Source organism: Pseudomonas sp. MF6394 (genome assembly GCF_002018845.1).
Classification (GTDB): Bacteria; Pseudomonadota; Gammaproteobacteria; order Pseudomonadales; family Pseudomonadaceae; genus Aquipseudomonas; species Aquipseudomonas lactis.
In genome coordinates this window covers 285802-342839 of record NZ_MVOJ01000002.1, presented here as the reverse complement: position 1 = coordinate 342839, position 57038 = coordinate 285802, and the positions used below count along the sequence as shown (strand labels likewise).

Annotated in this window: 52 protein-coding genes, 1 other RNA gene and 1 riboswitch (2 of these 54 only partly in view); of the genes, 22 read left to right on the top strand and 31 right to left on the bottom strand. The window is 61.2% G+C overall.

The window, feature by feature from the left end; translation table 11 throughout:
• The 3 genes from MF6394_RS04315 to MF6394_RS04305 form a co-directional block, all read left to right on the top strand.
• Window positions 1-592 carry the 3' portion of a chemotaxis protein CheV gene (locus MF6394_RS04315; protein ID WP_044271959.1) on the top strand. 311 nt of this gene lie to the left of the window's left edge, so only the last 592 of its 903 coding nucleotides appear in the window; its start codon lies off the left edge, out of view; its stop codon occupies window positions 590-592.
• Window positions 593-595: 3 nt separating this feature from the next.
• Complete coding sequence (locus tag MF6394_RS04310) at window positions 596-1078, top strand: GNAT family N-acetyltransferase (RefSeq protein ID WP_044271957.1); 483 nt, start codon at window positions 596-598, stop codon at window positions 1076-1078.
• A gap of 108 nt (window positions 1079-1186) precedes the next feature.
• Window positions 1187-1930 carry a YkgJ family cysteine cluster protein gene (locus tag MF6394_RS04305; RefSeq protein ID WP_078466225.1) on the top strand — a complete coding sequence of 248 codons (744 nt, stop codon included), beginning with the start codon at window positions 1187-1189 and terminating at the stop codon, window positions 1928-1930.
• Window positions 1931-2508: 578 nt separating this feature from the next.
• On the opposite strand, the gene MF6394_RS04295 is transcribed toward MF6394_RS04305, so the two are convergent.
• Window positions 2509-3291 (bottom strand): transporter substrate-binding domain-containing protein, encoded by a 783-nt coding sequence (locus MF6394_RS04295; RefSeq protein ID WP_078466244.1) that lies wholly within the window; start codon window positions 3289-3291, stop codon window positions 2509-2511.
• Between the two features lie 161 nt (window positions 3292-3452).
• The gene (locus tag MF6394_RS04290; RefSeq protein ID WP_044271955.1) at window positions 3453-3686 is read right to left on the bottom strand and encodes a hypothetical protein; all 234 of its coding nucleotides are present in this window, start codon (window positions 3684-3686) and stop codon (window positions 3453-3455) included.
• A gap of 193 nt (window positions 3687-3879) precedes the next feature.
• Here MF6394_RS04290 and MF6394_RS04285 point away from each other — a divergent pair, with 193 nt between their 5' ends.
• The 6 genes from MF6394_RS04285 (at window position 3880) to MF6394_RS04260 (ending at window position 13570) form a co-directional block, all read left to right on the top strand.
• On the top strand, window positions 3880-5046 hold the full coding sequence (locus tag MF6394_RS04285) for an efflux RND transporter periplasmic adaptor subunit (RefSeq protein WP_078466224.1): 1167 nt from the start codon (window positions 3880-3882) through the stop codon (window positions 5044-5046).
• Complete coding sequence (locus tag MF6394_RS04280) at window positions 5043-8138, top strand: multidrug efflux RND transporter permease subunit (RefSeq protein WP_078466223.1); 3096 nt, start codon at window positions 5043-5045, stop codon at window positions 8136-8138. The genes MF6394_RS04285 and MF6394_RS04280 overlap by 4 nt, the downstream gene beginning before the upstream one ends.
• A 7-nt stretch (window positions 8139-8145) precedes the next feature.
• Window positions 8146-8838, top strand: a complete 693-nt coding sequence (locus MF6394_RS04275) for a heavy metal response regulator transcription factor (protein ID WP_044271950.1) — start codon at window positions 8146-8148, stop codon at window positions 8836-8838.
• Entirely contained in the window at window positions 8828-10192 is a 1365-nt protein-coding gene (locus tag MF6394_RS04270) for a heavy metal sensor histidine kinase (RefSeq protein ID WP_044271949.1), read from the top strand. The genes MF6394_RS04275 and MF6394_RS04270 overlap by 11 nt, the downstream gene beginning before the upstream one ends.
• Window positions 10193-10588: 396 nt before the next feature.
• Window positions 10589-11911, top strand: coding sequence for an OprD family porin (locus MF6394_RS04265; protein ID WP_078466222.1), 1323 nt, complete (start codon window positions 10589-10591; stop codon window positions 11909-11911).
• 162 nt (window positions 11912-12073) lie between these two features.
• The gene (locus MF6394_RS04260; RefSeq protein WP_078466221.1) at window positions 12074-13570 is read left to right on the top strand and encodes a diguanylate cyclase; all 1497 of its coding nucleotides are present in this window, start codon (window positions 12074-12076) and stop codon (window positions 13568-13570) included.
• A gap of 173 nt (window positions 13571-13743) precedes the next feature.
• On the opposite strand, the gene lpxC is transcribed toward MF6394_RS04260, so the two are convergent.
• The 18 genes from lpxC to rsmI form a co-directional block, all read right to left on the bottom strand.
• Window positions 13744-14655: a UDP-3-O-acyl-N-acetylglucosamine deacetylase gene (lpxC, locus tag MF6394_RS04255; RefSeq protein ID WP_003171886.1), complete on the bottom strand. Its 912-nt coding sequence runs from the start codon at window positions 14653-14655 to the stop codon at window positions 13744-13746.
• 112 nt (window positions 14656-14767) lie between these two features.
• A complete protein-coding gene (gene ftsZ, locus MF6394_RS04250) occupies window positions 14768-15973 on the bottom strand; it encodes a cell division protein FtsZ (protein WP_044271940.1) in 1206 nt (401 codons plus the stop codon).
• 75 nt (window positions 15974-16048) lie between these two features.
• Window positions 16049-17311, bottom strand: a complete 1263-nt coding sequence (ftsA, locus tag MF6394_RS04245) for a cell division protein FtsA (protein WP_003188682.1) — start codon at window positions 17309-17311, stop codon at window positions 16049-16051.
• 15 nt (window positions 17312-17326) lie between these two features.
• Complete coding sequence (locus MF6394_RS04240) at window positions 17327-18196, bottom strand: cell division protein FtsQ/DivIB (protein WP_032893516.1); 870 nt, start codon at window positions 18194-18196, stop codon at window positions 17327-17329.
• A 4-nt stretch (window positions 18197-18200) separates the two neighbouring features.
• Entirely contained in the window at window positions 18201-19157 is a 957-nt protein-coding gene (locus MF6394_RS04235) for a D-alanine--D-alanine ligase (RefSeq protein ID WP_078466220.1), read from the bottom strand.
• A complete protein-coding gene (gene murC, locus MF6394_RS04230; RefSeq protein ID WP_078466219.1) occupies window positions 19154-20602 on the bottom strand; it encodes a UDP-N-acetylmuramate--L-alanine ligase in 1449 nt (482 codons plus the stop codon). The genes MF6394_RS04235 and murC overlap by 4 nt, the downstream gene beginning before the upstream one ends.
• Complete coding sequence (gene murG / locus MF6394_RS04225) at window positions 20595-21665, bottom strand: undecaprenyldiphospho-muramoylpentapeptide beta-N-acetylglucosaminyltransferase (RefSeq protein WP_003188675.1); 1071 nt, start codon at window positions 21663-21665, stop codon at window positions 20595-20597. The genes murC and murG overlap by 8 nt, the downstream gene beginning before the upstream one ends.
• A complete protein-coding gene (ftsW, locus tag MF6394_RS04220; RefSeq protein WP_003188673.1) occupies window positions 21655-22878 on the bottom strand; it encodes a putative lipid II flippase FtsW in 1224 nt (407 codons plus the stop codon). The genes murG and ftsW overlap by 11 nt, the downstream gene beginning before the upstream one ends.
• The gene (murD, locus tag MF6394_RS04215) at window positions 22875-24221 is read right to left on the bottom strand and encodes a UDP-N-acetylmuramoyl-L-alanine--D-glutamate ligase (protein WP_032893520.1); all 1347 of its coding nucleotides are present in this window, start codon (window positions 24219-24221) and stop codon (window positions 22875-22877) included. The genes ftsW and murD overlap by 4 nt, the downstream gene beginning before the upstream one ends.
• 6 nt (window positions 24222-24227) lie before the next feature.
• The gene (mraY, locus tag MF6394_RS04210; protein ID WP_003188670.1) at window positions 24228-25310 is read right to left on the bottom strand and encodes a phospho-N-acetylmuramoyl-pentapeptide-transferase; all 1083 of its coding nucleotides are present in this window, start codon (window positions 25308-25310) and stop codon (window positions 24228-24230) included.
• Window positions 25310-26680: a UDP-N-acetylmuramoyl-tripeptide--D-alanyl-D-alanine ligase gene (locus MF6394_RS04205; protein WP_069557942.1), complete on the bottom strand. Its 1371-nt coding sequence runs from the start codon at window positions 26678-26680 to the stop codon at window positions 25310-25312. The genes mraY and MF6394_RS04205 overlap by 1 nt, the downstream gene beginning before the upstream one ends.
• Window positions 26673-28136 carry a UDP-N-acetylmuramoyl-L-alanyl-D-glutamate--2,6-diaminopimelate ligase gene (gene murE / locus MF6394_RS04200; protein ID WP_078466218.1) on the bottom strand — a complete coding sequence of 488 codons (1464 nt, stop codon included), beginning with the start codon at window positions 28134-28136 and terminating at the stop codon, window positions 26673-26675. Before murE ends, MF6394_RS04205 begins: the two co-directional genes overlap by 8 nt.
• Window positions 28136-29878, bottom strand: coding sequence for a peptidoglycan D,D-transpeptidase FtsI family protein (locus MF6394_RS04195; RefSeq protein ID WP_019816949.1), 1743 nt, complete (start codon window positions 29876-29878; stop codon window positions 28136-28138). The genes murE and MF6394_RS04195 overlap by 1 nt, the downstream gene beginning before the upstream one ends.
• On the bottom strand, window positions 29878-30171 hold the full coding sequence (gene ftsL, locus MF6394_RS04190; RefSeq protein ID WP_078466217.1) for a cell division protein FtsL: 294 nt from the start codon (window positions 30169-30171) through the stop codon (window positions 29878-29880). Before ftsL ends, MF6394_RS04195 begins: the two co-directional genes overlap by 1 nt.
• Window positions 30168-31115 (bottom strand): 16S rRNA (cytosine(1402)-N(4))-methyltransferase RsmH, encoded by a 948-nt coding sequence (gene rsmH, locus MF6394_RS04185; RefSeq protein WP_003188661.1) that lies wholly within the window; start codon window positions 31113-31115, stop codon window positions 30168-30170. The genes ftsL and rsmH overlap by 4 nt, the downstream gene beginning before the upstream one ends.
• On the bottom strand, window positions 31112-31567 hold the full coding sequence (gene mraZ / locus MF6394_RS04180; protein WP_003171868.1) for a division/cell wall cluster transcriptional repressor MraZ: 456 nt from the start codon (window positions 31565-31567) through the stop codon (window positions 31112-31114). The genes rsmH and mraZ overlap by 4 nt, the downstream gene beginning before the upstream one ends.
• Window positions 31568-31922: 355 nt before the next feature.
• Window positions 31923-32276, bottom strand: an RNA gene (rnpB, locus tag MF6394_RS04175) — RNase P RNA component class A.
• A gap of 96 nt (window positions 32277-32372) precedes the next feature.
• The gene (rsmI, locus tag MF6394_RS04170) at window positions 32373-33245 is read right to left on the bottom strand and encodes a 16S rRNA (cytidine(1402)-2'-O)-methyltransferase (protein ID WP_032897619.1); all 873 of its coding nucleotides are present in this window, start codon (window positions 33243-33245) and stop codon (window positions 32373-32375) included.
• A gap of 209 nt (window positions 33246-33454) precedes the next feature.
• Here rsmI and MF6394_RS04165 point away from each other — a divergent pair, with 209 nt between their 5' ends.
• The 4 genes from MF6394_RS04165 to MF6394_RS04150 all read left to right on the top strand — a co-directional run bounded on the left by MF6394_RS04165 (window position 33455) and on the right by MF6394_RS04150 (window position 36902).
• Window positions 33455-35266 carry a penicillin-binding protein activator gene (locus tag MF6394_RS04165; RefSeq protein WP_003188658.1) on the top strand — a complete coding sequence of 604 codons (1812 nt, stop codon included), beginning with the start codon at window positions 33455-33457 and terminating at the stop codon, window positions 35264-35266.
• Window positions 35266-35637 carry a YraN family protein gene (locus MF6394_RS04160; RefSeq protein WP_003188656.1) on the top strand — a complete coding sequence of 124 codons (372 nt, stop codon included), beginning with the start codon at window positions 35266-35268 and terminating at the stop codon, window positions 35635-35637. The genes MF6394_RS04165 and MF6394_RS04160 overlap by 1 nt, the downstream gene beginning before the upstream one ends.
• 93 nt (window positions 35638-35730) lie before the next feature.
• On the top strand, window positions 35731-36324 hold the full coding sequence (locus MF6394_RS04155; protein WP_007904374.1) for a phosphoheptose isomerase: 594 nt from the start codon (window positions 35731-35733) through the stop codon (window positions 36322-36324).
• Window positions 36321-36902: a BON domain-containing protein gene (locus MF6394_RS04150; protein ID WP_003188655.1), complete on the top strand. Its 582-nt coding sequence runs from the start codon at window positions 36321-36323 to the stop codon at window positions 36900-36902. The genes MF6394_RS04155 and MF6394_RS04150 overlap by 4 nt, the downstream gene beginning before the upstream one ends.
• Before the next feature lie 70 nt (window positions 36903-36972).
• Here MF6394_RS04150 and MF6394_RS04145 read toward each other — a convergent pair whose 3' ends face one another.
• Together MF6394_RS04145 and MF6394_RS04140 are read right to left on the bottom strand one after the other, a co-directional pair.
• A complete protein-coding gene (locus tag MF6394_RS04145) occupies window positions 36973-37746 on the bottom strand; it encodes an OmpA family lipoprotein (RefSeq protein WP_003188654.1) in 774 nt (257 codons plus the stop codon).
• Between the two features lie 178 nt (window positions 37747-37924).
• A complete protein-coding gene (locus MF6394_RS04140) occupies window positions 37925-38569 on the bottom strand; it encodes an MBL fold metallo-hydrolase (RefSeq protein WP_003188651.1) in 645 nt (214 codons plus the stop codon).
• A 155-nt stretch (window positions 38570-38724) separates the two neighbouring features.
• On the opposite strand from MF6394_RS04140, the gene MF6394_RS04135 reads away from it, so the two are divergent.
• The 4 genes from MF6394_RS04135 to MF6394_RS04120 are packed head-to-tail and all read left to right on the top strand — an operon-like array spanning window position 38725 to window position 42158.
• On the top strand, window positions 38725-39315 hold the full coding sequence (locus MF6394_RS04135; RefSeq protein ID WP_014716964.1) for a paraquat-inducible protein A: 591 nt from the start codon (window positions 38725-38727) through the stop codon (window positions 39313-39315).
• Entirely contained in the window at window positions 39312-39956 is a 645-nt protein-coding gene (locus tag MF6394_RS04130; RefSeq protein WP_034134887.1) for a paraquat-inducible protein A, read from the top strand. The genes MF6394_RS04135 and MF6394_RS04130 overlap by 4 nt, the downstream gene beginning before the upstream one ends.
• Window positions 39937-41586, top strand: coding sequence for a PqiB family protein (locus MF6394_RS04125; RefSeq protein ID WP_034134886.1), 1650 nt, complete (start codon window positions 39937-39939; stop codon window positions 41584-41586). Before MF6394_RS04130 ends, MF6394_RS04125 begins: the two co-directional genes overlap by 20 nt.
• A gap of 14 nt (window positions 41587-41600) precedes the next feature.
• The gene (locus MF6394_RS04120; protein ID WP_044271919.1) at window positions 41601-42158 is read left to right on the top strand and encodes a PqiC family protein; all 558 of its coding nucleotides are present in this window, start codon (window positions 41601-41603) and stop codon (window positions 42156-42158) included.
• A 9-nt stretch (window positions 42159-42167) separates the two neighbouring features.
• Here MF6394_RS04120 and MF6394_RS04115 read toward each other — a convergent pair whose 3' ends face one another.
• The 4 genes from MF6394_RS04115 to MF6394_RS04100 form a co-directional block, all read right to left on the bottom strand.
• Complete coding sequence (locus MF6394_RS04115; protein WP_078466216.1) at window positions 42168-44897, bottom strand: LuxR C-terminal-related transcriptional regulator; 2730 nt, start codon at window positions 44895-44897, stop codon at window positions 42168-42170.
• A gap of 279 nt (window positions 44898-45176) precedes the next feature.
• Complete coding sequence (locus tag MF6394_RS04110; protein WP_003188642.1) at window positions 45177-46541, bottom strand: DUF1329 domain-containing protein; 1365 nt, start codon at window positions 46539-46541, stop codon at window positions 45177-45179.
• Between the two features lie 42 nt (window positions 46542-46583).
• Complete coding sequence (locus MF6394_RS04105; protein WP_003188640.1) at window positions 46584-48443, bottom strand: DUF1302 domain-containing protein; 1860 nt, start codon at window positions 48441-48443, stop codon at window positions 46584-46586.
• A 332-nt stretch (window positions 48444-48775) separates the two neighbouring features.
• The gene (locus tag MF6394_RS04100; protein WP_078466215.1) at window positions 48776-50458 is read right to left on the bottom strand and encodes a fatty acid--CoA ligase; all 1683 of its coding nucleotides are present in this window, start codon (window positions 50456-50458) and stop codon (window positions 48776-48778) included.
• A 105-nt stretch (window positions 50459-50563) separates the two neighbouring features.
• Between MF6394_RS04100 and MF6394_RS04095 the strand changes: the two genes are divergently transcribed.
• Window positions 50564-50752, top strand: coding sequence for a hypothetical protein (locus tag MF6394_RS04095; RefSeq protein ID WP_078466214.1), 189 nt, complete (start codon window positions 50564-50566; stop codon window positions 50750-50752).
• Between the two features lie 418 nt (window positions 50753-51170).
• Here the strand turns inward: MF6394_RS04095 and MF6394_RS04085 are convergent, their stop codons facing one another.
• The gene (locus MF6394_RS04085) at window positions 51171-51803 is read right to left on the bottom strand and encodes a LysE family translocator (RefSeq protein WP_003188636.1); all 633 of its coding nucleotides are present in this window, start codon (window positions 51801-51803) and stop codon (window positions 51171-51173) included.
• Between the two features lie 84 nt (window positions 51804-51887).
• Here MF6394_RS04085 and MF6394_RS04080 point away from each other — a divergent pair, with 84 nt between their 5' ends.
• The 3 genes from MF6394_RS04080 (at window position 51888) to MF6394_RS04070 (ending at window position 54726) form a co-directional block, all read left to right on the top strand.
• Window positions 51888-52853, top strand: a complete 966-nt coding sequence (locus MF6394_RS04080) for a 2-hydroxyacid dehydrogenase (protein ID WP_044273857.1) — start codon at window positions 51888-51890, stop codon at window positions 52851-52853.
• A 30-nt stretch (window positions 52854-52883) separates the two neighbouring features.
• Complete coding sequence (locus tag MF6394_RS04075) at window positions 52884-53882, top strand: class I SAM-dependent methyltransferase (protein ID WP_034134882.1); 999 nt, start codon at window positions 52884-52886, stop codon at window positions 53880-53882.
• Between the two features lie 50 nt (window positions 53883-53932).
• Window positions 53933-54054, top strand: a riboswitch (yybP-ykoY riboswitch).
• 87 nt (window positions 54055-54141) lie between these two features.
• Window positions 54142-54726, top strand: a complete 585-nt coding sequence (locus MF6394_RS04070; RefSeq protein ID WP_078466212.1) for a TMEM165/GDT1 family protein — start codon at window positions 54142-54144, stop codon at window positions 54724-54726.
• 120 nt (window positions 54727-54846) lie between these two features.
• Here the strand turns inward: MF6394_RS04070 and MF6394_RS04065 are convergent, their stop codons facing one another.
• From MF6394_RS04065 to MF6394_RS04050, 4 genes are all read right to left on the bottom strand, one after another.
• The gene (locus tag MF6394_RS04065; protein WP_014716953.1) at window positions 54847-55665 is read right to left on the bottom strand and encodes a M48 family metallopeptidase; all 819 of its coding nucleotides are present in this window, start codon (window positions 55663-55665) and stop codon (window positions 54847-54849) included.
• A gap of 120 nt (window positions 55666-55785) precedes the next feature.
• Complete coding sequence (locus MF6394_RS04060) at window positions 55786-56406, bottom strand: SOS response-associated peptidase (protein ID WP_044273725.1); 621 nt, start codon at window positions 56404-56406, stop codon at window positions 55786-55788.
• Between the two features lie 37 nt (window positions 56407-56443).
• On the bottom strand, window positions 56444-56704 hold the full coding sequence (locus tag MF6394_RS04055; RefSeq protein ID WP_003188624.1) for a putative signal transducing protein: 261 nt from the start codon (window positions 56702-56704) through the stop codon (window positions 56444-56446).
• Window positions 56705-56715: 11 nt separating this feature from the next.
• Window positions 56716-56898, bottom strand: coding sequence for a CPXCG motif-containing cysteine-rich protein (locus MF6394_RS04050; protein WP_078466211.1), 183 nt, complete (start codon window positions 56896-56898; stop codon window positions 56716-56718).
• 132 nt (window positions 56899-57030) lie between these two features.
• On the opposite strand from MF6394_RS04050, the gene MF6394_RS04045 reads away from it, so the two are divergent.
• A protein-coding gene (locus MF6394_RS04045) for a 1-acyl-sn-glycerol-3-phosphate acyltransferase (RefSeq protein WP_169918829.1) crosses the window boundary here: on the top strand, window positions 57031-57038 show its start. The gene runs 1156 nt beyond the window's last position; the window shows 8 of its 1164 coding nt (coding positions 1-8); the start codon lies at window positions 57031-57033; its stop codon lies beyond the right edge, outside the window.

Below are 57038 nucleotides of genomic sequence, written 5' to 3'. Positions count from 1 at the left end.
GCATTGCCTGACCACCGATATCCGCCCGCCGCCCTACGGCTCCGGCGGCAATCGGGCGTTTATCACCGGGGTTACCCAGGTGGAAGGTGGCCTGGTGCAGGTGCTGGATATCGAGAAAGTCATCCATGGCATCGCCCCGGCACCGGTTGAAGCGGCGCCGACCGACCTGACCATGGAAGAAGCCGAAGTGCTGGGCAATGCCCGCATCCTGGTGGTGGACGACAGCCAGGTGGCCTTGCAGCAATCGGTACACACCCTGCGCAACCTCGGCCTGACCTGCCACACCGCCCGCAGCGCCAAGGAAGCCATCGACGTGTTGCTGGAGCTGCAAGGCACGGTTGAACAGATCAACGTGGTGGTGTCGGACATCGAGATGTCTGAGATGGACGGCTACGCCCTCACCCGCACCTTGCGCGAAACTCCGGATTTCAAGGACCTCTACGTGCTGTTGCACACCTCCCTGGACAGCGCGATGAACAGCGAAAAAGCACGCCTGGCCGGTGCCGACTCGGTACTCACCAAATTCTCATCCCCCGAATTGACCAAATGCCTGGTCATCGCCGCGCAAACCGTGGCGCAAAAGGGCCTGTAAGCCTTGGCCGAGTATTACCAGCTGCTGCGTCGCGACCTCACCGGCAGCCTGCCCGCCCCGCAATGGCCAGCGGATACCCGGCTGGATCATTATCGCGATGAACTGGCCCCGGCGATCCATGCCGTACTGCGCATGACCCAGGACCAAGGCGGCGGCCGTGTCGGCCATTTGGATGAGTGGCGCCGGCAGTTCGTCACCGATGCCGAGTACGACCCGACGCTGTGCCTGGTCGCCAGTAACCGCGACGGTATTCTCGGCGTGGCACAATGCTGGACCAGCGCCTTTATCAAGAACCTGGCCGTCCACCCCTGTGCCCAAGGCCAAGGGCTGGGCCGCGCCTTGCTGCTGCATAGCTTCCAGGTGTTCAAGCAGCGCGGCGAACCCTATGTGGACCTCAAGGTGCTGGAGAGCAACCTGCGCGCCCGCCAACTGTATGAAAGTGCGGGCATGGGGTTTGTGCTGCGCGACATCCTATCCAAGGGCTGACCCTCACTGGCGCATAACTTGCTTCCAGAGCCCCTGAGCGGTCGATAGAGGTAAAAACCCGTCACCCCTCAAGCGTGCCCTCTGACCTTGCCTGGTGACAGATCCGCCATGAACACACACTTTTCCTGCGTCGGTTGCGGCAAATGCTGCAGCGACCATCATGTGCCACTGACCCTCGAAGAAGCCCGCAGCTGGGCGGCGGACGGCGGCAACGTCATCGTTCTGGTGGAGGGCTTTCTTGGCAACGGCCTGGGCCTGCCCCTGCAACAACGGGAACACGCCGAGCGCCGTTCAGTGGTCGTGCCCAGCGGCAATACCGAGGCGTTTGTGGCAATCACCTTTGCCGCCTACAACGCCGGACGCTGCCGGAATCTTGACGAAGACAACCGCTGCCGCATCTACGAACGGCGCCCGCTGGTGTGCCGCATCTACCCGATGGAGATCAACCCGCATATCCCACTGAACCCAAGCACCAAAGACTGCCCGCCGGAATCCTGGGAGCAAGGCCCCGCGCTGATCGTCGGTGGTGAATTGATGGACACGCAACTGGCCGAACTGATTCGCCGTTCGCGCCAGGCCGACCGTGATGACGTACAGACCAAGGAAGCCGTATGCGCGTTGCTCGGCATCCGCACGACCGCCCTCAAGGGCGACGGGTTTACCGCGTACTTGCCGGACATGCAGGCGTTTGCCCAGGCGATTGAACTGGCGATTGAACAGCCGGCGGTGGCCAATGAATGGGTGTTTCATGTGTCCGGGATGGACATCGCCGAACAGGTGCTGGATGCCGGGGCACAAATTGCCACGGAAGTGCCGGCCAATTATGCGTTTATCTCGCTGAGAGCGGCATAGATAACGACACAACTGTAGTTCGCAGCAACCAACGCTAACCACGATGCGAAGCGAGCCGCTCTTGATCTGCTCTTGATCTGCTCTTGATCTGCTCTTGATCTGCTTTTGATCTTGATCTCAGGCGCCCCGTTAAACCACGCTGGCCGGAATTCGACAGGGATTTGGGGGGTAAACCGGCAGGGATGCCGGTTTAGCCGCCCCGCGCCATGGATGGCGCGTGGCGGCGGCCCCCCAAATCACTGGCGGATTACGGGCACACCGAGCCTAGGCGAGGTGCCGAGTGGTGGGGCGAGGACCTTTTGGTTACTTTTGGGTCCTTCCAAAAGTGACCCGCTGTCAGAGCGGAACCCTAAGTGGCCGTGACCGCAGGAATGGATATGTACACAATCCAATTGTGTTGACTGCTAGGCCGCCTTCGCGAGCAAGCCCGCTCCCACAGTAGGATCGTTGGGGTGTCAGATAGCTGGGCGTCGGCTGTCAGGCCGTCATCGCAGGCAAGCCAGCTCCCACAGTTGGATCTTGGCGTGTCAGGTAGATAGGCGCCTCACGGGTGCAGAGCGGCACTCACACATTCGCGATCATGAATGGGGCGGCAATACATCGAGCCGATACGGCTGAAGAATGCGCTGGTACTCGCCATTCTGCATCAATTGCTCAAGCGCATGATTAAGCTCATTACGCAACGCAGTATCGGTTTTTCGCACCGCAATCGCCACGCTATTACCCAGCAGGCCCGACGACACAGGCGCCCCCATGTAATCGAAGTCCAGCCCCTGGGGCGTGTCGAGCAGCGCTTCACGGATCTCCACCGCGCCTTGCAGGGTCGCGTCGATATCGCCCGAAACCAGGCTCTGCACCAGTTGGTCGTTGAGCCAGAAACTCCTGATGATCACCCCCGCCGGCGCCCACTGCGACAGGGCAAAAGCTTCACGATTACTGCGCACCAGCACCCCGACACGCTTGCCCTTGAGGGACCGTCGATCAGGACGCAGGCCCGAGGTTTTACGCGCCACCAGCCGGGTGGTGATCGGGTAGAGGTCATCGGTGAAGCTCACCCGTTGCCGCCGACGGCAGGTGGTGGCCATGCCCATGATCGCGTCGAATTGCCTGGCCTCGAGAGCCGGGAAGTTTTCCATGACGATTTGGTCAACCCAAGTACAGCGCACGTTGAGCTGCTCGCACAGGGCATTGCCCAGTTCGATATTCAACCCCACCAATTGCCCTTGGGCATTGCGGCTTTGAAAGGGCGGAAAATGCGCGGCAACGGCGAAACGGATTTCACGCCGCGGTTGAACGTCGGCGGCGACGGCACTCGTCGAGAGCAAGAGAGCAAGCACTGCACAGAGGTGTATCAGGGCCACGGGAATGTCCTTTTCCGGAAAGCTGACTCGCCACGCACCGATGAGCGTCATCGGGACGAAGCAAACGCTGTGCAGCTTTCAAGAATCGGTGACGGCCCTACAAGCAGAAATGTCTACGCACGATGTAGGCAACTGCCTATAACGCACTCAACGCTTTAATCTCAGCGTTTACCCATCGAGCGGCGAGTGCCCGGCGGCGCCATGCCTGGCGTCTTGGTATGGCCGTTCTTGGCGCCGCCTTTGTACCAAGGCTGGCTGGCATGCTTGGCGCCAGCCAGTTCACCTGGGTTGAAAGGGAACTTGAACGCCGGGATCTCGGCTTTTTCAACGCCGTCGGCGGTGGCCGGATCGACGAGGTCGGCCGCGTCGACAGCGGGTTGGGTTGGGGAAGTCATAAGGGCTCCGGCACAGCTAATAGGTGTAAAAGCGCGAGTATACGGGGCCTGAGTGGTCAGCAGTAACTTCAAGCGACAAGCTCACATGGCCTAACTGTCACGGCTGTCAGTTTGCCGTCACCGTGCTGACGGCGGAACAGCGCTATAAAGGACGTTCCGAACTCCAACTTGCAGTTTGCGCCGGCGTCCTCCTATGCAGATCAAACGAAACGTGGCCCTGATGCTGGGTGCTCTCCTGATACTGGCCGTTGCAGCCTGGGCGTTAACCCGGCCGGCCAAGACCCGCCTGGCAGTGCCTACCGCCATTCCTGTGCGGGTGGTGAGCGTGACGCAACAGGATGTACCTCGGTTTGTCAGCGGCATCGGCTCGGTGTTGTCATTGCACAGCGTAGTGATTCGTCCGCAAATCGACGGCATCCTCACCCAACTGCTGGTCAAGGAAGGCCAATCGGTGAAGGCCGGCGACCTGCTGGCCACCATTGACGACCGCTCGATCCGCGCCAGCCTCGACCAGGCCAGGGCGCAACTCGGTGAAAGCCAGGCGCAGTTGCAAGTGGCATTGGTCAACCTCAAGCGCTACAAAGCGCTGAGCGTCGACGACGGTGTGTCGAAACAGACCTATGACCAGCAACAGGCGCTGGTCAACCAGCTCAAGGCCACGGCGCAAGGTAATCAAGCGGCCATTGATGCGGCTCAGGTACAACTTTCCTATACCCAGATTCGCTCCCCGGTCAGCGGCCGCGTGGGCATCCGCAACGTGGACGAAGGCAACTTCCTGCGCATGAGCGATACCCTGGGGCTGTTTACCGTCACCCAGCTCGACCCGATTGCCGTTGAGTTTTCCTTGCCACAGCAGATGCTGCCAACCTTGCAGGGCCTGATCGCCGCCCCCACCCGGGCCACCGTCGACGCCTACCTGGGCGCCGACACCGATGGCCAGACCGGCGACCTGCTCGGCGAAGGCCACCTGAGCCTGATCGACAACCAGATCAGCTCCACCACCGGCACCCTGCGGGCCAAGGCCGAGTTCAGCAACCCGGCGCATAAGCTATGGCCGGGGCAATTGGTGACCATCAAGATCCAGACGGCCCTCGACAAGAACGCCCTGGTGGTACCGCCGACCGTGGTGCAGCGCGGCCTGGACTCACATTTCGTGTACCGCGTAAGCGCTGACAAAGTCGAGGTGGTGCCGGTGCAGGTCGCCTACCAGAACAGCGACATCAATATCATCAAAGGCGTGCAGGCCGGCGATGTGCTGGTCAGCGATGGGCAATCGCGCCTCAAGGCCGGTGCACAGGTGGAAGTGCTCAAGGAGCCGCCGCAAGTGATCCACACCGCCAACGCCCAGGTGCAACCATGAGCGCCAGCCGGTCGCCCTCGGCCTGGTGCGTTGATCACCCGGTCGCCACCCTGCTGCTGACCTTCGCCCTGGTGTTGCTCGGAATTATTGCCTTCCCCAACCTGGCCGTCGCGCCATTGCCGGAAGCGGAATTCCCGACGATCCAGGTCACCGCGCAACTGCCCGGCGCCAGCCCGGACACCATGGCCTCCTCGGTGGCCACGCCCCTGGAGGTGCAGTTCAGTGCCATCCCCGGTATGACACAGATGACCTCCAGCAGCGCCTTGGGCTCCAGCCTCTTGACCCTGCAGTTCACCCTGGAAAAAAGCATCGACACCGCCGCCCAGGAAGTGCAGGCCGCGATCAACACCGCGTCCGGCAAGCTGCCCAGCGACATGCCGAGCTTGCCCACCTGGAGGAAGGTCAACCCGGCGGACAGCCCGGTGCTGATCCTCAGCGTCAGTTCCAGCAGCATGCCCAGCACCGAGCTGAGCGACTACGTGGAAACCCTGCTGGCGCGCCAGATCAGCCAGATCGACGGCGTCGGCCAGATCAACATCACCGGCCAGCAACGCCCGGCGATTCGCGTGCAGGCGTCTCCCGACAAGCTCGCGGCCATCGGCCTGACCCTCGCCGATATACGCCTGGCCATCCAGCAGTCGAGCCTCAACCTGGCCAAGGGCGCGATCTATGGCGAGAACAGCGTGTCCACCCTGTCGACCAACGATCAGCTGTTCCACCCGGAGGAATACGGCCAACTGATCGTTTCCTACAAGGACGGTGCGCCGGTTCAACTGCGCGATGTCGCCAACGTCATCAACGGTTCGGAAAACGCCTACGTGCAAGCCTGGTCCGGCGATACGCCTGGGGTGAACCTGGTGATTTCGCGCCAGCCCGGCGCCAACATCGTCGACACCGTCGACCGCATCCAGGCCGAGCTGCCGCGCCTGCAAGGCATGTTGCCGGCCTCGGTGCAGGTCAGCGTGTTGACCGACCGTACCAAGACCATCCGCGCCTCACTGCATGAAGTGGAAATGACCCTGCTGATCGCCATCCTGCTGGTGGTGGCGGTGATGGCGTTGTTCCTGCGCCAACTGTCGGCGACGCTGATTGTGTCTGCGGTGCTGGGTGTCTCGCTGGTGGCCAGTTTCGCCCTGATGTATGTGATGGGGTTCAGCCTGAACAACCTGACCCTGGTGGCCATCGTGATCGCCGTGGGCTTTGTGGTGGACGATGCGATTGTGGTGGTGGAGAACATCCATCGTCACCTGGAGGCTGGCCTGGATAAGCGCGAAGCGGCGATCAAGGGCTCCGGCGAAATTGGCTTTACCGTGGTGTCCATCAGCTTCTCGCTGGTGGCGGCGTTTATTCCGCTGCTGTTCATGGGCGGCGTGGTCGGGCGGTTGTTCAAGGAATTTGCATTGACGGCCACCGCGACCATTCTGATTTCAGTGGTGGTGTCGCTGACATTGGCACCGACGCTGGCCGCGTTGTTCATGCGTGCGCCTACGCACCGTGCCCACGCCAAACCCACCTTCAGCGAACGCCTGCTGGCCGGCTATGCGCACAACCTTCGCCGTGCCCTGGCGCACCAACGCAGCATGGCCGCGATCTTCGTGGTGACCCTGGCGCTGGCGGTGGTCGGCTATGTGTTCATCCCCAAGGGGTTCTTCCCGGTGCAAGACACCGGTTTCGTGCTCGGCACCAGCGAAGCGGCGGCCGATGTGTCGTACAAGGACATGGTCGCCAAGCACAAGGCCCTGGCCGAGATCGTCAAGGCCGACCCGGCGGTGCAGGCGTTTTCTCATTCGGTCGGCGTCACCGGCAGCAACCAGACCATCGCCAACGGCCGCTTCTGGATCGCCTTGAAAGACCGCAGTGAGCGCGATGTGTCCGCCAGCCAGTTCATCGACCGCATCCGCCCGCAACTGGCGAAGGTGCCGGGCATCGTGCTCTACCTGCGCGCCGGCCAGGACATCAACCTGAGCTCCGGCCCCAGCCGCGCCCAGTACCAATATGTGCTCAAGAGCAACGACGGCCCGACGCTGAACACCTGGACCCAACGCCTCACCGAAAAACTGCGCGCCAACCCGGCGTTTCGCGACCTGTCCAACGACCTGCAACTGGGCGGCAGCATCACCCACATCAGCATTGACCGCCAGGCCGCCGCGCGCTTCGGCCTGACCGCCACCGATGTCGACCAGGCGCTGTACGACGCCTTCGGCCAGCGCCAGATCAACGAGTTCCAGACCGAGATCAACCAGTACCAAGTGATACTCGAACTGGACAGCCAACAGCGCGGCAAGGCCGAAAGCCTCGACTATTTTTACCTGCGCTCGCCATTGACCAATGAAATGGTGCCGCTATCGGCCTTGGCCAAAGTCGACCCGCCCACAGTCGGGCCGTTGTCCATCAGCCATGACGGCATGTTCCCTGCTGCCAACCTGTCGTTCAACCTCGCGCCCGGCGTGGCCCTGGGCGACGCGGTGATTATGCTCGACCAGGCCAAGAACGAAATCGGGATGCCGAGTACGATCATCGGCAACTTCCAGGGCGCGGCCCAGGCGTTCCAGAGCTCGCTGGCCAGCCAACCCTGGCTGATCCTCGCGGCGCTGGTGGCGGTCTACATTATCCTGGGCGTGCTGTATGAGAGTTTTGTGCACCCGCTGACGATCATTTCCACCCTGCCCTCGGCGGGCCTCGGTGCGCTGATCATGCTGTGGCTGCTGGGCCAGGATTTTTCGATCATGGCCTTGATCGGCCTGGTGCTGCTGATCGGCATCGTGAAGAAAAACGGTATCTTGATGATCGACTTCGCCCTGGAGGCGCAACGTGTGCGGGGGTTGCCGCCGGAGGATGCGATTTATGAAGCCTGCGTCACGCGGTTCCGGCCGATCATCATGACCACCCTTGCCGCGTTGCTCGGCGCGGTGCCGTTGATGCTCGGCGCAGGCCCTGGGGCAGAACTGCGCCAGCCGCTGGGCATCGCGGTGGTCGGTGGCTTGCTGGTGAGCCAGGCGCTGACGCTGTTCACCACGCCGGTCATATACTTGTACCTTGAACGTTTTTTCCACAGGCCCAAACCAGCGCTGGCGCTGGCGACCACACACTGAGGCGGTCATGCGCGTCCTGATTATTGAAGATGAAGAAAAAACCGCGGACTACTTGCACCGCGGCCTGACCGAGCAAGGCTACACCGTCGATGTGGCCCGTGAAGGCATCGAGGGCCTGCACCTGGCGCTGGAAAACGATTACGCGGTGATCGTCCTCGACGTGATGCTGCCCGGCCTGGATGGCTTCGGTGTATTGCGCGCCTTACGCGCCCGCAAGCAGACGCCGGTGATCATGCTCACCGCGCGCGAGCGCGTGGAAGACCGCATCCGCGGCCTGCGCGAAGGCGCCGACGATTATCTGGGCAAACCGTTTTCGTTCCTGGAACTGGTGGCCCGCCTGCAAGCCCTGACCCGTCGCAGCGGCGGCCATGAACCGGTGCAAGTCACCGTCGCCGACCTGTGGATCGACCTGATCAGCCGCAAAGCCAGCCGCAACGGCCTGCGCCTGGACCTGACCGCCAAGGAGTTCTCGCTGCTCAGCGTATTGGCGCGGCGCCAGGGTGAGATCCTGTCCAAGACCGCGATTGCCGAGATGGTCTGGGACATCAATTTCGACAGCGATGCCAACGTGGTGGAAGTGGCGATCAAGCGCCTGCGCGCCAAGCTCGATGGGCCGTTCGAACACAAGCTGCTGCACACCATTCGCGGCATGGGTTATGTGCTGGAGAACCGCCTGCAGGAAAACCACAGTGGTCGCTAATTCCATCGCCCTGCGCCTGAGCGGCATGTTCACCCTGGTGGCGCTGCTGATCTTCCTGTTGATCGGCGGCGCGCTGTACCAGCAGGTGGACCGTGGCCTCGGGCTGTTGCCAGGTGCCGAGCTGGATGCGCGCTACAGCGTGCTGGAGTCGTCGATCAATCGCTTCGGCACGCCGGAGCATTGGGCCAAGATCAGGTCCAAGCTCAAGCTGTTGGGCGAAGAAGACAAGCGCATCCGTTTCTGGGTGGTCAGCAGCGACCCGAGCTACGAATACGGTGAGCCGGATGCGCAGATTCGCGCCTTTGCCGAAGGCCCCACGGGCAAACGCGACCTGCGCTTGCCCGGTCACGATTATCCGTTCAAGGTACTGGTCAGCCAGTTTGCCGCCAAGGACCAGCGCCCAGCGCTGCGCTTCATGATTGCCATCGACACGGAGAACTTCCGCGCCACCCAGCATCACTTGCTGGTGGCGTTGATCAGCCTGGCATTGGTGGGCGTCATACTGGCGGCGCTGTTGGGGTTCTGGGTCGCGCGTATCGGCCTCAAGCCCCTGGGCAAACTCTCGGATGAGGCGCAAAAACTTGCGCCGCCGAAACTCTCCGGGCGCCTGCAATTGTCGCCCTTGCCGCCGGAACTGAGCCAATTCGTCAATTCGTTCAACGCCACCCTCGACCGGGTCGAACAGGCGTATTCGCGCCTGGAATCGTTCAACGCCGACGTCGCCCATGAACTGCGTTCGCCGCTCACCAATTTGATCGGCCAGACCCAGGTGGCTCTCACTCGCGGCCGTTCGGCAGAGCACTATTTCGAGGTGCTGCAATCGAACCTGGAAGAGCTGGAACGGCTGCGCTCGATCATCAATGACATGCTGTTCCTCGCCAGCGCCGACCAAGGCAGCAAGGCCACCAAGCTGATCGAAAGCGCCCTGGCCGATGAAGTGGCCACCACCCTCGACTACCTGGACTTCATCCTCGAAGACGCCCAGGTCGAAGTGCGCGTGCACGGCGATGCCGTGGTGCAGATCGAAAAAGCCCACCTGCGGCGCGCACTGATCAACCTGCTGAGCAATGCCGTGCAACACACCGCGCCGGGGCAAGTCATCGACGTGCACATTCAAGTGCAGGCACACCAGGTGACGATTGGCGTGACCAACCCCGGCGAGGCCATTGCCAGCGAACACCTGCCACGCCTGTTCGAACGCTTCTATCGAGTGGATGCCTCGCGCAGCAACAGCGGGGCCAATCACGGGCTGGGGCTGGCCATCGTCAAGGCGATTGCGTTGATGCATGGGGGGGATGTGTTTGTGCGCAGTGAGGGCGGTGGCAATACGTTTGGTATCACCCTGCCGGTCTAAATCGTAAGGACGCTTGAGTCAAATGTGGGAGCGGGCTTGCTCGCGAATTCGGTGTATCAGTCAATATATCTGTAACTGACACACCGAAGTCGCGAGCAAGCCCGCTCCCACACTTAGATCGAGGTACATCCGCACTGTTGCGGTTTGGGCAATAGTTATTATCTTGTTACACTCTGTATCGCAGCGCTCGCCTGCGTTACTTTGACGCATCGATGAGCGCGGAGGCAAAGACAGCTGACCCGCTTACCCGAATTTCCCTCGACTTTTTTCCAGGGCTCTACACTGGGAATCTGTCTTAAAGCCGCTGACTTTCAGCGGCTTTTTTTTGCCGTAAAAAAAGGCCGGGCACCCCCTCACGACACTGGCCGTTATGGATTGACCAAAGGAGCTTTACCGGTGAAGAACTCGCTGACGTTCACCCCGTTATTCCTCGCGATTGCAGCAACGATCGCCCCACTGGCCCACGCGGCAGACACTCCCCCCAACGACGGTTTCGTCGACGGCTCCCACCTCACGATCAACACCCGCAACTACTACATGAACCGCGACCGGCGCGATATTCATACCGATGACAGCAAGGAATGGGGCCAGGGCTTTATCGGCATCTTCGAATCCGGCTACACCCAGGGCACCGTCGGCTTCGGCCTGGACGTCAATGCCATGCTCGGCCTCAAGCTCGACGGCGGTGGCGGTACGGATGGTTCCAGCATCCTTCCGTATGGCAGCGGCAACGGCAAGGCGCCGGGTTCGTTCTCGACGGCCGGCGGCACCTTGAAGCTGCGCGCCTTCGACACCGAACTGAAAGCCGGCGACCTGTTCCTCAACAACCCGGTGATCGCCGGCGGCATGACGCGCATGTTGCCGCAGACCTTCCGTGGCGTGAGCCTGACCAACCACAGCTTCGACGGCTGGATGTTCGAAGGCGGCCAGGCCAGTTTCACCAAGCTCTACAACCAGAGCGGCCACCGGCGCATCGGCACCAGCTACGGCACGCTGCCCGCCAACACCGACAGCCAGCACCTGGACTGGGCTGGCGTGTCGTTCAGCGCGATTGAGGGGCTGACCAGCAACCTGTACGCCTCCGAACTCAAGGACGTCTGGCACCAGTATTACTACGACCTGGAATACACCTACGCCCTGAACGACCTGGTCAGCCTGACCCCCGGCCTGCACTACTACCACACCCAGGACACCGGCCAATCGCTGCTGGGCGATATCGACAACAACACCTACAGCCTGCATTTCACCGTGGGGGTGGGCAACCACAGCGTCACGGCGACTTATCAGCGGGTCAATGGCAACACGCCGTTCGACTACATCACCCAGGGCGACAGCGTATACCTGGACAACTCCCAGCAGTACTCGGATTTCAACGGCCCCAACGAGCGCTCCTGGAAGCTCAAGTACGCGTACGATTTTGCCGGTCTCGGCGTGCCCGGCCTGACCTCCGCCGTGTCCTACATCAGCGGCAAGACCGACCTGACCAAGGTCGACCCCAACAGTCGCGGCTACAGCAACTGGTATAGCGCCGATGGCAAAGATGCCAAGCACTGGGAGCGCGATATCGACCTGAAATATGTGGTGCAGGGCGGCAAGGCCAAGGACTTGGCCGTGCGCCTGCAATGGGCGACCAACCGCGGCAGCAATGGCTACTCGGCGGTGGACCGCGATGTGGATGAGTACCGCGTGATCGTGGACTACCCAATCAACGTGTTCTGAATACAGGTAGGAGCGAGCTTGCTCGCGAAAAACGTTAACGATAACGCGTGCTTCCTGAATAAACGCGGCGTCTGTGAGTTTTTCGCGAGCAAGCTCGCTCCTACAGCCATATTTAAGAGTTGCTACTACGCTAAGGGCATTCTCAACGCAAAAGTGTGCCCGATGAGTTCAAGCCCTACCCGCCCCAACCGCCGCCCGGAGCGCCTGCTGATCTTGGGCAGCACGCTCACGGTGTTGCTGATCGTGGGGGTCGTCACTGCGCTGCTGATTCGTGAACATGCCAACACCCTGCAGACGGCCAAACGCACCGCCAATACCATCACGCAATTGATCGACGCTGACGTGCTGCGCAATGTCGAACTGTACGACATGGCCCTCAAAGGCTTGATCACCGCCACCGAGCGCACTGACCTGCAGGACGTCTCAGAAAGTATTCGCCACGTGGTGCTCTTTGATCGTTCCGCCGCGGCGCCCTACAAGGGCGATATCCTGCTGTTGGACCCGGCCGGCGAGGTGATTGCCGATTCGTCCCTGCTTACGCCCAAGCTGGGTAACTTTGCCGACCGAGATTATTTTCAGGCCCAACGCAACAACCCCGACCTGGGCCTGTATATCAGCCGTCCGTTCATGGCGCGCTGCCAGTGTGCCGACCCGTGGCGCATCGCGTTCAGCCGTCGCGTTTCGTCAGCGGACGGGCGTTTTCTGGGGGTGGCGGTCGCCTCCATGCGCCTGTCGTACTTTCATCAGTTGTTCAGCAGCTTGAACATCGGCAACAACAGCACCATCAACCTGCTCAACCACCAAGGCATCCCGCTCGCGCAAGAGCCTTTGCTGGAAGTGGACATCATCGATAAGGACCTGAGCCAGCGCCCGAATGTGGCGCGCATGCTGCGCGAACGGGACGGCAGCTTCCAAAGCATCTCCAGCGTCGATCACCAGGCACGGCTCTACAGCTTTTCTAATGTGGGCGACTTGCCGCTGATCGTGGCAGTGGCCTTGTCCAGCGATGAAATGTTCGCACCCTGGCGGCGTGCGGCGTGGTTAGTCAGCATCGCGACCGGAGTGTTGTGCGTGGGCCTGTTATGGCTGACCTGGGCGCTGTGCATGGAGCTGCGCCGTCGCCATCGCGCCGAGCAGGTGCTGTCAGAACTGGCAGCCACCGACGCCCTTACCGGCCTGGCCAACCGCCGCACCCTGGACGCACGCTTGCGGCTGGAATGGGACCGGGCACAACGCTCAACCGAGTCGTTGAGCGTGCTGATGATCGATGTGGACCACTTCAAGGCCTTCAACGACCGTCATGGTCACCAGGGCGGCGATGAGGCCTTGCGTGTAGTTGCGCAGGTGATCGCCAGCCATATCCGCCGCCCTGCCGACCTGGCGGCGCGTTACGGCGGTGAAGAATTCGCGGTGGTGCTGCCCCATACCGACGCCAAGGGGGCGTGGGTGATCGCCGAGCATATCCGCGAGGGGGTCCAGCACTTGCCGAGAGTGGCCGGGGACGAGCAACCGATCACCGTAAGCATCGGCCTGAGTACCTGGCAAAAGCACAGCCGTATTTCCCTTGAGGATCTGCTGCTCAAGGCTGACCAAGCGTTGTATCAGGCCAAGCACAGCGGCCGTAACCGGACAATGGATGGTTCAAAGACCTCAAGCTGATGAGGTCAATTGTGGGAGCTGGCTTGCCTGCGATGGCGGTGGGTCAGCTACCTATAAGCTAACTGGCAGGCCGCTATCGCAGGCAAGCCAGCTCCCACATTTGGATATTCGTCAGGCATAAAAAAAGGCCACCCGAAGGCAGCCTTTCAAAACTAAAGAAAGAGAGTTGTTACTTACACCGCCGCAACGGGACGCATGTAAGAGATCGGTGCGGTGCTGGCATCTTCGAAGGTCACGACTTCCCAAGCGTCTGTCTGCTCAATCAACTTGCGCAGCAGCTGGTTGTTAAGGGCGTGGCCCGACTTGAAGCCTTTGAACTCGCCTATCAGGCTATTGCCCAGCAGGTAGAGGTCACCGATTGCATCGAGGATCTTGTGCTTCACGAATTCGTCTTCATAGCGAAGGCCGTCTTCGTTCAGTACACCATCCGCGTCGACCACAATGGCGTTTTCCACGCTACCGCCGAGTGCGAGGTTGTGCTTGCGCAGGTACTCGATGTCACTCATGAAACCAAAGGTACGGGCGCGGCTGACTTCTTTTACGAACGAAGTGCTGGAAAAATCCACGCTTGCACTTTGGGTGCGGTCACGGAATACCGGGTGATCGAAATCGATCTCAAAGCTCACTTTAAAGCCTTCGAACGGGACGAAGGTGGCGCGCTTGTCGCCGTCTTCTACTGTCACTTCCCGCAGAATGCGAATGAACTTCTTGGCTGCGTCCTGTTCTTCCAGGCCGGCAGATTGAATCAAGAATACGAAGGGGCCAGCGCTGCCATCCATGATCGGGACTTCGGACGCGGAGAGCTCGACGTAGGCGTTATCGATGCCCAGGCCAGCCATGGCCGAGAGCAAGTGCTCCACCGTGTCCACTTTGACGTCACCGTTGACCAATGTGGTCGACATAGTGGTTTCGCCAACGTTTTCCGCGCGAGCAGGAATCTGCACCACAGGGTCCAGGTCGGCACGCACAAACACGATGCCGGTGTCGACAGGTGCAGGCTTGAGGGTCAGGTATACCTTCTCCCCGGAGTGCAGACCTACACCTGTGGCACGAATAATATTCTTCAGGGTGCGTTGTTTAATCATGGCTTGGACCGCTTCAGCGCAAATTGCGAACTGGTATCAACAAAGGCTGGCGATAATAGCAGACCAGACCTTTGCTGAACACCAATCACCTTCATAGCCCTGATACATTCCATTAATCGGCCTGACGACGCAGGAATGCCGGGATGTCCAGATAGTCCAGGTCATCTTGCGGATTCGGGCTACGGGACGCCGCAGCACCGGCCTGAGCCTGGTTGCGCATCACGGTCGGACGGTCCAGGTCACGGTAGTTCACCGACGGCAGTTCCTGGCGAGCAGGCGCTGCAGCGGCCGCTGCCTGATTAGCCTGGCTGGCCTGGCTGGTGTGCAGGGTGTTGTCGATGACCTTCACAGGCTTCTCGATTTTCGCACCCAGGCCGGTAGCGACCACGGTTACATGCAGCTCATCACGCATGTCCGGATCGATAACGGTACCGACTTTGACCATGGCGTGCTCGGAAGCGAAGGCTTCGATGATGCTACCCACGTCGGAGTACTCACCCAGGGACAGGTCGGGACCGGCGGTGATGTTCACCAGGATGCCGCGTGCACCTTGCAGGTTCACGTCTTCGAGCAACGGGTTGCGGATGGCCGCTTCGGTGGCTTCGCGTGCACGGTTCGGACCGCTGGCGCAGCCAGTGCCCATCATCGCCATGCCCATTTCGCTCATGACCGTACGTACGTCGGCAAAGTCGACGTTGATCATGCCTGGGCGCTTGATGATGTCGGAGATACCGCGAACGGCACCGGCCAGTACATCGTCAGCCTTGGCGAAGGCGGACAGCAGACTGGCATCCTTGCCCAGGATGGTCAGCAGTTTCTCGTTGGGGATGGTGATCAACGAGTCGACGCTTTCAGACAGCAGACGGATACCTTCGTCGGCGATCTGCATGCGCTTGCGGCCTTCGAACGGGAACGGACGCGTCACGACAGCGACGGTCAGAATCCCCATTTCCTTAGCCACTTCGGCAATGATCGGTGCAGCACCGGTACCGGTACCACCGCCCATGCCGGTGGTGATGAACACCATGTTGGTGCCTTGCAGCACTTCGGCAATACGCTCGCGGTCTTCCAGGGCGGCTTGACGGCCGACTTCCGGATTGGCGCCAGCGCCGAGGCCTTTGGTCACCGCGGTGCCCAATTGCAGGATGGTCCGCGCGCCGATGCTTTTGAGCGCCTGGGCATCAGTGTTGGCGCAGATGAACTCAACGCCTTCAATGTTGCTCTTGACCATGTGGTTGACAGCGTTGCCGCCGCCACCGCCGACACCGATTACTTTGATAACCGGGCTAGCGGGGATATTGTCTACGAGTTCGAACATGTTCCCTCTCCTTTCATTTTCTCTAGTTTTTTCGCCTACTGCTTGTTGCGGGTGTTGCGGTGTCGCGGTAAATCTTTAGAAATTGCCTTTTACCCAAGCCTGCAGCCGCTCGAACAACGGCGCTTTCGCTTCGTCATCGCTGCGGTAGCTGTCACGGATGCTCGGGCCCGACAGGGAAATGCCGTCGGTCTGCTTTTGCAGCCCGTACAACAGCAAGCCCACACCGGTGGAATAAATCGGGTTGCGCACCACGTCGCCCAGGCCCTTCACGCCATGGGGCACGCCCAGGCGCACCGGCATGTGGAAGATCTCTTCGGCCAACTCGACCGCGCCTTCCATCTTCGAGGTGCCACCGGTCAGCACGATGCCGGCCGGGATCAAATCTTCGTAGCCGCTGCGGCGCAGTTCAGCCTGGATCAGGGTGAACAGCTCGTCGTAACGTGGCTCGACCACTTCGGCCAGGGCCTGGCGCGACAGCTCGCGCGGTGGACGGTCACCCACACTTGGCACCTTGATGGTCTCGCCGGCACCGGCCAGCTTGGCCAGGGCGCAGGCGTAGCGGATCTTGATTTCTTCGGCGTACTGGGTCGGTGTGCGCAACGCCATGGCGATGTCGTTGGTGACCTGGTCGCCGGCAATCGGGATCACCGCGGTGTGACGGATCGCACCCTCGGTGAAGATCGCGATGTCGGTGGTGCCGCCGCCGATGTCCACCAGGCACACGCCCAGCTCTTTTTCGTCGTCGGTGAGTACCGAGTAGGCCGAGGCCAACTGCTCGAGAATGATGTCGTCGATTTCCAGGCCGCAGCGACGCACGCATTTTTCAATGTTCTGTGCGGCGTTGACGGCGCAGGTCACCACGTGGACCTTGGCTTCCAGACGCACGCCCGACATGCCCAGGGGCTCGCGCACGCCTTCCTGGTTGTCGATCACGTAGTCCTGCGGCAGGGTGTGCAGCACGCGCTGGTCCGCCGGGATCGCCACGGCCTGGGCAGCGTCGAGCACGCGCTCAAGGTCGGCCGAGCTGACTTCACGGTCGCGGATCGCCACGATGCCGTGGGAGTTCAGGCTGCGGATGTGGTTGCCGGCCACGCCGACGAACGCCGAGTGAATCCGGCAACCGGCCATCAGCTGCGCTTCTTCGATGGCGCGCTGGATCGATTGCACGGTGGACTCGATGTTCACCACCACGCCCTTCTTCAGGCCCCGGGACGGATGCGTGCCAATACCGACGATTTCGATCGCGCCGTCTTCCCCGACCTCGCCCACCAGCGCCACCACCTTGGAGGTGCCGATATCGAGACCGACGATCATTTTGCCGCTTTGCACGTTTGCCATGGGTCCTGCCTCTTCTTAATTCTTCGCGACAGCGGGTTGTGCTGCCGTGGGCGCAGCCGGTGTACGCCAGCCGACGGCCAGGCCGTTGGCGTAACGCAGGTCGACGCTCGCAATGTTCGTAATCTGTTCTTTCAAGGTTTTTTCATAGATGGCAATAAAGCGGCGCATCTTTTCCACCAAGCGGTCGCGTCCCAGCAACAACTCGATGCCCGGGCCGGAACTGCCTGCCCCGGTCGTCAAAAACCAGCTGCCCCGCTCACGCAATTCCAGGCGTGCAATGGAGAAGCCCAGTGGCCGCAGCATCTGGCTCAAGGCCTGGTACTGCTGCATCACTTGCTGCTGCGCCCGCTGCGGCCCGAACAGCTGCGGCAGGTGTTCATAGTTGGCCAGCTCACGCGGGGTGAACGCCTGGCCCTGGTTGTTCAACAGCGCTTCATCGCCCCAACGGGCCACGGGCAGTTGTTCTTCCAGGCGGATCGTCACCTGGTCCGGCCATACACGGCGAACTTCGGCGTGGGCGATCCACGGCATCTGTTCCAGCTCCGAGCGCATGCCCGCCAGGTCGATGGTAAAGAAGCTCGCCGCCAGGTATGGGCCGATGCGCTGCTGTACCGCTTGCTGGCTGATGTAGCTCAAGTCGCCCTGCACGCTGATCTTGGTGATCGGCCGGTCGGCATACGGCAACAGGCGCTGCGCGCCTTCGTACGTACCAAAGCCCAACACCACCAGCAGCACCGGCCAGAACAGCGCTTTGATAAAACCAAAGTTGGCTTTCGGCAGGCGCGAAGACATCGGCTCTTTAGCCACCATTCGGCTTGCACCCCGTGGCACCGGCTTGCGGCTCGGTGCTTGTGGGGGCTGATGACGAAGCGATGCGCCGTTCATGTGTTTAGCCTCTTGGCTCAATGCTGTCGGCCAGGATCGCCAGCACTAACTGCTGGAAATCCAGACCGGCGGCACGGGCTGCCATGGGAACCAGGCTGTGGTCGGTCATGCCCGGTGCGGTGTTGACTTCAAGGAACCAGAAATTCCCTTGGTCATCCTGCATCACGTCTGCCCGCGCCCAACCGGCGATACCCAGCGCCTCACAGGCTTTCGCCGTGAGGTCCATCAATTCTTGTTCCTTGGTTGCTTCGAGGCCGCATGGAATCCGGTACTGAGTATCGGAAGCCAGGTACTTGGCGTCGTAGTCATAAAAGGTGTGGGGCGTGCCCAAAGCGATGGGCGGCAATACCTGGCCACGCAGGGTGGCGATGGTGTACTCGGGACCGGAAATCCACTGTTCCACCAACACTTGCGAATCGTAGGTACTTGCCGCTTTCCATGCGTCGATCAATTCGGCGGCCGAGTTCACTTTGGCCATGCCGATACTGGAGCCTTCATGGGCTGGTTTGACGATCAAAGGCAGGCCCAGTTCCTTGGCCGCAGAAATACAATCGTCTTCGCTGCACAATACGGCGTGACGCGGGGTCGGAATGCCCAGGCTGTGCCACACCTGCTTGGTGCGCAACTTGTCCATCGCCAGGGCCGAGGCGAGGATGCCGCTGCCGGTGTAAGGGATGCCGGCGCATTCGAGCAGGCCCTGCATGCTGCCGTCTTCACCGCCGCGGCCGTGAAGAATGAGAAAGGCGCGGTCGATCTTTTCGGCCTGCAGACGGGCGAGGAAGTCATCGCCCACATCAATACCGAACGCGTTCACACCAGCACTTTGCAGCGCTTCAAGCACCGCATTGCCGGACTTGAGCGACACTTCGCGCTCGGCGCTCTTGCCGCCGAACAACACGGCAACGCGACCAAAATCGGCTGGATTAATAGTGGAGAACAGGGAGCCGTAGTCAGTGGTCATTTCGACTTCCCCTTGGCGGCGGCTGCAAACAGCGGGCTCGCCAGTAACTTGGGCGCAAGGCCACCGATATCACCGGCGCCCTGGCACAGCAGGATGTCACCGGCACGCAGCAGCGGCTTGACGATTGGCGCCAGGTCCACGCCACGCTCGATGTAGATCGGGTCCAACTGGCCGCGCTGGCGGATGCTGTTGCACAGCTTGCGGCTGTCAGCGCCCGGGATCGGTTCTTCACCGGCCGGGTAGACTTCCATCAGCCACAGGACGTTGGCATCGGCCAGTACATTGACGAAATCGTCGTACAAGTCACGGGTGCGGCTGTAGCGGTGCGGCTGGTACACCATCACCAGCCGGCGCTCCGGCCAGCCACCGCGCACGGCCTTGATCACGGCCGCAACTTCGGTCGGGTGGTGACCGTAGTCGTCCACCAGCATCACGTCACCGCCTTCAACCGGCAGTTGGCCGTAGACCTGGAAACGACGGCCCACACCGGCAAAGCGCGACAGGCCTTCGACGATGGCTTCATCGCTGACGCCTTCATCGGTAGCAATGCAGATGGTCGCCAAAGAGTTCAGCACGTTGTGGTTGCCCGGCATGTTCACCGACACGTCCAGCGGCTCGCGATCAGGACGCAGCACGGTGAAGAAGGTTTGCATGCCTTCCTGGCGCACATTGATTGCGCGCACGTCGGCGTCTTCGCTGAAGCCGTAGGTCACGGTCGGGCGTTTGACCTGAGGCAGGATTTCACGCACCACCGGGTCGTCCAGGCACACCACGGCCAAACCGTAGAACGGCAGGTTGTGCAGGAAGTCGACGAAGGTTTTCTTCAGTTTGTTGAAGTCGCCGTCGTAGGTCGCCATGTGGTCTTCGTCGATGTTGGTGACGACGGCGACCAGCGGTTGCAGGTGCAGGAAGCTCGCGTCACTTTCATCGGCTTCGGCGATCAGGTAGCGGCTGGTGCCTAGCTGGGCATTGGTGCCGGCTGCATTCAGGCGGCCACCGATGACGAAGGTCGGGTCCAGGCCACCGGCGGCGAACACCGAGGCGATCAGGCTGGTGGTGGTGGTCTTGCCATGGGTACCGGCGACGGCGATGCCGTGGCGATAGCGCATCAGCTCGGCGAGCATCTCGGCACGCGGCACCACAGGGATACGGCGCTCAAGGGCGGTGGCCACTTCCGGGTTGGAGGTGTTCACGGCGCTGGACACCACCAGCACATCGGCCTCGGCAGCGTTCTCGGCACGGTGGCCGATAAAGATCTGCGCGCCGAAGGACTTCAGGCGCTCGGTGACCGGCGACTCTTTCAAGTCCGAGCCGGACACCTGATAGCCCAGGTTCAGCAACACTTCGGCGATGCCGCACATGCCCACGCCACCGATACCGACGAAGTGAATACGACGGATGCGGCGCATCTCGGGTTGCGGCATGGCTTTCTGATTCTCAACCATGGGCCACCTCCAGGCAGATATCGACCACGGTGCGGGTTGCGTCAGGTTTGGCCAGGCGGCTTGCGGTGCTCGCCATGCTGTTGAGTCGTTCCGGTTGCATCAAAACCTCGGTCAGGCGAGCGGCCAAATCGGCGGCGCCAGTCGTTCTTTGCGGCAGCAGGAAGGCAGCGCCCTCCCCGGCCAAATATTCGGCGTTGCGGGTCTGGTGATCGTCGATGGCGTGGGGCAAAGGCACCAGCAAGGACGGCAGACCGGCGGCCGCCAGTTCACTGACGGTCAGCGCACCAGCGCGGCAGACCACCAGGTCGGCCCAGCCATAGGCTTGGGCCATGTCTTTGATGAAGGGCTGTACGTTGGCCTCTACACCGGCCTCGCGATAACGCGCGGCGGTGACTTCATCGTGATTCTTGCCGGCCTGGTGGAAGATCTCCGGGCGCACATCCTCAGGAAGTTGCGCAACGGCTTCAGGCAGCAATTTATTCAGTGGCTCGGCGCCCAGGCTTCCGCCCAGGATCAGCAGGTGAGCCTTGCGCCCCGCCAGCGCGTCACGCGCAATGGCCATGAACAGTTCGGTACGCACCGGGTTGCCGGTGGTGCGAAGCTTGTCGGAGGCGGCGAAGGTTTTCGGGAAGGCTTCACACACCCGCGCAGCCAACGGCACCAGCAGGCGGTTGGCGGTACCGGCGACGGCGTTCTGTTCGTGGACGATCACCGGCACGCCAGCGAGTTTCGCCGCGACGCCACCGGGGCCGGTCACATAACCGCCAAAGCCGAGCACACACACCGGCTTGAGCTCGCGAATGATCTTGCGCGCCTGCATGACCGCCTTGAGCAACACGAACGGCGCCTTGAGCAACGACAACTTGCTCTTGCCGCGCAAACCGGTGACGTTGATCAAATGCAGCGGCAAGCCGGCATTAGGCACCAATTCGTTTTCGATGCCACGGGGCGTACCCAGCCAGTGCACGGTGTAGCCACGGTTCTGGAATTCACGGGCGCAAGCCAGGGCCGGGAACACATGGCCCCCAGTGCCGCCCGCCATGATCAGCACGTTAGCGCCCATGGGTCGGCTCCTCGGCGAAGTCGCTTTCGCTGAACTCCATCTCTTCGCTGCCCAGGTGGGTACGGCTCTCCCACTCGATACGCAGCAACAAGCCGAGACAGGCGCAGCAAATCACCAACGAACTGCCACCGTAACTGAGGAACGGCAAGGTCAGGCCCTTGGTCGGCAGCAGGCCGACGTTCACACCGATGTTGATCAGGAACTGGCCGATCCACAGGAAGGCCAACCCATACGCCACGTAGGCAGCGAAGAACTGCTTGGCCTTCTCGGCCCACAAGCCGATGTACATGGCGCGCACGCAAACGAACACAAACAGCGCAACGGTGCACAGCGAACCCACCACACCCAACTCCTCGGCCAATACCGAGAACACGAAGTCGGTGTGGGCTTCCGGCAGGTAGAACTGCTTCTGCACACTGTTGCCCAGGCCCACGCCCAGCCACTCGCCGCGACCGAAGGCGATCAGCGCCTGGGTCAACTGGTAGCCGGAGCCGAACTGGTCGGACCAAGGGTCGGTAAAGGTGATCAAACGCGCCATCCGGTAGGGCTGCGCCTGCACCAGGATGGTCACCGCCGCGACCGCCAGCACCACCATCAAGGTGAAGCGGAACAGCCCGACGCCACCCAGGAACAGCATCGCGGCGGCGGCGCCCATCATCACCACCGTGGCCCCGAAGTCGGGCTCCATCAGCAACAGGCCAGCCATGGGCAGCAGCACGATGAACGGCTTGAAGAAGCCCATCCAGCTTTCGCGTACTTCTTTCTGACGGCGCACCAGGTAACCGGCGAGGTAGATCACCACGAACACCTTGGCGATTTCCGACGGCTGCACGTTGAACGCGCCGAAGCCGATCCAGCGCATCGAACCGTTCACCTCGCGGCCAATACCCGGCACGATCACCATCACCAGCAAGCCGAACGCACCGATCAGCATCAGCCAACCCAGACGCTGCCAGGTGGCAATCGGGATCATCATGGTGACGATGCAGGCGCCCAGGCCGATCACCAGGTACACCAGGTGACGGATCATCATGTACAGCGTATTGCCCGACTGCACGGCAGCCACTTCGGAGGACGCCGAGGTGATCATCACCAGGCCCAGGCCGAGCAGCGCCAGGCAACCGGCGAGCATAGGGAAATCAAGGTCAATGCCGCGCCCGGTAATGATCGGCGACGGGTAGGGCTTGATGATGTTTCTCAGGTTGAGGCTCATGCCAAAGCCTCCACGGCGCGGGCGAACAGGTGGCCGCGCTCTTCATAGTTCTTGAACATGTCGAAGCTGGCGCACGCGGGCGACAGCAACACCGCATCGCCGGGCTGGGCCAGGGCTTTGCACTGGGCAATGGCGTCGTCCAGGGAAGCTGCGCGTACTTGCGGTACAGCGTCACCGAGGGCGGCGGCGATCAGGTCCGAATCGCGGCCCATCAGCACCACGGCGCGGCAATGGGCGGCCACTGGCGCTTTAAGGTCCTTGAAGTCGGCACCCTTGCCATCGCCACCGGCGATCAGCACCAGCTTGCCGTCGATATCGGCACCCAGGCCTTCGATGGCCGCCAGGGCCGCACCGACGTTGGTGGCTTTGGAGTCGTTGTAATAGCTCACGCCATTGAGGTCGCGCACCCACTGGCAGCGATGCTCAAGGCCGGCAAAGGTGCGCAGGCTGGCAAGCATGGCGTCGAATGGCAGGCCAACCGCGTGACCGAGCGCCAGCGCCGCAAGGGCATTGGACTGGTTGTGTGCGCCACGAATTTTCAGTTCGCGTACCGGCATCAGGTTCTGGAATTCGAACGCCAGGTACTTCTCGCCGTTCTCTTCACGAATGCCGAAGCCTTTGAAATCCGGTTTGCCCAGGCCGAAAGTCCAGCAAGGCATGCCCTCGCCCATCAGCGGACGGCTCAGGGCATCCTGGCGGTTGACTACAAATTGCTTGGCGCCACGGAAGATCCGGTGCTTGGCCAGGTGATAAGCCGGCAGGCCGCTGTAGCGGTCCATATGGTCTTCGCTGACGTTCAATACTGTCGCCACTTCGGCGCCCAGGTCGTGGGTGGTTTCCAGCTGGAAGCTCGACAATTCCATCACGTACAGCTCGACGTCGTCGCTGAGCAGGTCCAGGGCCGGCACGCCAAGATTGCCGCCGACGGCCACACGCTTGCCCGCCGCCGCCGCCATCTCGCCCACCAGGGTGGTGACAGTGCTTTTCGCGTTGGAACCGCTGATGGCCACGATCGGCGCCTTCGCGTTGCGCGCGAACAGGTCGATATCGCCAGACAGCTTCACGCCACGGGCCGCCGCCGCTTGCAGGGCCGGTGTCGCCAAAGCCAGGCCCGGGCTCACGTAGAGCTCATCGGCACGGCACAGAAACTCGACATCCAGCTCGCCACAACGCACTTCCACGTGCGGGTAGTCACGGCGCAGCGTGACCAGCTCCGGTGGATTTTCCCGCGTATCGGCCACGGCAAACGACGTGCCCCGGTTCGCCAGGAAGCGAACCAGGGACATGCCGCTCTTGCCGAGGCCGACAACGATGCGGAAGTGGTCTGAAGCGATCAGGGACACTCGTTTCTACCTCAGTTTCAGGGTGGCAAGGCCGACCAGTACCAGAATCACGGTGATGATCCAGAAACGGACAATCACGCGTGGCTCAGGCCAGCCCTTGAGTTCAAAGTGGTGGTGAATCGGCGCCATGCGAAACACGCGGCGCCCGGTCAACTTGAAGGACGCCACCTGGATGACCACCGACAGGGTTTCCATCACGAACACACCGCCCATGATGAACAGCACGATTTCCTGGCGAACGATCACCGCGATGGTGCCCAAGGCAGCGCCCAGCGCCAGTGCGCCGACGTCGCCCATGAAGACTTGTGCCGGGTAGGTGTTGAACCACAAGAACCCCAGGCCGGCACCGATCAGCGCGCCGCAGAACACGATCAGTTCACCAGCGCCCGGTACATAAGGAATCAGCAGGTACTCAGCGAATTTCACGTTACCCGACAGGTAGCAGAAGATGCCGAGCGCGCCGCCCACCATCACCGTCGGCATGATCGCCAGGCCGTCGAGGCCATCGGTCAGGTTCACCGCGTTGCTGGAGCCGACGATCACGAAGTAGGTCAGCACCACAAAACCGACACCCAGCGGGATGCTCACATCCTTGAGCATCGGGATGATCAAGGTGGTTTCCACGGCACTTGGCGCGGTGGTGTACAGGAAGATCGCAGCGGCCAGGCCGAACACCGACTGCCAGAAATACTTCCAGCGGCTTGGCAGCCCCTTGGAGTTTTTCTCAATCACTTTGCGGTAGTCATCCACCCAGCCGATGGCACCGAACAACAGGGTCACCAGCAGCACCACCCACACGTAGCGGTTATGAAGGTCGGCCCAGAGCAAGGTGCTGACGCCGATGGACGACAGGATCAGCGCGCCCCCCATGGTCGGAGTGCCAGACTTGGACAGGTGCGACTGCGGGCCGTCGTTACGAACCGATTGACCAATTTGCAGGTTCTGCAGGGTGCGGATCATCCACGGCCCTAAAAACAGTGACAAAGACAGCGCGGTCAGCACACCCAGAATCCCGCGCAGGGTCAGGTACTGGAAGACCGCGAAGCCTTTGTGGAACTGTTGCAGATACTCAGCCAGCAGCAGCAGCATTAATGTTTCTCCATACTTGAGCCACACAAGGCTGCGACGACGTTTTCCATCACCGCGCTGCGCGATCCCTTGATCAAAATGGTTGTGTGTTTGTCATGTTCAGCCGCCGTCAACGCCTGGATCAGCTCGGCCTGGCTGGCGAAATGCCGCGCGCCAGGGCCGAAAGCGTTGACCGCATGGGCCATGTTCGTGCCAACGGCGTAGAGCGCGTCCACTTTGCCGGCGGCATAGGCGCCGACTTCACGGTGGCCCTGTTCAGCCCAATCGCCCAATTCGCCGATATCGCCCAGTACCAGCACCTTGCGCCCATCAAAGCCTTTGAGCAGGTCCACAGCGGCATTGATGGAGGACGGGTTGGCGTTGTAGGTGTCATCGATCACGCGCATGCCGTTGCCAGCCAGTTGCGCCACAGTGCGGCCCTTCACCGGCTGCACCGCGCCCAGGCCTGTGGCAATACCGAACAGCGACACACCCAGGGCATGGGCGGCAGCGGCGGCGGCCAAGGCGTTGGCGACGTTATGGTTGCCTAGCAAATTCAACTGCACGTGCTCGTCACCTTGCGGGGTGTGCAAGGTGAAGGACGGGCAGCCACGGGCATCGACATTGATGTTGGAGGCGTAAAAATCGGCTGCGGCATTGAGTACCGCAAACGTCAGGACCTTGCGACCGGCGGCGCGTACACGCCAGGTCTCGAAGGCCTTGTCATCCAGGTTCAGTACCGCAGTGCCCGAAGCGTCGAGGCCTTCAAGGATTTCGCCCTTGGCTTCGACGATTTTTTCCGGGCCGCCGAACTCGCCGACATGGGCGGTACCGGCGTTATTGATGATCGCCACGTGCGGCTGGGTCAGCGCCACGGTGTAGGCGATTTCGCCGATGCGCGAAGCCCCCAGTTCGATCACCGCCGCCGTGTGTTCCGGGGCCAGTTCGAGCAGGGTCAGCGGTGCGCCGAAATCATTGTTCAGGTTGCCACGGGTCGCGAGTACCGGCCCGCGCGTACGCAAGATGCCGGCAAGCAGTTCCTTGACCGTGGTCTTGCCGCTGGAACCGGTAATGGCCGCCACCGGTTTATCAAAAGCGGCACGGTTAAGCGCGCCCAGTTGGCCCAGGGCCAGGCGGGTGTCGGCTACCAGTAATTGCGGCAAGGCAGAATCGGCCACTTCACGCTGTACCAGGGCACCGACAGCACCTTTGGCGGCAACGTCGTTGAGGTAGTCGTGACCATCGAAACGCGGACCGGCCAGGGCGACAAACAGTTGCCCCGGCTGGATGTTACGGCTGTCGATACTCACGCCGTTGAATGTGCAGTCGCTCGACAGCACACGGGCCGACAGGGCCTGGGCCAGCTCGCTGAATGTCATCGCTTTAAGCATGGGCGACCTCCCAGGCGGTCAGGGCGTGATCCGCCTCGACCAGATCGGAGAAGGCATGGCGCTCACCGTTGATTTCCTGATAGTCCTCGTGGCCTTTACCCGCGAGCACCACCACGTCGTCCGCGCCGGCACTGGCGATCAACTGCGCGATGGCAGCGCCACGGCCCGCGACGAAGGTGACCTTGGAGGCGTCTTTGAAGCCGACACGGATGTCATCGAAAATCTGGCTCGGGTCTTCGCTGCGCGGGTTGTCGTCGGTGACGAGTACGCCATCGGCCAAGCGCTCGACAATCTCGGCCATCAATGGGCGCTTGCCGCGATCGCGATCACCGCCGCAACCGAACAGGCACAGCAGTTTGCCCTTGGCATGTGGGCGCAGGGCTTCGAGGACTTTTTCCAGGGCATCCGGGGTGTGGGCGTAATCGACCACCACCAGCGGTTGTGTGCCGCCACCCAGGCGCTGCATGCGACCGGCCGGGCCTTCCAGCTTGGGCAGTACCCGCAAGATTTCATCCAAGGCGTAATCCAGGCCCAGCAGTGCGCCGATAGCGGCGAGCACGTTGCTCAGGTTGAACCGCCCCAGCAAGGTGCTGCGCAAGTGGTGCTCGCCCTGCGGCGTCACCAACGTGGCGCGCACGCCTTCGTCATTGAATTGGGCTTCGCGGCAATACAGGTAGGCGCTGGCATCTTGCAGGCTATAGCTGATCAAGCGCGCGTCGCTGTCTTGCTCCGCCAGCTGGCGGCCGAATGCGTCGTCGAGGTTGACCACCCGGCACTTCAGGTCATTCCAGGCAAACAGCTTGGCCTTGGCGGCGGCGTACGCCTCCATGGTGCCGTGGTAGTCCAGGTGATCGCGGGACAGGTTGGTCATCACCGCCACGTCAAAGGCCAGGGCAGTGACACGCCCTTGGTCCAGGCCATGGGAAGACACTTCCATGGCAACCGCCTTGGCACCGGCCTTTTTCAGGTCGGCCAGGGTCGCTTGCACGGCAATCGGGTTTGGCGTGGTGTGCAGGCCGCTTTGCAGCGCGCCATAGAAACCGGTGCCCAGGGTGCCGACGATGCCGCAGTGCTGACCCAACAGGTCCAACGCCTGGGCAACCAATTGGGTCACGCTGGTCTTGCCGTTGGTGCCCGTCACACCCACCAGGTTGAGTTGGCGGCTCGGGTCACCGTAGAAACGCCCGGCGATGTCAGAAAGCTGCGCAGCCAGGTCCTTGACCGGAATCAACGGCACATCGGTGATCGGCAGCACGGTGGCGCCTTCCACTTCATAGGCGACCGCAGCTGCACCGCGTTGCAGGGCATCGGCGATATGCGCACGGCCATCGAGCTTGCCGCCGGGTACCGCCAGGAACAGGTCACCGGCGCGCACATTACGGCTGTCCAGAGTCAGCTCACGAATCAGCAGATCGTGGCCGGCATGGGCAAAAATCTTGTTCAGGCTAAGAGACATCAGCCGCGCCCTCCATTGGCTTTGACCGCTGCGGCCGGTGGGCCGGCGTTGGCTTGTTGAGTCGGCGGCAGGTTGTCCGGCGTGATGTTCATCAAGCGCAGGGTGCCGGACATCACTTTGCTGAACACCGGCGCCGAAACCAGGCCACCGAAGTAGCCGGCTTTACTAGGCTCGTCGATGACCACGACGATGGCGTAGCGCGGGTCGCTCATCGGGCCGAAGCCGGCGAACAGCGAACGGTAGGAGTTTTCGGCATAGCCTTTGGTGCCCACCGAAGTCTTACGCGCCGTACCCGACTTGCCCGCGACGTGGTACGCCGGCACCTGGGCGCGGAAAACGCCACGCGGTGCTTCGATCACTTGTTGCAGCATGCCTTGCATGGTCTTGGCGACGTTTTCCGGGATCACTTGGGTGGCTTTTGGCGCTTCGTCGACATGGATCAGGCTCAGTGGAACCATGCGGCCGTTATTGGCCAATACCGAGAAAGCGTGGGCCAACTGGATGGCGGTCACCGACAGGCCGTAGCCGTAGGACAGCGTGGCAGTCTCGGCTTTTCTCCACTCGCGGTAGTTCGGCAGGTTGCCCACGCGTTCACCTGGGAAATCGAGGCCGGTGGGTTGCCCCAGGCCGATTTTTTGCGCCAGGTGATAGATCGTTTCACCGCCAATGTCGAAGGCAACTTTACTCATGCCCACGTTACTGGAGTTGATCAGGATGCCTGTCAGATCCAGCACCGGACCTTCAGTGCGGGATACGTCACGAATGGTGTATTTGCCCAACTGCAAGGTGCCTGGGTAAACCTCTACCTTGTCGCTGGGTTTCCAGCGCCCGGTTTCCAGGGCAGCGCTCATGGAGATGGCTTTCATGGTCGAACCCGGCTCGAACACGTCGATCATTGCGCGGTTACGCATCATCGCCGGTTGCAGGTTGCGACGGTTGTTGGGGTTATAGGTCGGCTGGTTGACCATGGCGAGGATCTCGCCGGTCTTCACGTCCATGATCACCAGGCTGCCGGCTTTGGCGCCGTTCTCGATGATCGCGTTACGCAGTTCGCGGTTGGCCAGGTATTGCAGGCGCAAATCGATCGACAACGCCAGAGGCTTGCCGGCCTTGGCGTTTTTGGTGACCTGGACGTCCTTGATCAATCTGCCGCGCCGATCCTTGATGACCTGGCGTTTGCCCGGAACCCCAGCCAGCCATTCGTCATAGGCCAGTTCGACCCCTTCGCGGCCGTGGTCATCGATATCGGTAAAGCCGACCATATGCGCGGTGGTTTCACCGGCCGGGTAGAAACGACGAAACTCCTCGATGCCATAGACACCGGGGATTTTAAGGTCGAGCACTTGCTGGCCTTGCTCAGGGGTAAGCCCGCGCACCAGGTAGATGAATTCTTTATTGGCCTGGGCTTCCAGGCGCTCGGTCAGGGCCTTGCGGTCTTGCCCCAGGGCAGCGGCCAGTTCAGGCCACTTGTCCTTGGCGACTTGCAGTTCCTTGGCGTTGGCCCACAGGGTGGTCACCGGCGTACTGACGGCCAGGGGCTCGCCATTACGGTCGGTGATCAGGCCGCGGTGTGCAGGAATCGGAATATGCCGCAGGCTGCGGGCGTCACCCTGGCCGATCAGGAAGTCGCGGTCGACGACCTGCAGGTCGAAGATGCGCCAGACAATCGCGCCCACCATCAATGCCAGCAAGCCGAGCATCAGGCGGAAGCGCCATGGGTAGAGTGCCCCTTCGAGTTTCATCATGGCGCCACCATGCGGACTTCAGCCGCGCCAGGGATGTGCATCTTCAGCTGTTCGGTGGCCAGCACTTCGATACGGCTGTGGGCCGTCCAGGTGCTTTGTTCAAGGATCAACCGGCCCCACTCTGCCTGGGCTTTATCACGCACGCTCAATTCCCCGTACAGGGTATTGAGCAACTGACGGTTCCAGTGGGCGCTGTAGGACACCGCAATCGCGGACACCAGCACGCCGACAAACAGCAGCAACATAAAGAAGCTGCCGCTCGGCAGGGGCTTGGCGAAAAGCTTGCTCACCGCAACTTCTCCGCGACGCGCATGACGGCGCTACGGGAACGTGGGTTGGCCTTGAGTTCGGCTTCGGAAGCGAACTGCGCTTTGCCATGGATTTTGATTTTCGGCACAAAGGCTTCGAAACGCACCGGCAGGTTACGCGGCAGGTTGTCGGATTCGCCCTTGACCAGACGACGCATGAAGAGTTTGACGATGCGGTCTTCCAGGGAGTGGAAGCTGATCACCACCAGGCGACCGCCCACTTCCAAAGCATCCAGAGCGGCTTCGAGGCCGGCTTCCAGATCGCCCAATTCGTTGTTGACGTGAATGCGCAGGCCTTGGAACGCACGGGTCGCCGGGTTCTTGCCCTTTTCCCAGGCCGGGTTGGCGACTTTCAGCACTTCGGCCAGGTCTGCGGTGCGTTCGAACGGCTGGATTTCGCGGCGCTCGACCACGGCACGCGCCATGCGACCGGCGAAGCGCTCCTCACCGTACTCTTTGAACACACGGGCGATTTCTTCCACCGGCGCGGTGGCGATGAACTGTGCAGCACTGACTCCACGGGTAGGGTCCATGCGCATGTCGAGGGGGCCGTCGTTCATGAAGCTGAAGCCGCGCTCCGGGTCATCGAGCTGCGGCGAAGACACGCCCAGGTCGAGCAGAACCCCGGCCACCTTGCCCGCCATGCCGCGCTCGGCAACTTCGGCGCCCAGCTCGGCAAAGCTGCGCTGCACAACGACAAAGCGGCCGTCTTCGGCCGCTAGCGCTTGCCCGGTGGCAATCGCTTGAGGGTCTTTGTCGAACCCGAGGAGTTTGCCGTCGGACCCGAGCTGGCTGAGTATCAACCGGCTATGCCCGCCCCTGCCGAATGTGCCATCGACATAGCAGCCATCGGCACGTACGGCGAGAGCCTCAACGGCTTCGTCAAGCAGTACGGTGATGTGGTTAAAGCCGCTATCAATAGTCACAGGATCAAATCACGCAGTTCATCAGGCATGGCGCCCGGTTGTTGAATAGCAGCCAGGTCCGCTGCAGACACAGCATCCCAGGCATCTTCGTCCCACAATTGGAACTTGTTCAGTTGGCCTACCAGCATTGCGCGCTTGTCCAGCTTGGCGTACTCGCGCAGTCGCGGAGGCACCAGGAAACGACCGCTGCCATCGAGTTCAAGGTCGACGGCATTACCGATCAGCAAACGCTGAAGGCGGCGGTTTTCTTCACGCAATGAAGGCAGTGCGCGCAACTTGGTTTCAATCAACTCCCACTCGTCGAGGGGGTAAACACACAAACAAGGGTCAACGGCGTCAATCGTGATGATTAACTGCCCTGAACTTCGCGAAATGAGCTCGTCACGATACCGGCTCGGCATGGCGAGACGGCCTTTTGCATCGAGACTGATAGCGTTAGCTCCGCGAAACACAGATGCGTTTCTCCAAATTTTAGCGTTTTACGTTCAAAAAACCCACTTTGTGCCACTTTCCGCCACTTGCGCACACTATAGGAATGCGCCCACCACACCGTCAAGGCGCGTATACAAGGAAAAGCCTTACAGAACGGAGATTTAGGAAGGTAAAGGGAGGAGAAACGAGAGTTTTGCGATGTTTTTGACTCAACAACAGCAAATAGCTCAAAGAGCTAGGACTTAAAGTTAAAGTGATTTATTAAGAGTAAGATTTTTTTGGTATTACGAAGATGCATCTGCCAATGATTTGGCAGGGAGGGATTCTTGCGTTACTACCGGGTTTGCGCACGAGATTCGAACGCAAGGAAAAAAGGTGGAGAGTCGATCTGTAAGCCGGGTTCTGTCTTGAACAGTCATTCGTCTACGATGGCCATCACTGGACATCTTTAGCAACCTACCCGGTCCCAGCGCGGGCCACGCCTTGGGACCCTATTTGGTCTTGCTCCAAGTGGGGTTTACCTAGCCACGAACTGTTGCCAGTCGTGCGGTGCGCTCTTACCGCACCTTTTCACCCTTACCGGCACCGAAGTGCTTAGGCGGTTATTTTCTGTGGCACTTTCCGTAGGCTCACGCCTCCCAGGCATTACCTGGCACTTCGCCCTATGGAGCCCGGACTTTCCTCCCCCCCCTAATTTTCATAGAGGGCAGCGACTGTCCAATCGACTCTCCGCCGCGAAGGTTAACGGCACGGCGGCTTGAGGACAAGTATTAAAAGTGCAGCATTGCCATCACGTTCAGACGAAATACAGTTTTGGCCCCGGAACTATTCGGCCTTCTGTTTATCGAGCGCGACCTGATACAACACATTCTTGCGCACCCCGGTAATTTCGGCAGCCAGGGCGGCGGCGCGCTTGAGTGGCATTTCCTTGAGCAACAAATCGAGGACGCGCATGGCCTCGCTGCCCACCGCGTCTTCATTCTCCGGCGCGGTCCAGCCGGCTACCAGCACCACGCATTCGCCGCGCTGCTGATTGCTGTCGCCCTCGACAAACGCCCGCAACGCCTCAAGCGGCAGCCCCTTGAGGGTTTCGAAGGTCTTGGTCAACTCCCGGGCCAGCAAGGCCAGGCGCTCGCCGCCAAACACCAGCTCCATGTCTTGCAGGCATTCAAGAATGCGATGCGGGGCCTCATAGAAGATCAAGGTGCGCGGCTCTTCTTTAAGTGCCTGCAGACGCGCCCGACGCCCTACGGCCTTGGCGGGCAGGAAGCCTTCGAAGATAAAGCGGTCCGAGGGCAACCCGGCGGCCGATAATGCAGCAATCAGCGCGCAGGCTCCTGGAACAGGCACTACATTGATACCAGCGGCGCGCGCCTGGCGGACCAGGTGGTAACCAGGGTCGGAAATCAGCGGCGTGCCCGCGTCGGAAATCAGTGCCACGTCATCACCCGCCAAAAGACGCGTGATAAAGCGGCTACCCTCTTCACGTTCGTTGTGTTCGTGGCAGGCCGCTAATGGCGTGCTGATACCAAAATGCTGCATCAACCGTTGGGAGTGCCGCGTGTCTTCTGCCGCGATCAATTTCACCTCGCGCAACACTTTCAGCGCCCGGGCACTGATGTCGTCCAGGTTGCCAATGGGCGTCGCCACCACAAAAAGCGAGCCAGCAGTGGAATTCAAAGGACCTGGAGCAGTCAAAGCGCACACCTCGATGGTTGGCAAAAGTCACATTGTAGCGCGTAGAAGCCTTGAAAATATGCCATCACGGCCGATGCCGTTTCAGCCACCGTCAGCTACTGGCAACATTTGCACGACCTAAATCCACGGTTTAACGCCATGAACATCGCGCCTGGGCCAGTGCTTGGGTACACTTCCACGCTAATTTGATCGGTATCAGGAACACTTACATGATCGCTTGCCTGCGGCTGCTCTCCGCCCTCTGCCTCGCTGCCTTGCTGGCCGCTTGCGCCAGTTCGCCCTCCTCCAGTCTTGGCGAACTGCCACGCACGCCCGATGCCAGTATCGAGCAACTGCTCGAACAGGCGACGAACGCCAAGACGCCAGAAAAAGCCGCGTTGCTGCGCCTGAGCGCAGCAGACCTGGCCTACCAGCAGAACAATCCCGGCCGCTCCTCGCAGATCCTTGCGCAAGTGCCCCTGGATGCCCTGAAGCCAGCCGCGCAAGTATTTGCCAGCACCCTGGCCGCAGAACTGGCAATGGGCCGCAACCAGCCCAAGGCGGCCTTGGCAGCGCTGAACCACCCCAGCCTGCAAAGCCTGAAGGAACTGCCGACCGACCAGCAGATCCGCACCGGCACCGTGCATGCACGCGCCTATGAAGCCGACGGCCAGACCCTCGCCGCCGCTCGCGAGCGCGTGGCCATGGCGCCCCTGCTGACGGGCGAGGCTGCCAGCAGCAACCACGAAGCCATTTGGGTATTGATTGCCGCGCTGCCAGCCGAACAGCTGCAAGCCACCGGCAACCCGACACTCGATGGCTGGATCACCCTGGCCCAGGCGGTCAAGGGCGCCGGCACGCTGGAGCAACAACAAGCCGCCATCGACACCTGGCGCGCGCAGAACCCGGGCCACCCGGCGGCGGTGCAACTGCCAGCGCCGCTGACCAAGCTCAAGGAACTGGCCAGCCAGCCCCTGAACAAGATCGCCCTGCTGCTGCCCCAGGAAGGCCCGCTGGCCGCTGTGGGCAAAGCGCTGCGCGAAGGTTTCATGGCGGCTCACTACCAGGCTGAGCAAGCCGGGCAGAAGCCACCGGTTATCGAGTTCTATGACAGCTCGCGCCTGACCTCCCTCGACGACTTCTACGCCAAGGCCCAGGCCGCCGGCGTGCAACTGGTGGTCGGCCCGCTGGAAAAACCGCTGGTCAAGCAACTCAGCGCACGCCCGCAATTGCCGATCACCACCCTGGCCCTGAACTACAGCGAGACCGATCAAGGCCCGGCGCAACTGTTCCAGTTCGGCCTGGCCGCTGAAGACGAAGCCCGCGAAGTGTCGCGCCGTGCCCGTGCTGATGGCCTGCATCGCGCCGCCGCCATGGTGCCCCGTGGCGAATGGGGTGAGCGCGTGTACAAGGCGTTCCGCCAGGATTGGGAAGCCAATGGTGGCACCGTCATGGGCGTGGAATATGTCGATCAGCCTGTGGCCCTGGCCCAGCAGATCGCCGATCTGTTCCAACTGCGCAAGAGCGAAGGCCGCGCCAAGAGCCTGCAAAGCACGGTCGGCACCGACGTCGCCGCCCAGCCTTCGCGTCGCCAGGACATCGAGTTCATCTTCCTGGCCGTCACGCCGCAACTGGCCCAGCAGATCAAACCGACCCTGAACTTCCAATACGCTGGCGATGTGCCGGTGTACGCGACCTCTCACGTGTTCAGTGCCAGTGGTGACCGCAACCAGTACCTGGACATGACCAATGTGATGTTCTGCGAAACCCCTTGGCTGCTTAACACCACCGACCCACTGCGTAACCAGGTCGCCGCACAATGGCCGCAAGCCAATGGCAGCCTGGGCCGCCTCTACGCGATGGGCGTGGATGCCTACCGCCTGGCGCCACGCCTGGGCCAGCTCAAGGCACTGCCGGACACTCGTGTCGACGGCCTCTCGGGCAACCTGGGCATCAGCGCCAACCAGCGCGTCGATCGCCAGATGCCGTGGGCGAAGTTCGTCGGCGGCGACATTCAGCGACTGCCTGATACCCCACGCTGATGCCCGAGCGGTCCAGCGCACAAAGCGGCAAGGATGCCGAACTGCATGCACTCAATTACCTGCAACAACAGGGTCTGCGCCTTCTGGCGCAGAACTGGTTATGTAAACGCGGCGAGCTTGATCTGGTCATGCTTGACGGCGATACAGTAGTATTCGTCGAAGTCCGCTACAGAAAACACGCACAATGGGGTGGCGCGCTCGCCAGTATCGACGGGCGCAAGCGTCAAAAGCTGATACTCGCTGCGCAGTTTTTTCTGCAAAAAGAGCATCGCTGGGCTGACTGCCCCTGCCGTTTCGATGTGGTTGCCATGGAAAGCACCCCGTCAGGCACAGCTGATCTGACCTGGCTCAAAAATGCCTTCGACAGCTGATTCGCCGGGCAACCTCACCACTCATTTTTGCTCTTTGCTTTGCGGGCTGCACATTACCTGTGCCAAACAGCCGCGCTACTTAAGGTCACACAGATGGACATGCAATCCCGAATTCGCCAGCTTTTCCAGGCCAGCATCGACACCAAGCAACAGGCGATGGACGTACTTGCACCGCACATCGAGCAAGCCAGCCAGGTGATGGTCAATGCCTTGCTCAACGAAGGCAAAATGCTTTCGTGCGGCAATGGCGGTTCGGCTGGCGATGCCCAGCATTTTTCCTCCGAGCTGCTCAACCGCTTCGAACGCGAGCGCCCGAGCCTGCCGGCCATTGCCTTGACCACCGATTCGTCGACGATCACTTCGATTGCCAACGACTACAGCTACAACGAAATCTTCTCCAAGCAGATCCGCGCCCTCGGCCAGCCGGGCGATGTATTGCTGGCGATTTCCACCAGCGGCAACTCGGCCAATATTATTCAAGCGATCCAGGCCGCACATGATCGCGAAATGATTGTCGTAGCCTTGACCGGTCGCGACGGCGGCGGCATGGCGTCGCTGCTGCTGCCAGAGGACGTGGAGATTCGCGTCCCGGCCAATGTCACTGCACGTATCCAAGAAGTTCATCTGCTGGCGATCCACTGCCTGTGCGATCTGATCGACAGCCAACTGTTCGGGAGTGAAGAATGACCGTTAATCGCCTCAGTCTTTTGGCCATCACGCTGTGCGTCGCCATCAGCGGCTGCAGCTCGGCTATCACCGCTACACGGGACACCCCTATCCAGGACGACCGGGGCACACGCACCTTCGGCAGCACCATTGATGATTCGCTGATCGAAACCAAGGTCAAGGTCAACGTCGCCAAGGCCGCTACCGACCTGGGCAACGGGGCCTCGCGCATCGTGGTAACCAGCTTCAACGGTGTGGTCCTGCTGGCAGGCCAAACCCCGCGCGCCGACCTCAAGGCCCAGGCCGAGCAGGCCGCCGCCGGCGTGCAACGCGTCAAGAAGGTCCACAACGAACTGCAGGTCATGGACCCGATCACCCTGCTGGCCATCAGCAACGATGCCCTGCTGACCACCAAGATCAAGGCCCAGATGCTGACCGACAGTGCGGTGCCTGGTTCGCGGATCAAGATCGTCACCGACAATGGCATCGTCTACATGATGGGCCTGTTGACCCAGGCCGAAGCCACCCGCGCCGCCAACCTGGTGCAGGGCGTGTCGGGCGTACAGAAGATCGTGAAGGTGTTCGAATACATCGACTGATGTAGACCACACAGCCACAAAAAAGGGCGCCGTGCATTGACTGCACGGCGCCCTTTTTAGTGTTTAACGTTTACTGGTATTGCTGGTACGGGTTGCCCTGGAACTGGTTGTTCTGCTGTGGCGCCTGCTGCTGGCCCGCAGGTTGGCCGTATTGCTGGCCAGGGATCGGGCCGAGGTTCACCTCGACACGACGGTTCTGGGCACGGCCGTTCACATCGCCGTTGCTGGCAATCGGGTTATCCGGGCCGGCACCGCGTGCGCTCAGGTTGGCACCGTTGACGCCTTGGGAGGTCAGGTAGTTGGCCACGCTCTGCGCACGGCGCTGGGACAGGTCCATGTTCAGTTGACGGCTACCGGTGCTGTCGGTGTAGCCAACGATCTGGATGGTGTTCTGGTTGAACTGCTTGAGGGAGTTGGCCAGGTTGTTCAGCGGCTGGTAGAAGCTGCTGGAGATCGCGTCCGAGTTGGTGGCGAAGGTAATGTTACCCGGCATGATCAGCTTGATCTGGTCACCCTGGCGCTGCACCTCAACCCCGGTGTTGGCCATGCTTTCACGCAGTTTTTTCTCTTGCTGGTCGGCGTAGTAGCCATAACCTGCCGCACCGGCACCCGCAACCACCGCGCCAATCAGCGCGCCCTTGCCACGGTTGTTATGGTCGATGGCCGCACCGGCCAATGCGCCAGCCAGCGCACCGAGGCCGCCGTATTTGGCGGTTTTGCTCATGCCGCTTTCGGAACCATTGCTGGCCTGTCCCTGGCTGCCGTCATAAGGGTTAGGTGAGGCGCAGCCAGACAACAGGGCTACGGCGGTAGCGACAACAAGCAGACGACGCGGAGTGAACATGAAGGAAGCTCCTACTTTTGCATTCTGTGATGCAGAGGACATTGGCAATGGACCTGTGCCGAGTTTGGAACGCGACAAACGGCAAAAATTCCGTGAAGGGGTGCGTAAAGCATAGCTGTCTTTGGCTTGGGTCTGTGCCTGTGTGTCTGTACCGGCTTGTATCAGAGCCGACAACCCATCACGCACGCACGAAAGGATTCTCCCGCATCTCATCGCCCAGCAACGTATCCGGCCCATGCCCAGTGACCACCGTCGCGCCTTCGTCCAGCGTATACAGGCGCTGCTTGATCGACCGCACAATCGTCGCCTGGTCGCCGCCCCATAAATCCGTACGCCCTACGCCACGACGAAACAAGGTATCGCCAGCGATCAACAGCTTGGCGTCGGCAAACCAGAAACTCATCGAGCCTGGCGTATGCCCTGGGGTGTGTAAGGCTACCCCACAGCCGCAGGCCAGTTCTTCGTCATGCTCCAGCCAGCGATCCGGCGACGGCACTGGGACGTACGGCACGCGAAACATCTGGCATTGCATTTCCAGGTTGTCCCAGAGAAATTGATCCTCTTTGTGCAGGTGCAGCGTGGCGCCGGTCTTTTCTTTCAATTGGCCGGAGGCCAGGAAATGATCGAGGTGAGCATGGGTGTGGATAATGCTCACCACCTTCAGGCCCAGTGCATCAAGGCGCGCCAGGATCAACTCGTGATTGCCGCCGGGGTCGACTACGATGGCTTTTTTAGTGATCGGGTCGCCAATGATGGTGCAGTTGCACTGCAACGGCCCGACGGGGAAGGTTTCGCGAATCAACGGTTGTTTTTCAATAGTCATGGGTGTCCTGCAAGCTCTCTGGCGCGTTCCAAGTGCAGTATGGTGTAGCTTACCCCTGCTCTGGAAGGCGTCGATTGCGCGGCCTATCCGCTGCTAAGCTACACAAGCGCCATTGAAATCCCCTGCTGCAGTCAGTCGCATTTGGAGCAACACCCATGGCGAATCAACAGATCATCTGCGAACACTGCGACTGCGTGTACGAGAAAGTCACGCTCGCCAAACATCAGAAAGCCCTGTGCGTACGCTGCTCTGGCGTGCTGCAGCGCTATAACGGCCTGTCCGTGCAACAACGTCTGGCCCTGACGGTGACTGCCGCAGTGCTGTGGACCTTTGCCAACTTTTACCCGGTGATGAGCATCAGCCTGCAAGGCTTGAAAAACAGCGCCACCCTCTGGGACTCAGTGGTTGCACTGAGCCTGGGGCCGATCACATTCATTGCATTGGTGGCGGCCATTTCCATCATTATCGCGCCGGTGTTTCAACTGCTGTTGCTGATCTGGGTGCTGAGTTTCGCCTTGGCCGGTAGGCGCTCGCCGGCGTTCAAGCTGTGCATGCGCTGGCTCGAAGCGCTCAGGCCGTGGAGCATGCTGGAGGTGTGCCTGCTGGGCGCGATGGTCGCGGTGTTCAAGCTGGCCGGCATGCTGGATGTGATCCCTGGCACCGGCCTGTTTGCCTTGGCTGCCCTGAGCCTGTTGCTGATCCGCATTGCCGGGCGCGATGTGCGTGACCTGTGGGACACCGTATGAATTCACCGCCAACCGCCCGCGAGCTGAACCTGTGCCTGTGCCACACCTGCGGCCAGCCCTGCGACATGCGCCTTGAACCCACCGAGTGCGAGCGCTGTGGCGCAGCGCTGCATCGGCGCAAGGTGCAGTCCCTGACCCGAACCTGGGCCTACATGCTCACCGCCCTCGCCTTTTATGTCCCGGCCAATTTACTGCCGGTGATGAACACCACCATGCTCGGCTCCGGCGCAGACAGCACTATCATGAGTGGCGTGCTGGAGTTCTGGCAGCACGGCGCCTGGGACATTGCCCTGATCATTTTCATCGCCAGCATTGCCGTGCCGGGCATCAAGTTCTTGTCGCTGGGGCTGCTGCTGGTCACCGTGCAGCGCAATAGCCAGTGGGCGCGCAAAGAGCGCTCGAAGCTGTTTCGGTTTATCGAACTGATCGGCTATTGGTCGATGCTCGATGTCATCGTGGTCGCCCTGGTGGCCGCGCTGGTGAAGTTTCAAGCCCTGGGCACGATCGAACCGCGCCTGGGTATTCTGTTTTTTGGCCTGGTGGTCGTGTTTACGATGCTCGCGGCCATGAGTTTTGATCCCCGGCTAATCTGGGAAAACCCACCTAACGAGGAGACCTCGGATGAGCTCATCCAAGGCTGACACCCCTGCGGGGCAACCCGTGATCAAGACGCGTCGTTTCAGCGTTTCGCTGGTCTGGATCGTGCCGATTGTCGCTGTGCTGGTGGGGATCTCGCTGGTGATTCACAGCATCATGCAACAAGGGCCGACCATCGTCCTCAACTTCAAGACCGGCAGCGGGCTGATAGCCAACAAGACTGAGGTCAAATACCGCAACGTGGTGATCGGCCAGGTAACCGCCGTGGCCCTGAGTGATGACCAGAAAAGCGTCAACGCCACCGTCGAGCTGGTCAAACAGGCCGAAAGCTTCACCCGCGAAGATTCGAAATTCTGGGTGGTGCGCCCGCGCATTGGCGCAGGCGGCGTGTCGGGCATCGACACGTTGTTGTCCGGCGATTACATCGGCGCAGACATCGGCCAGTCCGAGACCCGCGCTAAACACTTCACCGGTTTGGAAAACCCGCCGCCCATCACTTACGGCGAACCGGGCAAGCGCTTCACGCTGCACACCCAGGCCTTGGGTTCCCTGGACATCGGCTCGCCGGTCTATTACCGCAAAATCCCGGTGGGCCAGGTGGTGGCCTATGAGCTCGACAACGAAGGCAAGGGTGTGAATGTCGAGATCTTCGTGCATGCGCCCAATGACGTGTACATCACTGAGAACACGCGGTTCTGGAACGCCAGTGGCGTCGACTTGAGCGTTGGGGCCAATGGCTTCGCGCTGAAAACCGAATCCTTGTCGTCCATGTTGATGGGCGGGATCGCCTTCCAGGCGCCGCCCTACAACCCCAATGACAAACCGGCCGAAGAAAGTCGCAGCTTTGAGTTGTTCGAAGACCAGCAAAGCGCCCTCGCCCCACCCAACGGCAAGGGGCAATACATGGTCCTGCGCTTCGATCAGGCCCTGCGCGGGCTGAAAGTCGACGCACCGGTGGAGTTCCTTGGCGTGGAGTTCGGCAGGGTTGTATCGATCAACCTGGATTTCGATGCGAAGAAACGCACCTTTCCGGTCAATGTCGGCATCGTGATCTACCCGCAACTGCTCGGCGAGGCCCACACCAAGCTGCTCAAGGCCATGAACAATAACCCTGACGATGAGGCAGCCGGCGTACGCCTGATTGGTACCTTCATCGAAAACGGCCTGCGCGCCCAGGCCCGCAGCGGCAACTTGCTGACTGGCCAGCTGTACATCGCCCTGGACTTCTACCCCAAGGCCGAGAAAGTCGCATTCGACCCGAACCAGCGCCCGGTGGGCATCCCCACCATCCCGGGCAACCTGGAGCAACTGCAAGAGAAGTTCGAAGGCATCGTCAACAAGATCAGCCAACTGCCTGTGGAGCGCATTGCCGGCAACCTCGACGCCAGCCTGGTCGAACTGCGCAAGGGCCTGGCGCAATTCAACGCCAAGACGCTGCCGGGTGTGCAAACGACCTTGGGCGACGTGAGCAAGACCCTGCAATCGGCCAGTTCAACCCTGGCCGAAGACTCGCCGCAGCGTGAACAACTGACCCAGACCCTCGACGAGTTGGGGCGCATGTCGCGCTCCCTGCGCGAGCTTTCGGATTACCTGGGCCGGCATCCGGAGTCGCTGATTCGCGGCCGCCCCGATAACGCCGCACCGACGGACCTGCAAGGGCCACCCCGCAAATGACCATTGGAGCCGCCATGACATTGCCGTTGAAGATCACATTGCTGGCCACCCTGCTGCTGCTCGGTGCCTGTCGCAGTGAACCCATCGCCTTTCACACCCTGACCCCGGCGCACTTGAGCCCGAGTACGCGAGCAGAGGCCGGCGGTGTACGCATTGAGAGCATCAGCGTACCGCCTCAGGTCGACCGCGCGCAAATAGTGATTCGCCAGGGCGACAGCGGCCTGGCGATTCTTGAAACTCAGTGGTGGGCCGCCACCCTCGCCGATGAACTGAGGAGCGCCTTGGTCGATCAGTTGGCCAACAGCAATGCCCGGCAAGCCGTGGCTTTGCGCGTAGAGGTGCAGCGCTTTGACTCGGTACCCGGGCAGTACGCGCTGCTCGATGTGCGCTGGCGCCTGAGGCAAGTCAATGGCGACCGTCCGGCGTTGACCTGCCGCACCACTTTGCAGTCGCCTGCCGGGCCGAGCATCGACGAGCTGGTGGTGGCGCATCAGAACAACCTCAAGCGGTTCGCGGCGCTGATCAATCAGACCGTCGACACTTCACTCAAGGGCTGCCCGACCGCGCCGTGAGCCACGGGCTCAGGCCAGCAAGCCCATGGACTTGGCCCGCGCGACTGCCTGGGTACGACGCTCCACGCCGAGCTTGCTGTTGATGTGGCTGGCGTGGGTCTTCACCGTGTGCAGGGAGATGAACAGCTGATTGCTGATTTCCTGGTTTGAACAGCCTTGGGCAATCAGCTGCAGCACCGCCAGCTCTCGGGTGCTCAGGGTTTCCTGTTGAGGTGAGGCTTCAACCGCAATGACTTGGGGCAGCAGCGCCAGCAGGCTCTGGTTGAGCAGCCCATGGGAGTCCTTGCCCAGCTGCTCGCGCATCCACTGGGGGTAACCCTCCAACAAGCGTTGAAACGGCTGCAACGCGCCGCCCGAGCCGGCTTGCAGGGCACGGGCCAATATCGGCCTGGCCTTGGCTTCCTGGCCATGCTCCAGAAGCAACTGCACCTGCTGGACCAGCGCCATCAGGGCAATCATCTGGCGCCCACTGTCATGGGCCTGCTGGGCCAGCGCTTCGAGGCGTTGCAGCGCGCTGTCGGGTTGATGGCGAGTGGCATCGAGCGCGGCTTGTTGCAGCTCGATATGTTGCGGCAGGTGCGGATGAAACTCGGGGGCGGCCGCGGCGTGCTCGCCGTTGTAGGTCTGCCCCAGGCGGGCCAGCCAGGCGTCGGCCAGGTCAGTGCGACCCTGGGCCAGCCACAGCTCGCATTTGATCAGAGTGATCATCGCCAGGTAATAGATCGGCGGCACATCCCAGATGTGCATCAAGCGTTCGGCCTCGGCCAGTTCGGCAAAGGCATTGGCAAACTCCCCACGCCGCCCTTCGAAACTGGCGATGACACAGTGCCCGATCAGCACGCTGATATCGCGGCAGGCGCGGGCTTCGGCCAGGCCGGCGCGCAAACGCGCAAGGCCGGCTTCGGGCTGGTAACGCACCAACAGCAGGTAACCTTCGTAAAGCGACAACCGTGCGCGCACGGCATACAGGCGCTGGGGCGCCAGCCCATGCAGGCGCTCCAGGCCTTGGCGAACTTCATCCAGAGAACGCAGGATCTCACCCCGCGACTGCAGCACCCGGGCCCGGTCGTAATGGGCCAACGCTTCAAACAAAGGGTTACCGACGCGCTGCGCCAGTTCCAGAGATTCGCGGTTCAGGCCACGGGCGCGCCACAGGTCGGCATCGGCGATTGCCAGGTTGGACAGAGTCGAGAGGCACACCAGGCGCTGGCCGTAACGCTTTTGCGGCAGGCTTTCCAACGCCTCTTGGCAATAGCGCTGGGTCAGCTCACGGTCTCCGCGCCCACGGGCAATGATCCCGCTCAGCGCCAACCATTGGGCCAACATGGATTTTTGCGCGGTGGCCGATGGCGCCGGCAGGAAGCGGCTGAGGTAACTGGACAGTTCCTGCGCCGCATCCAGTTGGCATGCGAGCCCCAGCGCCCAGCTGTACAGCACGATCAAACGCGGCGTGCTGATCAGCAGGCTGTCGGGCAGGTCCATCTTCCAGCGCAGCAGCATGCCGATGTTCTGCTCTGCCAGCAGTTGCTCTTCGGACAGGTTCTGCACCAGGTTCGCCGCCACATCCAGGTGCCCGGCCCGCAGCGCCTGCTCCACCGCCTCGTCGATCAAGCCCTGGGCGTTAAACCAGCGACAAGCGCGCAAGTGCAAGCTGGCCGGCGGCAAGGTGGCACTCTTCTCGCGGCGAGTGCGCAGCAGGTCGGAGAACAAATGGTGATAGCGGTACCAGTGCCCTTGCTCATCCAACGGCACCAGGAACACTTGATGAGCCTGCAGATAACGCAGGATTTCTGCGCTGTCATGGGCCTCTCGGATGGCGTCGCACAGTTCGCTGCAAAAGCGCTCCTGCGGTGCGGTGTCGTACAGGAACGCTTGCACCTCCGCAGGCAGGCAGTCGATGACCTCTTCGAGCAGGTAATCGCGAATCAGCCCTTCGCCACCGTGCAGGCTTTGGGGCAAGGCGCCCTCACTGCCGGCTTCGGAGGCCGCCAACAGCCAGAAGCGCAGGCCGGCGACCCAGCCCTCGCTGCGGCGGATCAGGTTTTCCAACGCCTCACCGCGCAACGCATTGCTGTGCCCATCCAGCACCGCCAGGGCCTCGTCGTGGGTCAAGCGCAGGTCTTGCTCATGCAGCTCCAGCAGGTGCCGCGACAGGCGCAGGCGTGCCAGGTGCCAGTCCGGGCGCTGCCGACTGGTGACCAGCACCACCAGGCCATCGGGCAAATGATTGAGGAAAAATTGCAGGCAGCGATCCAGCACCGGGCCCTGGGCCAGGTGATAGTCATCCAGTACCAGCAATAACGGCGAGCGTGCAGACAGGTGCACGGCCAGCTCGTCGAGCAGGCCATCGAGCCATTCTTCGAAGGCAAAGGGTTGGTGACGCTGGCGCATTTTCAGCAAGCCCATGGATTGGGCGCCGAGTTGCGGGAAATACTGTTGCAAGCCGTCGAGCAGCCGCTCCAGGAAACGGCCGGGGTCACTGTCCCTTGGGCTCAGGCCCAACCACAGGCTTTGCCACTGCGCTGGCAAGCCCTGGCAAAACTCCACCGCCAACGAACTCTTGCCAAACCCCGCGGGCGCGCTGACCAGCAACAGTCGCCCCTCCAGGCCGGCATTCAGGCGCTCGCACAGGCGCGGGCGCAGCACGTAGCCGTCAGGCAGCGGCGGCCTGTAGAAGCGGCCTTCCAGGGTCGGCATCACCACACTGGCAGGCCCATGGGTTCGGGACAGATCAGTCATCGCCGGGCTCTTGTAGAAGGCTGTTGTCGGCATTGCAGATGTCCGCAGACTAGCGGTAAAAGCGGCGGGATTGTAGATCTTTGCAACAAATGGCTGAAAAAGAACTGCGACAAGAAATATCCCTTCCAGCCACCAAGAAGTAGGAGCGAGCTTGCTCGCGAAGAACTCCACAACAACGCGTCCCTTCAGGATGGGCGCGTTATCGTTGGCGACCTTCGCGAGCAAGCTCGCTCCTACGGGTGATAATCAGCTCTGTGTGGGAGCGATCATCAGCAGAGGTTAGCGAACACCGTCCTGGCGCAGGGCCGCTGGGGTGAAGTCGCTGGTGCTGGCGGTGAAGCCAAAGTCATAGGCCTGCTTCTCTTCGTTCTTCATGCCCAGTGCCAGGTAACGGCCGGACTGCAGGTCGTAGAGGGTTTCCAGGGCGTACCACGGCACTTGCTTGTCGTAGTAGTTCTCGGCATGGGCTTCAGCAACACGCCACAGTTGGCCACGACCGTCGTAGTGGTCGATCACCGCCGCTTGCCAGGTGTCTTCGTCGATGTAGAAGTCACGCTTGGCGTAGATGTGGCGCTGGCCTTCCTTCAAGGTGGCGACCACGTGCCAGACACGGCGCAGCTCGTAGCGAGCCAGGTCCTGGTTGATGTGGCCAGCCTTGATGATGTCGGCGTACTTGAGCTTGGGATCGTCGACCTTGTAGCTGTTGGAGGCGATGTAGATTTCTTTCTTGCCTTCCAGCTTCCAGTCGTAGCGGTCTGGCGCACCGTTGTACATGTCGAGGTTGTCGGAGGTGCGCAGGCCATCGGCGGCAGTACCCGGGCCGTCATAGGACACTTGCGGAGCCCGACGCACGCGGCGCTGCCCGGCGTTGTAGACCCAGGCCGAACGCGGCTCTTTGACCTGGTCCAGGGTTTCGTGCACCAGCAGCACACCACCGGCCAGGCGCGCTGGCGCAGTCACTTGCTGCTTGAAGTAGAACAGCACGTTGCCTGGGTTTTTCGGATCGAAGTCCTTCATCTTGTCGCGGAACACGAACTGGTCGCGGAAGTACACCAGGCTGTAGGAACCGTTGGTTTGCGGGGTGGCCTGGGTGACCAGGCGGGTGACGCTGCCGCCGCGATAACGGGTGATGTGGTTCCAGATCACTTCAACGCCGCTCTTGGGAATCGGGAACGGGACGGCGGTTTCGAAGTTTTCCAGGCCGTTGCCGCCGGACACCAGGTTGGTGGTGGTGGCGTTTTTCTTGATCGAGGCAAACACCTCAGCCGGCACGGTGGCACCGCGATGGGTCGGGTACACCGGCATCTTGAAGCTGTCCGGGTAACGCTTGAACATCGCGTATTGCCCGGGGGCCAGCTTGTCTTTGTATTGCTCGACGTTCTGCGCGGTGATGGTGAACTGCGGTTGCTCGCTGGCATACGGGTTGGCGAGGAAACCACGGGCGTCGACCGCGCCGGCATTGGTAGGCAATGGCGACCATTTTGGAATGGTGCCAGCCGCGTTACCCGCCATCTCGGCGCCCATCGGGGTCAGGGTCGTGCCGAGCTTGGCGGCTTCATCTGCCGAGACTGCCGCCATGACGTTACTCGCCAGGATCGACAGCCCAAGCACACCCACGTGCAACAGACTTTTTGTTATTTTCATGCTCTGGTCTTCCTGAATACATGCCACTTGAAAAGAGTGTGCTTAGAAGTTGGCGCCGAAGCTCAAGGCGACAAAGTCGCGGTCATCCACGGTGCTGAACTTGCCACCAAAGAAGTTGGTGTACGCCAGGCTCGCGGTGTAGGTGTTCTGGTATTCGGCATCCAGGCCCAGGCTGACCGCCTTGCGACCTTCTTCAAAGTTGCCGCCAGGGCCTGGCGAGTAACCTTTGACGTCATGGGACCAGGCCACGTTGGGCTTGAGGTTCACGCCCGCGAACACATCCGGGTATTCCCAGATGGCACGGGCACGGTAGCCCCAGGACGTTGCGGTGGTGTAACCGTCGTTATTGCAGTTGGTGTTCAGGCCGGCAGCGTTGGGCAAGCCGGCGCCGTTGGCGGTGGAGTTGTTGAGGGCGTTGCAGAACCCACCTGGCAGCGTGCCTGGGCCGAACACTGGGTCGCGGCCGTAACGAGCCTGGGATTTGCTTTCGAGGCCGCCCACGTGGGTCACGCCGATTTCACCGACGGTGGTGAGGCGGCTGGCGCCCATGACCTGGTCGAAGAAGTGCGTGAAGGTGGTCTGGAACTGGGTGACTTCCTTGCGGTTGTAGCCGTGCAGGTCCTGGCCCGGCGTGCCCTTGAGCACGGACGCATTGCCAAAGCCTGGGATCGGCGTGACACCGGCGAACAGAATGTCAGTGGTGCTCAACTGCACCGGCGCATTCGGACGGTAGCTCAACTCACCGCTCCAGGCGGTGCCGGTAGGCAAGGTGGTGGAGAAGCTCAGGCCGTAGAGGCGGATATCTTCCGGGTACTCGACGAAGTAATTCGAGCTGCCCGCCACGATCAACGGCCGCAAGGCTCCCAGTGGCCCCAGCGGACGCGTGTAGGCCGCCGATGGCGCGCCCTGTGCACTGAAGATCGGCGCACGGCTGTGGTAGTTCATGAAATACGCGCCGAACTCAGTATCCAGCGGTTCGAAGTTGTAGCGCATGGCCACGCCGAACTGGCCGCTGTCGCGTGCATCACGGTCCGGCCCACGGCGCACCAGCACGCCTTCGCTGTTGACGTCCACACCCAAGGCACCCAGGGTCGGCAGGGCGGCGGCAGGAATGGTGGAACGCTTGTTCAGTACCCGCAGGTTATTGCTGCAACCATCGGAGATCACGTCCGGCTGCGAGAAGAACGTGCCGCAGTTATCGGTCACGGTCTGGTCCCACTCCAGCTGGTAAAACGCCTCGGCCGACAGGTTGTCGGTGAGCGACTGGGACACGTAGAACATGTTCACCGGGATCAAGCCTTCCTTGATCTCGGCCCCCGGACGGCGAAACGCCGACACGTCGATCGGGTTGATGGAGTTGATGCCGCCGCCGATGAAGGTACTTTCGCCCCAGCTCACCACCTGCTTACCAAAACGCACGGAACCCGGCGCATCGGCAATGGAATAGTTGTGGTAAACGAATGCATCGAGAATCTGCCCGCCCGAAGACTTGGCGCCTTCCTTGCGGTTGTTGTCGCTGATGTCCTTGAACGGACGGCTTTCGTCCTTGAGTTCAAAGTCGTACCAGTACTTGCCCCGCACAAACACACCGGTGTCGCCGTACTTCAGTTCCAGGTCGTGGATGCCCTTGAAGATCTTCGAGAAGGTCTCGCCGCGCTTGAAGTTCAAGTGGCCGTCATCGGAGGTCTGGGACAGGCCCTTGCCGCCGTTGTTGGCACCGATCAGGTCACGATTGGGTTTGGCTGTGGACCAGCTAGCGCCCACGGAAAGCGACGAGTCAAAGCTCCCTTCGATTTCACCAATGTTGAAACTGACGCCGAATGCCGGCCCGGCGAGCGTAGAAGCGAGGCTGACGGCCAGGGGCAGTCTTGCCCGGCGCCAGAACTGGTTTACTGAGGTCATCGACGCTACTCCATGTGCATATTTTATTGTTATGGCAGTGAGCCCTTTCTTCAGATGTAACGGCCGGGATACAACGATTCCAATGCCGCATCGCCACCGAGCCTCCATGGCTCGAAGCGCAACATCCGCGAAAAACTCTGAAAGGGACTATAGCCAGAGGGGGGTAGTGCTTGATCCCTCTAAAGTGTGATTTGCATCACCAACCTGTCTGCCACAACCCTTTCGCCACGCCGACGAAGGTCGACGCGGGAAGGATGGCTGAAATTCGGCAAATCACAAGTAAAGGCTTGATATAGAGCATTGCCGCGCCCGACCGGGCGCGGCGAGAGGGTTTAGAGCGTGGACAGGAACGTGCTGTTGTTGGCCTGCCACTCGATGATGTCGACGCGGATACGTTTCTTGTCGAGTTTGCCGACACTGGTCTTGGGAATTTCAGTAACAACGGCGATCTGGCTCGGGATCGCCCACTTGCTCAAATGGCCCAGCTCGACAAAAGGCTTGAGGTGTTCCTTGAGCTCTCGCGCATCGATCACATGCCCTTCACGCACCACCAACAAGGCGAAGGGCCGCTCGCCCCATTGCGGATCGGCAATGCCCACCACTGCCACTTCCCGCACCGCCGGGTGACGACTGACCAGGTCCTCCAGAGCCAGGGAGGAAATCCATTCGCCGCCGGTCTTGATCACATCCTTGATGCGGTCACGGATATCAATCACGCCGAAGGCATCCAGCGTGGCCACATCACCGGTGTGCAACCAACCACCGGCCCAGAGTTCGGCGCCCTTTTGCGGCTCTTTGTAGTAACCCTCGGTGAGCCACGGCGCGCGCAGCACCAATTCGCCCTGGGTTTCGCCATCGGCGGGCAGGAAACGACCGTCGGTGTCCATGATTGCCGCCTCAACCAACGGCCCCGGCACACCGGCCTTGATGCGGTAGGTGGTGCGCTCATCTTCGCTGCCAGCCATCAGCTCTTCGTTGAGGTGAGCACAAGACACCAGCGGTCCAGTCTCGGACATACCATACGCGGCGGTCAGTTGAATGCCCCGAGCCTTGGCGGCTTCGTACAGCGAACGATTGAGGGCGCTGCCGCCGATGACGATTTTCCAACCGCCGAAATCCACGTTCTGCGCAGCCTTGGCGTTGAGCACCATTTGCAGGATGGTCGGCACACAGTGGGAGAACGTCACCTTCTCCTTGCGCCACAGTTCTACCAGGTATTCCGGGTCGTAGCGGCCAGGGTACACCTGCTTGAGCCCGAGCATGGTCGCCACATACGGCAAGCCCCAGGCGTGTACGTGGAACATCGGCGTGATCGGCATGTACACGTCGTTGGTGCCCAGCAGCCGCACGCTGTCGACGCTGCCCATGATGGTCGCCACGCCAATGGTGTGCAGCACCAGTTGCCGATGGGTGAAGTACACACCTTTGGGGTTACCGGTGGTGCCGGTGGTGTAGAACGTGGTGGCGACCGAGTTTTCGTCAAAATCCTCGAAGTCATAGCTGGGGCTGGCGGCGGCCAGGAGGGTTTCGTACTCACCGACAAGATTGGGTAGCTCGGCGGTGTGGATGTCACCATCGGTAATCAATAAGGTCTTGTCGACAGTAGTGAGCTGCCCGGCAATCGCCTGGTAGAGCCCCACGAACTCACTGTTGACCAGCACAAAGCGGTCTTCGGCGTGGTTCATGGTGTACAGAATCTGCTCCGGCGACAGCCGCACGTTAATGGTGTGGATCACCGCACCAATCATCGGGATGGCAAACATGCACTCCAGGTAACGGTGGCTGTCCCAGTCCATCACCGCCACGGTATCACCGGCCTTGACCCCGGCGTCAGTCAGCACATTGGCCAGGCGCGCAACGCGCTCGATCAGCGTGGGGTAGCTGTAGCGCAGCTTGTCGCGATAGATAATTTCCCGGGTCTTCTCGTAGCGAGTCCCGGACATCAACAGGCGCTTGATCAACAGCGGATATTGGTACGCACCTTCGGCGGGCGGGATAACACGGGTCTGCAACATAAGAATCCCTTTAATGACTGCACGGTCTTGGCTTGAAGACCTGCACTGTAGAGCGCTTATGTTTCAGCCAAATCAGCCAAAGGAATGATTTGCAGGAGCCAGCAAATGCTAGCGTTACGCCATTATCTGGACATCATGGTGCTCCAACAATCGACGGCAACCACGATGCGAAGCGAGTCGCTCTTGATCTGCTCTTGCTCTGCTTTTGATCTTGATCTCAAGCGCCCCGTCAAACCACGCTGGCCGGAATTCGACAGGGATTTGGGGGGTAAACCGGCAGGGATGCCGGTTTAGCCGCCCCGCGCCATGGATGGCGCGTGGCGGCGGCCCCCCAAATCACTGGCGGATTACGGGTACACCGAGCCTAGGCGAGGTGCCGAGTGGTGGGGCAAGAGCGTTTTGCTTACTTTTGCGCTGTTCAAAAGTGAGCCGCCGTCAGGGCGGAACCCTAAGTGGCCGTTACCGCAACAATGGATATGTACACAATCCAACTGTGCTGACTGCCAGGCCGCCTTCGCGAGCAAGCCCGCTCCCACAGTTGGATCGTGAGGCGTCAGGTAGATAGGTGTCGGCTGTCAGACCGTCATCGCAGGCAAGCCAGCACCCACAGTTGGATCGTTAGGGTGTCAGGTAGGCAGGTGTCGGCTGGCAGGCCGTCATCGCAGGCAAGCCAGCTCCCACATTTTGTCCCTGCCCGCTTGAATGAACGCGCTTACTTCATGCTGGTGAAGGCCAACTTCACCCCAATGGCAATCAACACCGCGCCCATGGTCCGATCAAACCAATGCCCCATCCGCGCAAACCCCGCACGTACACGCTGCTGGCTGAACAGCATGGCCACCAGGCAAAACCACAACGCCGTGGCCACCGCCAGGTACACCCCATAACCGGCCTGCACCGCCAGCGGTGTGTGCGGGTTGATCACCACGGTAAACAGCGACAGGAAAAACAACGTGGCCTTGGGGTTCAAACCATTGGTCACAAAGCCCGCAGTAAACGCGCCACGCGGGGTGCGCTCACCCGCTTCACGGTGCAACTCGCCCTCGGCCGCAGGCTTGGCCGGCTGGGCACGCAGGGCCTTGAAGCCGATGTACAGCAGGTACGCCGCTGCCGCCCATTTCAACGCATTGAACAGCACAATGGACTGGGACACGATCAAGCCGATACCCAGCAACGAGTAACCCACATGCAGGAAAATCGCCGAACCGACGCCCAGTGCCGTCCATGTGCCGGCGCGGCGGCCATGGGTCACACTCTCACGCACCACCACGGCGAAATCCGGGCCGGGGCTGGCCACCGCCAGCAAGTGAATCAAGGCCACGGTCAAAAACTCGGCGACGTACATGCTCACTCCATTAAGTAACTGATTATTTCATCTGATAGGCTCGGCAGATTACGCCTTCGAACCTCGTCGCAAAAGGTACAGTTGATCATGAACAATCGCCGCGCCGTCTTCCTCGACCACCCTTCCCTGGACTTGGGCGACCTCGACCTCAGCGGTTTACATGACTGCTTCAGCCAGTTGCAGCTGTTTGAACAGACCACGCCAGAAAATGTGATGGAGCGCTTGCAGGGCGCCCAAGTCGCCATCAGCAATAAAATCCCGCTCACGGCCCACACCCTGGCCGCCTGCCCCGAGCTCAAGCTGATCCTGGTATCGGCCACCGGCACCAACAATATCGACCTTGAAGCGGCCCGCGCCCACGGCATCACCGTGAGCAACTGCCAGGGCTATGGCACGCCGTCGGTGGCCCAGCACACGATCATGCTGTTGCTCAACCTCGCCACGCGCTTGAAGGACTACCAACAGGATGTAGCCGCGGGCAAATGGCAGCAGGCCAAACAGTTTTGCCTGCTGGACCATCCCATCGTCGAACTGGAAGGCAAAACCCTCGGCCTGCTCGGCCACGGTGAACTGGGCAGTGCAGTGGCGCGTCTGGCCGAAGCGTTCGGCATGCGCGTGGTGCTCGGCGCGATCCCTGGGCGCCCTGCCCGCGCCGACCGTGTGCCGCTGGATCAATTGCTGACCCAGGTCGATGCGCTGACCCTGCATTGCCCACTCAACGAGCACACCCGCGACTTTATCGGCGCTCGTGAACTGGCGTTGCTCAAACCCGGCGCGTTTATCGTCAACACCGCACGCGGTGGTTTGATCAACGAACAGGCCCTGGCCGACGCATTGCGCAGTGGTCATCTTGGCGGCGCGGCGACTGATGTGCTGAGCGTCGAGCCGCCAGTCACGGGTAATCCGCTGCTGGCTGGAGACATTCCACGCTTGATCGTCACGCCCCACAACGCCTGGGGCAGTCGCGAAGCACGCCAGCGCATCGTCGGCCAGCTCACGGAAAACGCCCAGGGCTTTTTCAGCGGCGCCCCGCTGCGCGTCGTCAGTTGATAAACTGCGCCCCTTTTCAAGGAGCAGACTATGGATCCGCGCAGTGAAGTACTGCTTCGCCAGGCCGAACTTTTTCAAGGCAACCTGCTGCTCGTAGGTTTGCCTGCCGACGATTTGCTTGGGCGCCTGCCCAATGCCCACGGCTGGTGCTGGCATGCCGGTGACCAGGCGGCGCTCGATGCGCGCTTCGCCGAACGCAGCCAGTTTGGCGTGACGGTGCCCGAGCGCGCCTTTGATGCGGCGGTGATTTTCCTGCCCAAGTCCAAGGACCTCACCGACTACCTGCTCAACGCCGTGGCTGCGCGCCTGCCGGGCGCCGAGCTGTTTCTGGTGGGCGAGAAAAAGGGCGGTATCGAAAGCGCCGCCAAACAGATGGCTCCGTTCGGCAAACCGCGCAAGCTTGATAGCGCACGGCATTGCCAGTTGTGGCAGGTCACCGTCGCCAACGCACCGCAAGCCGTGGCGCTTGAGAGCCTGGCGCAAGTCTTCGACGTACCGCTGGCCGAAGGCCCGCTGAAAGTGGTGAGCTTGCCAGGTGTGTTCAGCCATGGCCGCCTGGATCGCGGCACCGAGTTGTTGCTGGAGCACTTGGACAAACTGCCCAGCGGCAACCTGCTCGACTTCGGATGCGGCGCCGGCGTATTGGGGGCCGCGGTCAAACGCCGCTACCCGCATAACACGGTGACGATGCTGGATGTGGATGCCTTCGCCGCCGCCAGCAGTCGCCTGACGCTGGCAGCGAACGGCCTGGAAGCCGAGGTGTTGACCGGTGACGGTATCGACGCGGCGCCCATGGGTTTGAACGCGATTTTAAGCAACCCGCCGTTCCATGTCGGCGTGCACACCGATTATTTCGCTACGGAGAACCTGCTGCGAAAAGCGGCGAAACACCTGGCAAAAGGTGGCGAACTTCGCCTGGTTGCCAACAGTTTCCTGAAGTACCAACCACTGATCGAAGAGCATTTGGGCATCTGCGCAATCAAGGCCGAAGGCAATGGTTTTCGCATCTACCGTGCCAAGCGCCCCTGACGTGCGTTTGAAAAAGAACGCTTGCCGAATGGGTTTTGCCTAGGCAGAATCCGCAGCGTCCTAGGGGAGTAGTCTCCCACGAGCGCCATGCTCGTCCGGCATACGTCAACATACTTGGTCAGCAGACCATGGCGTATGCGACCCAGGAGTCCGCACAGACGGACCGGGGTTTGACAAGACCTATGACACGCACACCTTACCCGGGGCGGGAAGGCTGTACGTGTCATAGCCGTGTCGACCCGCCCCTGGAAACTACCTGATGCTGGATTCACTACTCGTTCCTACCGCAATCGTTGCCTTGGCCGAAATCGGCGACAAGACGCAACTGCTCGCACTCATCCTTGCTGCTCGCTTTCGCAAGCCCTGGCCGATCATCGCCGGCATCGTCGCCGCCACCCTGGCCAACCATGCGGCGGCCGGTGCCGTGGGCGCCTGGTTCGGGAGTTTCTTCTCGGATGCGGTGCTGCACTGGATCCTCGCCGCAAGCCTCTGCGCCACAGCGCTGTGGACCCTGGTGCCGGACAAACTCGATGATGACGAAGCCAGTACTACCCGTAAGTTCGGGCCCTTCCTGACCACCCTGATTGCGTTCTTCCTCGCCGAAATCGGCGACAAGACCCAGATCGCCACGGTGATGCTGGCGGCGCAATACCCGGAACTGTGGCTGGTGATTATCGGTACCACCCTAGGCATGTTGATTGCCAACGTACCAGTGGTGCTGGCGGGGAATTTTGCCGCGGATAAACTGCCGCTGACCTTGATTCGTCGCTTGGCGGCTACGGCGTTCTTCGTGCTGGCGATTGTTGCGGTGTACAAGGCCATGCAAAGCAGCGGCTGGATCTAAGCCCTGATGCCTGTAGGAGCGAGCTTGCTCGCGAAAAACTCACCGGCGCCGCGTTTATTCAGGCAACACGCGTTATCGCTGACGTTTCTCGCGAGCAAGCTCGCTCCTACACGGCGTCGATCAGGACTTCTTGGCCTGCTGGTAAAGCGGCATTACCTTCGGAATCGCCGCCTGCAGCGACGCGATGCGGCTGTCGGAAGCCGGGTGAGTGCTCATGAATTCCGGCGGTGCGCCTTCCGAAGCCTTGGCCATCTTGTTCCACAGCGTGATCGCCGCGTTCGGGTTGTAGCCAGCGCGGGCGGCCAGTTCCAGGCCGATCAGGTCGGCTTCGTTTTCATTGCTGCGGCTGTTGGGCAAGGTCATGCCGTAGTTGGCCACGGTATCGGCCAGCGCCAGGCTGTCCTGGCCGAGACCGAATATTGCCCCGGCGCCCTGTTTGGCCATCTGGATACCGTAGGCCTTGGACATGGCTTCGCGGCCGTGTTCACGCAAGGCGTGGGCGATTTCATGGCCCATTACCGCAGCCAGTTCGTCATCGGTGAGCTTGAGGTTGTCGATCAAGCCGCTGTACACCAGGATCTTGCCGCCAGGCCCGCAGTTGGCGTTCATCTCATCACTTTTGATCAGGTTTACGTCCCAGTTCCACTGGGCGGCATCCGCACGGAAGGTCGGAGCCTGGGCGATCAGGCGCTTGGCAATGGCTTGCACGCGCTTGGCGTTGGCGCTGGTCTTGTCCAACACCCCTTTGCTGCTGGCTTCACCCAGAGTCTGCTGATAAGACTGGGCATACATCTGGTCGACTTCCTGACTCGACAGCATGCTGAACATGTACTGCTTGCGCTCTACCCCAACGGCGCCGCCGCTGGTGGTATTGACCGACTGACAACCCGCCAGCAGCATCGCTGCAACCAAACCGCTTACCACCAATGACTTCTTCATGAACACGCTCCCTGAAAACATGGCGCGTATCGTAGGCGGTCATTTGTATCTGCGCCAGATACACCAGACGTTTAACCGCTGAATTTCAGATACATCCGAACGCGGAACCACTGGCAAAGCTCACGCCGGGGTCAGGCACTCCGGCCCGTTGAGCTTCGGATCGTTGACCATATTGGCCAGCACCCGCTCGCGCAACACGGCAGGCTCAGCCGCCAGCAGGCCCTGCAACACAGGCAGCGGTGTCGCTGGGTCTAGCCAGGCGGCCTGCCCCGCCGCGTCCAGGATCAATGGCCGGCGCTGATTTTGCGCTGCTTGGGTAATCACCGCCGTGCTGAGCCATACCTGCTCCTGCACCGGATACGCTTCCCACACCGCGGCAAAGAACAGCGTTGAGCCCTCCCCCGGCGTGAGCCAGTACGGGCGCTTGCGCTGGGTGCCGCGCCATTCATAAAAGCCATTGGCGGGCAGCAGGCACCGGCGCTGGCGGAACGCTTCACGAAACATCGGTTGTTCGGCCAGGGTTTCGGCGCGGGCGTGGGCCGGGGTGCGCGACAGGTCGGTGAGCCAGGGCGGCGTCAGCCCCCAGCGGGCACGCGCCAGGGTGAGCTGGCCCTCGCTCAGGCGCTGGATCAGCACCGAATCATTGGGGGAAATGTTCCACTGGGCCTGCTGATCGGCGGGGAAGCCGGGCAAGGCAGCAAAGGCAGGGTTCCAGCGAAACAGGGCATAACGTCCACACATGGGGCAACACGACTCTTGGGGTAAACCGACCGACAGCCTAACAGACCAATACGTCGGGGAAGCTGTCGGGTTCGTCGCCGGGCAACGGTTGTGCGCCGATATAGGCAGTGATCAGCTCGCGGGCGCTGGCGGCCTGGTCATTGTCGACCTCCAGCCCCAGCAAGCCGAATATCGGCAACTCGCCCGTGCCGCCGAGCAAATGGCGCCCCACCAGGTGCGCCTCGATGCCTTCACTGGCAAGCATCTGCTGCAGCAACTCGCCCTCCATGAGGTTTTCCGGTTCGTAGATTCGCTGCATGGGCGTACCTGTTATTCATTTTCGCTGCGGGTTTCAAGCATCCACTCTTCACCATGGACTTGAAGGCTGAACGAGATCGGCCGGCAACACACTTGGCAGTCTTCTATATAGGTCTGGTCCCCGCCAGACAAATCCACCGTTGTCTCGACCGCTTCGCCACAATAAGGACAATCGTACATCGCAGTTTCCAGCATCGCAGTCTCCCAGGTGACTTGTGCGTATAATCGCCGGTCTATTTACAGGGCTATTTCCGGCAGAGCCAGTTTACTCACGCCGCCCCTGCTATTTCCTTTACTTACCCTAGCCGTTTCTAACAAGAGAGCATGATGGGCGA

Bases quoted from the DNA above. Each gene is read 5' to 3' on its own strand.
- MF6394_RS04305 (WP_078466225.1), top strand. From the start codon at position 1,187: ATGAACACACACTTTTCCTGCGTCGGTTGCGGCAAATGCTGCAGCGAC.
- MF6394_RS04290 (WP_044271955.1), bottom strand. From the start codon at position 3,686: ATGACTTCCCCAACCCAACCCGCTGTCGACGCGGCCGACCTCGTCGAT.
- MF6394_RS04285 (WP_078466224.1), top strand. From the start codon at position 3,880: ATGCAGATCAAACGAAACGTGGCCCTGATGCTGGGTGCTCTCCTGATA.
- MF6394_RS04280 (WP_078466223.1), top strand. From the start codon at position 5,043: ATGAGCGCCAGCCGGTCGCCCTCGGCCTGGTGCGTTGATCACCCGGTC.
- MF6394_RS04275 (WP_044271950.1), top strand. From the start codon at position 8,146: ATGCGCGTCCTGATTATTGAAGATGAAGAAAAAACCGCGGACTACTTG.
- MF6394_RS04260 (WP_078466221.1), top strand. From the start codon at position 12,074: ATGAGTTCAAGCCCTACCCGCCCCAACCGCCGCCCGGAGCGCCTGCTG.
- lpxC (WP_003171886.1), bottom strand. From the start codon at position 14,655: ATGATTAAACAACGCACCCTGAAGAATATTATTCGTGCCACAGGTGTA.
- ftsZ (WP_044271940.1), bottom strand. From the start codon at position 15,973: ATGTTCGAACTCGTAGACAATATCCCCGCTAGCCCGGTTATCAAAGTA.
- ftsA (WP_003188682.1), bottom strand. From the start codon at position 17,311: ATGGCAAACGTGCAAAGCGGCAAAATGATCGTCGGTCTCGATATCGGC.
- MF6394_RS04240 (WP_032893516.1), bottom strand. From the start codon at position 18,196: ATGAACGGCGCATCGCTTCGTCATCAGCCCCCACAAGCACCGAGCCGC.
- MF6394_RS04235 (WP_078466220.1), bottom strand. From the start codon at position 19,157: ATGACCACTGACTACGGCTCCCTGTTCTCCACTATTAATCCAGCCGAT.
- murC (WP_078466219.1), bottom strand. From the start codon at position 20,602: ATGGTTGAGAATCAGAAAGCCATGCCGCAACCCGAGATGCGCCGCATC.
- murG (WP_003188675.1), bottom strand. From the start codon at position 21,665: ATGGGCGCTAACGTGCTGATCATGGCGGGCGGCACTGGGGGCCATGTG.
- ftsW (WP_003188673.1), bottom strand. From the start codon at position 22,878: ATGAGCCTCAACCTGAGAAACATCATCAAGCCCTACCCGTCGCCGATC.
- mraY (WP_003188670.1), bottom strand. From the start codon at position 25,310: ATGCTGCTGCTGCTGGCTGAGTATCTGCAACAGTTCCACAAAGGCTTC.
- MF6394_RS04205 (WP_069557942.1), bottom strand. From the start codon at position 26,680: ATGCTTAAAGCGATGACATTCAGCGAGCTGGCCCAGGCCCTGTCGGCC.
- murE (WP_078466218.1), bottom strand. From the start codon at position 28,136: ATGTCTCTTAGCCTGAACAAGATTTTTGCCCATGCCGGCCACGATCTG.
- MF6394_RS04195 (WP_019816949.1), bottom strand. From the start codon at position 29,878: ATGAAACTCGAAGGGGCACTCTACCCATGGCGCTTCCGCCTGATGCTC.
- MF6394_RS04165 (WP_003188658.1), top strand. From the start codon at position 33,455: ATGATCGCTTGCCTGCGGCTGCTCTCCGCCCTCTGCCTCGCTGCCTTG.
- MF6394_RS04160 (WP_003188656.1), top strand. From the start codon at position 35,266: ATGCCCGAGCGGTCCAGCGCACAAAGCGGCAAGGATGCCGAACTGCAT.
- MF6394_RS04155 (WP_007904374.1), top strand. From the start codon at position 35,731: ATGGACATGCAATCCCGAATTCGCCAGCTTTTCCAGGCCAGCATCGAC.
- MF6394_RS04150 (WP_003188655.1), top strand. From the start codon at position 36,321: ATGACCGTTAATCGCCTCAGTCTTTTGGCCATCACGCTGTGCGTCGCC.
- MF6394_RS04145 (WP_003188654.1), bottom strand. From the start codon at position 37,746: ATGTTCACTCCGCGTCGTCTGCTTGTTGTCGCTACCGCCGTAGCCCTG.
- MF6394_RS04140 (WP_003188651.1), bottom strand. From the start codon at position 38,569: ATGACTATTGAAAAACAACCGTTGATTCGCGAAACCTTCCCCGTCGGG.
- MF6394_RS04135 (WP_014716964.1), top strand. From the start codon at position 38,725: ATGGCGAATCAACAGATCATCTGCGAACACTGCGACTGCGTGTACGAG.
- MF6394_RS04130 (WP_034134887.1), top strand. From the start codon at position 39,312: ATGAATTCACCGCCAACCGCCCGCGAGCTGAACCTGTGCCTGTGCCAC.
- MF6394_RS04125 (WP_034134886.1), top strand. From the start codon at position 39,937: ATGAGCTCATCCAAGGCTGACACCCCTGCGGGGCAACCCGTGATCAAG.
- MF6394_RS04120 (WP_044271919.1), top strand. From the start codon at position 41,601: ATGACATTGCCGTTGAAGATCACATTGCTGGCCACCCTGCTGCTGCTC.
- MF6394_RS04115 (WP_078466216.1), bottom strand. From the start codon at position 44,897: ATGACTGATCTGTCCCGAACCCATGGGCCTGCCAGTGTGGTGATGCCG.
- MF6394_RS04110 (WP_003188642.1), bottom strand. From the start codon at position 46,541: ATGAAAATAACAAAAAGTCTGTTGCACGTGGGTGTGCTTGGGCTGTCG.
- MF6394_RS04105 (WP_003188640.1), bottom strand. From the start codon at position 48,443: ATGACCTCAGTAAACCAGTTCTGGCGCCGGGCAAGACTGCCCCTGGCC.
- MF6394_RS04100 (WP_078466215.1), bottom strand. From the start codon at position 50,458: ATGTTGCAGACCCGTGTTATCCCGCCCGCCGAAGGTGCGTACCAATAT.
- MF6394_RS04095 (WP_078466214.1), top strand. From the start codon at position 50,564: ATGCTAGCGTTACGCCATTATCTGGACATCATGGTGCTCCAACAATCG.
- MF6394_RS04085 (WP_003188636.1), bottom strand. From the start codon at position 51,803: ATGTACGTCGCCGAGTTTTTGACCGTGGCCTTGATTCACTTGCTGGCG.
- MF6394_RS04075 (WP_034134882.1), top strand. From the start codon at position 52,884: ATGGATCCGCGCAGTGAAGTACTGCTTCGCCAGGCCGAACTTTTTCAA.
- MF6394_RS04070 (WP_078466212.1), top strand. From the start codon at position 54,142: ATGCTGGATTCACTACTCGTTCCTACCGCAATCGTTGCCTTGGCCGAA.
- MF6394_RS04065 (WP_014716953.1), bottom strand. From the start codon at position 55,665: ATGAAGAAGTCATTGGTGGTAAGCGGTTTGGTTGCAGCGATGCTGCTG.
- MF6394_RS04060 (WP_044273725.1), bottom strand. From the start codon at position 56,406: ATGTGTGGACGTTATGCCCTGTTTCGCTGGAACCCTGCCTTTGCTGCC.
- MF6394_RS04055 (WP_003188624.1), bottom strand. From the start codon at position 56,704: ATGCAGCGAATCTACGAACCGGAAAACCTCATGGAGGGCGAGTTGCTG.
- MF6394_RS04050 (WP_078466211.1), bottom strand. From the start codon at position 56,898: ATGCTGGAAACTGCGATGTACGATTGTCCTTATTGTGGCGAAGCGGTC.